The following is a 54,893-nucleotide window of genomic DNA, read 5'->3' as shown; positions in this document are numbered from 1 at the left end:
ACAATCCAGGATGGGAGGCCTGGAGACTACGCAACCGAATTTGGTTCATGAAACGCCTTGCGTTTACGGCCTGCACGATCGGATCTATGGATCGCATCGAAAAAGCCGGCGCATTTTCGCCTTTACATGGTGGTTATGCAAAAATATTACGGACGTTAACTTGTATCTATCCGGAAATGATTTCCCGGTAGAACCCGGTTTCCAATCCGGAAATGAGGATATTTCTTCACACCCTTCGGGTGCTCAGTCCCACCGCTTCGCGGCGGGTCCCGGTTTCTTCACACCCTTCGGGTGCTCAGTCCCACCCCTGCGGGGCGGGTCCCGGTTTGGCCAATATCAAGGAAATCAATCGATTACGCGGAGGCGACCTGCAGGTCGCCGCACAAGCAAACGTGCAGATCGAGGCCGAGATTGGCCAAAAAGACCATTTCCGGATGACCTAACTTATCTTTGCCGCATGCCAGCCATTCTCCGCAAAAAAGCTTGAAGATTTCAGATCGAGTGTTCAAGAGATTCTTACCTGAAAAGTGCAGGTGTGCCCGTGTTCCTGTAACAGAAGCCTAACGGGTGAAAATGCCCTTGGTAAAGATTTCGACGAACATATCGGCAAGCTCGCCCAACCCGATCGATCCATCGGTATGGTACCATTTGACGGTGTAGTGAACCATGCCGAAGAAAGCGAACGTCGCTACCGTATGATTGATGGGCTTCATTTTTCTTTGTTCAGTCAGTTCGCGCAAGATGCCGTAGAAGAGCTGAACGTAGTGCCTTTCCTTTTGAATCTGGATGGCGCGATGTTCCGGGCTGAGCGAATTGATTTCGTTCAGCAACAGGATCTCCCGATCCTGGTCTCCAGCGAAATACTGGGTGTAGAACCCCAAGACCTGCTTCAGTTTTTCTTCAGCGGGCAGATCCGAGAAACAGATTTTTTCGACGGTTGCGAGGGATTCGTCGACGGCACTGTTGATGAGGCGAAAAAGCATGTCTTCTTTGCTCTTATAGTAATAGTAGAGGGAGGATTGAGTCATGCCGAGCTCGCGGGCGATTTCGCGTATGGAGGTGGAGTGATAGCCCTTGCGAGCAAAAAGACGGGCGATAACCCGATCGAACTCCTTAATTTTTTGAATATTTTTGGGGCGAGACATGGATGCTCCTGTTAATTTTAACGAGTGTTCGTTAAATTATTGGCGTGTAATGGTGCACCTGTCAAGAATTTTTTTCGGCAGAGGAAAGAAAACTTAATTTATTCAGAAATGAAAAGGACTTATGGGAGAAGCACCATGGTCGTGAAGTTCTGCCCCGGGAGGCTCAGATCCTTTCTTCGAGTTCTTTCTGTTTTCCGAAAAGCCCGGAGGGTTTGATGACCAGGACCAGCAGAATCGCCGCCAAGCTCACAATCATGGTCCAGTGGGAACCCACATAAGTGTCGGTGAAGCGCTGGGCGAAGCCTATCAGGAAACTGGCCAGGACCAGACCCCCGTTGCTGCCGAGTCCTCCGATGATGCAGACGGCTAACGCATTGACCAGGACGTCGTAGCCTTCGCCTACCGAGATGCTGCCGAGCGGGATGATGACGAGGGCGGCGAGAGCCGCAAGGCCGGCTCCGAGCGCCACGCTGAGGGTGGCGACCTTGTCGGAGTCGATTCCAAAAGTGAGCGCCGTACGCTCATCCTGGGCGATCCCTCTGAAAGCGAGACCGGTAGCCGTGTGATGGGTGAAAAAATAAAGGAGGACGACCAGCACAATGCTCAAGATGACGATAAAGATCCGCTGAGCGTCGACATAGGTCCCGGCGATGAAAAAACTCCGGTCGGAAAGAACAGGGAGATTATACTCGAAACCGACGAAACCCAGATAGCGGAACACTTCTAGGAGCGCCAGGCCGATGCCGAACGTGGCGATGACTTCCGAAAGGGCCTGTCCCCGCACGCGCATCAGGATGAAACGGTACATCAGAGCGCCTATAAAAAGGTTCAGAACCACGGCCAATCCGGCTGCAATGAGATAGGGCAGGCCGATGAAGTGGATCAGCATCCAGGCGACGAAGGCCGCCAGGATGTACAGGGCCCCGTATGCAAAGTTGGCGACCCCGCTGATACCGAAGGTCAGATTGAACCCGATGGCCATCAAGGCCAGGACAACGCTGTTGATCACCGCATAGAAGACCGTTCCGACAAACATGATGACGCCTTTCTCCGGCAGTTCGCCCGAATCAGCAATAGAATGTTCGACACGACCCGGCGCTTGCTCTGCCGCCTGTGAGCCGCGCTCCTGCAACAACGTTCGAATATATCCGCTTCGAACCGGGCAGAGTGTTTCAGCTCCCGCTATCGTCCGCCGGCTGGTTCGAGGAGCGATCCGCCGCCGGCCCTGCAAACCAAGATAGGATACCCCGGTTTTCTTTGCAGGGCCACCGGCGGAAGGAAGAGGCCGGATGGTCTCCAGGTCGAAAACGGGTCCCTCCCGGAAAATCGATCAGGGACATAACCGGACCGGAGCCGGGACACCGGCTGTTGAAAACACGCTATTTGAGGGACTTGAGGCCTTCCGGCAGCTGTATCCGGCCTTCGGAAATGGCCTCGGGCAGAACGATGACCCGTTTCCCGTCCTCGGTCCACTGGAAGACGGCCGCTATAGCGGCCTCTGATGGATCGTAATCGTAGACGGCCTGATGTCCTTCGTCAAACCGGATCCGACCCATCACACCCTGCCGGTCGGTCTTGGCGATTTCCGCGGCCAGGGTATCGGGATCGAGCGTGCCGGCGCGCTCGATCGCCTCGGCCAGGATATAAACCGATTCATAGGAGGGTGCGGGTCCATGGCCGGCCTCCATCGCTTTTCCCCACCGTTTTTCATAGGCATCGTAATAAGCCTGAGAGGCCGGGACTTTGGGGGATGCGATTGCGCTGCCCAATTCAAAGTTGCAGTTGACGGCCCCCCCAATTTTGGCGTCGAACGTCTTCCAGGCGCCGGGGCCGGCAAGCGGTGAGATGAAACCGGCCATCAGGGCGGGCACACGCATGGTGTGCCACTGCTTGACAAGGATTCCGCTCTGCGGCATATCGAAGATAGGCAGGATGACCTGGGCGCCCTGCGCCCGAATCTTCATCAGGGCCGACGAGAAATCGGACGTACCGGTCGGATAGCTCTCGGAGCCCAGGACTTCCCAGCCCGCCTTCTTGAAATACAGCTCCGTCATCAATTCGGCTGTCTTGCGGGCCCAGGCGACATCCTGATTCATGATATAGACCTTGTTGAAGCCGAATTGCTCGTTGATGAAAGCCATCGTCCCGATCAGGTACTTGACCAGATATTTGGCGTTCAGGCACGTTCTGAAGACATAGCGGTATTTTTCCGGCTCTTGTTTGATCTTCTCTTCGGATGCAGGGGACATGGCAATGGTGCCGATGAGCGGTACCTTGTACTTCGCGAGGATATCCATCCCCGCCATGAGGGCCTCCGAACGGAAGGGACCGACGACCAGGGCTGTCGGTTTCTGGTCGAGGATCATTTTTTCGAGGCCTAAAAGGGCTTCGGGCACGGGTACTCCGGGGGCGGCGTCTCGGATGTCGATCGATTCCACTTTGAGCAGCCTTTTTTCACCGCCGACCTGTACACCGCCTTTCGCGTTGATTTCCTCAGTGGCCATGATGACGGCCTGAAGGGCCTCCTTGCCCTCGACAAAGCCGGTTGAGGTGGGAACGCCGATGACAATGGGCGCCTGTGCCGGGGCCTCCGCAACCAGAAAGAGCGCCAGGACCAGAGACATCCACATCGGGCCGAAGATAAACCTTGTTCCTTTCATCCGTGTCCTCCTTTTCGAGTGATGAGCCGCGCTGAGGCTGACGCCTTCAGATGAACATGGTCAATGAGTTTCCGGGTCGGGTAGTGACTGGGTTGCCTGGGAATCCTTTTTGTCTTACCGGATGCGGCCTCCTTTCCTAAAAGAATGTTATCCAGTGGGAATAATGGACTGTTTACATCATTATTCATCATCCGGAAAGGCTCTTTTTTGCCGGTCGTGGCATCCACGCGCGCGAACAAGATTCTCATTTCCGGATTGAAAATTAGGCCGCGGTGAATGAACATTTTCGAAAGTCACTATATAATGCAAAGTGGTCTCGAGATCAACGGTTTCGTTTTCGTCTTTCAAGGTTCTTTTCGCCACCAGGCCTCCGGCTGATCGGTTTAACGTTTAGGGGGCGGGTCCCCGTGTTTTCACACCCTCAGCCCGCCCGGCGTCATCTCCGCGGGGGCATGGAATGGTAACCACTTTCTGTAGGGAGCGGCCATCGTGGAAACTTCCGGCATCATTACCCTGACGACCGATTTCGGGTGCGAAGATGTCTACGTAGCGGTCATGAAAGGGGTCATCCTCGGAATTCACCCGGGGGCGAAGCTTGTGGACATTACCCATGGAATCCGCCCGGGTGACATCCGTCAGGGAGCGCGGATCCTGGAGGAGGCAGCTCGGTTTTTCCCCCCGGGCACGATTCACCTCGCCGTGGTGGATCCCGGCGTGGGGGGAGCGCGCAGACCGCTGCTGGTATGCGCCGGCTCCAGCTTTCTCGTGGGGCCCGATAACGGGCTCTTCTGGCCTCTGATCAAGGCGGTTCGGGAGGCGACCGTCATTCACCTGACGTCGCACGCGTACTTTCTCCCCGAAATCAGCAGGACCTTTCACGGGAGGGACATCTTCGCCCCCGTGGCAGGGCATCTGGCTTGTGGGGTCGATCCTCTCGAGTTGGGTACCCTCGTCCAGGACCCGGTTCGGCTCGCGTTGCCGACCGTCAAACGTTCGGAAGATGCCCTAGAGGGAGAGGTCATCCGGGTGGACCGTTTCGGGAATCTCATCACCAACATCCATCATCAGGATATCCGTTCGCTGGGTTGTTTGCCCGAGGCGAAGATCACCGTCGGCGACCATACCATCGAGGGGATCAGGGAAACCTACTCCAGTGTTCCGCGCGGTGGGATGCTCGCTCTTCTGGGCGGTTCAGGTTTTCTGGAGATCGCTGTGAATCAGGGCCGGGCCTCCGCGCTCGGGGGTGGAAATGGGACTTCGGAGGGGGTTCCTGTCCGGGTGAGCCGTCCACACGCGGGTCCTGGGGACGGGATCAGCGGCTGAAAGAGCGGCTTGGGAAAAAAAAGCCTTATTGGGGTGCCGGCTGATTTTTCAGCGATTCCAGGTAGGCGTCCCATTCTATGGGCAGGAAATATCTCTTCTTGTTGTTGCAGTCTTTACAGGCGGCGACGATGTTCCCCTTGCTGCTCTTGCCGCCGCGGCTCAAGGGAACGATATGATCCATGGTGAGGGCCTCCCGACCTACCTGCCGATGACAGTAATGACACACGCCCTTCTGGATCCGATTCTGCCACCACTGGGTTTTCCGGAGGCGCCTGGCCTTCTCTTTTTCCCGCCGGATGTCTTCCGCGGACACGGTTTCATAAAAAGCCTCGATCGTTCGTCCCTCCATCGATAAAGTCCCGGCAACGCCTCTTTCTGCGATGATCGAAGCAGGTTTTCGGCTGCGCTCGGCCGGATAAGGATTGTCCAGGGGGTATCGTCTGAGAATCCATTTTTCTTCGAGTGATCAATATAGATAACTGTTGGTAATTTGTCAATTTTTTTAAATTTTTAAATGGGCTCGCAGCCATGGGGGATGCTGGTCCGCGCGAGATCCTCGGTGACGAGGCTCGGCAGGCAGAGGGGTGGAGGGTCTGGTCGAAGCGCGCAGAGAATCCTGATCGTCATTTCCGGTTGACGGCAAAAAAGCGACTGTGATAGAAATATAAAGATGGGTTTTGACCTCCCCTTTTACATGCATCAGGCTATCGAGGAGGCAAAAACCGGTTTCGACGAAGGCGAGGTGCCCATAGGGGCCTTGCTGGTGAGCAGAGAGGGCGCTGTCCTTGCCCGTGCTCACAATCGGACGGTCGGCCTCAGCGATCCGACGGCCCATGCCGAGATCCTGGCTATCCGTGAGGCCTGCCTGGTTTGCCGCAATTACCGTTTGACAGGTGCCCTTCTTGTCGTGACCGTGGAGCCGTGCCCTATGTGCATGGGAGCTGTCATCCATGCCAGGGTGGCCAGCCTCGTTTACGGCGTCGCCGATCCCAAATGGGGGGCGGTCGATTCGCTTTACGAAATGGCCTCTGATTCCAGGCTGAACCATCGTGTGGATGTGCAAGGGGGCCTGATGGAAACGGAGTGCCGGGCGTTGATGCAGGCCTTTTTCAGGCTGCGGAGGGGTAAGGTCGCCTGAGCCGGTGCGGAGAGGTACCGAAGTGGTCGTAACGGGGTCGACTCGAAATCGACTTGTCCCGTTAATAGCGGGGCACGTGGGTTCGAATCCCACCCTCTCCGCCATTTTTCGCCGGGCAAAGGGTATCATCTGCACTATTCGAGGCTGTTGGCACGCTTCGATCCCGTTCCAGGGTCCCAATCCGGAGAGATGTCCGAGCTGGCCGAAGGAGCGCGACTGGAAATCGCGTGTGCTACCATAAAGTGGCACCGAGGGTTCGAATCCCTCTCTCTCCGCCATTTTTTTGCCGCCCTCTTCCATGGGGGCGCGATCCCTGCCGTTCCCCGCGATCATCTCCGCGCCTTGTTCGAGAGGTCTTGTCTCGACCCGCTCGTGTGCTGCCGGGACGGCGGCGCAGGTTGCCGTATGCCGTTGCGAAGAACGGGCGGCGCTGCTCTTTTGTGTGAATGAACCGGATCGCCTATGTCCTATGAAGTTCTAGCCCGAAAGTGGCGGCCGCAGATTTTTCAGGAGGTCGTGGGTCAGGAGCATGTGACTCAGACCCTGATGAACGCGATCGTAACAGGGCGGCTGGCGCAGGCCTATCTGTTCAGCGGTGCTCGGGGAGTGGGCAAGACCTCGGTGGCACGGATATTCGCCAAGGCGCTCAACTGCCGCGAAGGCGAGCCGGGGGTCCCCTGCAACCGGTGCCGCTCCTGCCTGGAGATCACCGACGGTTCCTCTGTGGACGTGCAGGAAATCGACGGGGCCTCCAACCGTGGCATCGACGAGATCAGGGAATTGAGGGAGAACATCCGCTACATGCCTTCCTCCAGCCCTTACCGCGTCTATATCATCGATGAAGTGCACATGCTCACGCTGCCGGCATTCAACGCTCTCCTCAAAACCCTGGAAGAGCCCCCGCCGCACGTCAAATTCATCTTCGCCACCACTGAACCACACAAGGTTCCGGTGACGATCTTATCGCGGTGCCAGCGCTTCGATTTCAAGCGCATTCCTCTGCCGAAGATCGTGGACCACCTGGCGAATGTGAGCCGGGAGGAAGGGATCTCCATCAGCCCGGAAGCCTTGGCTGTCATTGCGAGGGCAGCCGGCGGCAGCATGCGGGATGGGCAAAGCCTGCTGGATCAGGTCGTCGCGTTTACCGGGCAAGCTGTCGAAGACGCGCGGGTCGTCGATATCCTAGGCGTGGTCGATCGGAGCCTGGTCTTCGAGACGGGCCGGGCCCTGATCGAAGGGGATCCAGGAGCGTGCCTCCGAATCGTCGATGCGGCCTACAACAGCGGCTATGATATCAAGGAATTCTATCGCACCCTCATGGAGCATTTCCGGAACCTGATGGTGAGCCTTGTTTCCTCGGATGAAGGCCTCCTGGAGATGAGTGCGAGCGAGAGGGAGGAGACCCGCGCCCAGGCGAAAAAGGCCGGACAGGACCGGGTTCAAATGATCCTGAACTTCCTGGTCGTGCGGGAAGAGACCCTGCGCTATGCTTCTTCTCCGAGGCTGGTTCTCGAAACTTTGCTGGTCAAGCTGTGCCAGCTTGGGGAATATCTCTCGTTCGAAGGGATCATCCAGCGCCTGGAGGCTTTGGAAAAGGGACTGCCGGAAGGAGCAGGCACGGCGCACGATGTTTCCGCGCCGGTCAACCAGCCTGTTCGAACGGCCAAGGATTTGAGCGGGGTGGAAAACGCCCTCGTCGGAGAAACCAAGACGGCCGGGATGGAAGCCTGGCCGCAGTTTCTGAGGTTCCTTTCCGGCAGGAACCGGCCGATGGGAAACATCCTGAAGGATTGGACCTGCCGCTCCATCGGCGAGCATGAGGTCGAGCTGGTCAAAAGCAGGCAGCCGTTCACGGCGTCTTATTTCGAGGATGCCGATCACGTAGGGCAGCTGTCCGACCATATGGAGGCGTTTTTCAGGCGCCGCCTGAAAATCCGGATCATCGATTCCCCGGACCGGGTGCTCAAACCGGATTCCCCTCCTCCGCGATCGGAATCTTCGAGCCGGAAGCGATATGCCCATGTCTCCCCGCCGGTCCAGGATATCCTCAACATTTTCGAAGGGCGGATCGAGGGCGATGTCACGACAGCGGCGGATGCGGGGGGCGTGGAGCCGGAAACAGAAGAGGAGGACAAGACATGAAAGGAATTCCCAATATGGGCCAACTCATGAAGCAGGCCCAGCAGTTTCAGGCCAAGATGGCCAAGATGCAGGAAGAACTCGGCGACAAAACGGTCGAGGCCTCGGCCGGTGGCGGAATGGTGACCGTGACGGCCAACGGCCGCCAGGAACTGGTTTCCGTCAGGATCGATCGGGAGGTCGTTGATCCGGACGACATCGAGATGCTGCAGGATCTCGTTCTGGCCGCTGTCAACGACGCCCTGACGCAGGCGAAGAACATGGTCAACGAAGAGATGGGGAAATTGACCAAAGGGCTGAACATGCCCGGCCTTCCGGGTCTGTTCTGACGCGGCCATTCAGGATTGAACGAGATGGGCATCTACCCTGCACCCCTTGAAAGACTGATCGAACATTTCACGCGGCTACCTGGTATCGGCCAGAAATCCGCCACCCGGATGGCCCTCTACATCCTGCGCAGCCCGAGGGCCTTGGCGGAAGAGCTCGCCCGGAGCCTGATGGACGTGAAGGAGAAGATTCGCTTTTGCTCGATATGCTGCAATCTGACCGATCAGGACCCCTGCCTCATCTGCAGCAGCCCGAATCGTCATTCGGAGACGGTTTGCGTCGTGGAGACCCCCGGCGATCAGATGGCGCTCGAAGAATCCGGGATTTACAAGGGCCGCTATCATGTCCTGCATGGCGTGCTTGCCCCCCTCGACGGCGTTGGGCCGGAGCAACTGCGGATCGGAGAACTTCTCAGACGCTTCGAACCGGAGGGCATCCGTGAGGTGATTCTCGCCACCAATCCCACCACGGAAGGTGAAGCTACGGCATCCTACCTCGGAAAAGTCATTGCGCAGAAAAATCCAGGCGTCAGGATCAGCCGCATATCCCTGGGGGTTCCCATGGGAGGGGACCTGAAATATATGGACCGGATGACCCTGCAGCATGCCTTGAAAAGCCGGGTTTCCATCGGATCATGATTTCCCCCCGTTCCATAGAGACCCTCAGGAACATCGTCGGCCCGGAACATCTCAGACTCGATCCATCGGATTTCGAGGCCTACGCGACCGATGGGACCAAGCTTCGTTTTATGCCGGATGCCGTCATCTTTCCAGGAGACACTCAGGAAGTCTCAGCCATTCTGATCCAGGCCGATCAGGAAAGATTCCCGGTCATCCCCCGTGGAGCGGGCACCGGCATGAGCGGGGGAGCCCTGCCGGTTGCCGGAGGGCTGGTCATGTCGCTGGAACGCTTCGACCGGATCCTGCTGGTCGACGAGGACAATCTGATCGCCAAGGTCGAGCCGGGGGTGATCACGGCCCATCTTCAGGCCGAGGTCGAAAAGTGCGGCCTGTTCTATCCACCCGACCCTGCCAGCAGCGATATATCCACCATCGGCGGGAATGTGGCCGAGTGCGCAGGAGGTCTCCGGGCGGTCAAATACGGCGTCACGAGGGACTATATCCTGGGCCTTACCGCGGTTCTCCCTACCGGCGAGATCCTGAAGACCGGAGTCGAAACGATGAAGGGCGTCGTGGGCTATGACCTCACCCGTCTGTTGATCGGCTCGGAAGGCACGCTGGCAGTGGTGACGGAAATCACGGTGCGGCTGATGCCGCGGCCCGAGACGCAGCGGACGATGATCGCTTTCTTCCCGGAGGTGGCCCAGGCGGTCGAGACCGTGGGGCGGATCATTCGGCGCGGGGTCCTTCCTTCCACCCTTGAATTGATGGACAGCCGGAGCATCGCCTGCGTGCGGGACGAAATCGCCCTGGATGTGCCGGCCGGGACAGAGGCATTGCTGTTGATCGAGGTGGACGGAGGCCGGGAAGAGGTGGACCGGGATGCCTTGCGGGTTCGTCAGGTCTGCGAAATGAGCGGCGTTTCAAGGTTTTTGGCGGCGGATGACCGCGCGGGGGCGGAGACGCTCTGGGAAGCGCGCCGCAACCTCTCCCCTTCCCTTTACAAGCTAAGGCCGCACAAGGTGAGCGAAGACATCGTCGTGCCCCGCAGCCGTATGGCCGAACTCGTGAAGTTCCTGGACGCCATGAGCCGGCGCTACGGCTTGCCGATCCCCGCGTTCGGCCACGCCGGGGACGGTAATCTGCACGTCAATATCATGCTGGACAAGACCGATCCCTTGGAGTGTTCGAAGGCGGAGGAGATTGTCAAGGCCCTTTTCCAAAAAGTCATTGCGATGGGCGGAACCCTGTCCGGGGAGCATGGCATCGGGATTACCAAGGCCCCCTATCTCGGGATGGAGATTAGTCCTGCAGGCATTGCGCTGATGCAGCGGATCAAGAAGGCCTTTGATCCGCATGGCATCCTCAATCCCGGCAAGATGATGCCTTGAAAGCGCCCTCTTTTGCAGAGGAAGCGGCAGCGCGAGGGTCAAAAGCTCCTCGTCAAGCGGTTTGGTCGACATTAAAGGATCTTGTCGAGGCTCTTGTAGTCCTTGGTGTTGTAAAATTTCTCGACGTTGACGAGACTGAGGCGTTCCAGGGCTTTTTTAAGCGGAACGCTCGTGATTTCGCCGTGCTTTAAACTCGTCATTCGTCCGAAATCCTCGTTGACGATCATGTCGACCGCAGCGATCCCGAATTTGCGGCCCATCCGGCGGTCGTGCGCCGTCGGCGGCCCCCCCCGCTGAAGATGCCGCAGCGCGACATAGCGCACCTCCATATCGGTCTGCTTCTGAATTTCCTCTGCAATGAAACCGCCGATGCCCCCGAGATACGTATGCCCGAATCCATCCCTCCCACGCTTTTCGTAGATCTCGGCCATGCCCCGCGGCTTGGCGCCTTCCGCTACCAGGACGATGCTGTAGCGCTTGCCGCTCTGGCGTTGCTGTTTGAGGATCTCGATCACCCGTTCCAGGAGGAAGTCATGCTCCGGAATGAGAATCACGGCCGAGCCCGACGCCTCGCCGCCTTCGAGCGCCAGCCAGCCGGCCTTGCGGCCCATGCACTCGACCACGAAGATCCGGCTGTGGGACCCGGCCGTCGTGCGGAGCCGGTCGATGTCGGAGGTGATGGTGTTGAGGGCCGAATCGAAGCCCAGCGTGTATTCGGTCTCGGAGAGGTCGCGGTCGATGGTCTTGGGGATGCCGACGACCTTGAACCCCTGCTTGTACAATTTATACGCCACCCCGAGGTTGTCGAAGCCGCCGATGACGACCAGGGCGTCCAAGCCGAGCTTCTGATAATTCTCCATCAGCACGGCGGATTCGTCCTTCTGGGGATCGAAAGGATTCAGGCGGGTGGTTCCGAGGCGTGTGCCGCCGTAGCGATCCCAGGTTCGCACATTGTCGAGATTGAGAGGCATGATCCACTGCTTGACGCTTTCCGGTTTCTCCGGTTTGATTTCTACCAGGCCTTTCCACCCGTCGATGATACCGACGATGTCGAACATGACACCGCGCCGCGGGACGAGATCCTTATCCAGGGCGGAGTTGACCAGCCAGTGGATGGTGCTGTTGATTCCCGGGCAGTCGCCGCCTGCCGACAAAACGCCCACTTTCATTTTCATTGGAGGCCTCCCGCCAAAAAATGATAAACTGAATATTGAATGGTGGTTTTCAGACAGAAGCATAATGCAAAAACGGCCGGCCTGTCAAGAAATGGCCCCGTGTGCCGCTGAGGCCTCATTGACCGGAATGATTTCATGGGCAAAAGGACGCTGAAGGATTATGGGGTTTTTTGAAGCTGCGCTATTGGGCGTGATCCAGGGGCTGACGGAATTTCTGCCCGTCAGCAGTTCCGGCCACCTGGTCGTTTTTCAGCATCTATTGGGTTTCAGAGAGCCCGAGCTGTTTCTTGACAGCGCGTTGCACGTTGGGACGCTTCTCGCGGTCTGCATCTTTTTCCGTCAGGACCTGAAGGAAATGACCAGGGCCACCCTGCGGCTCAGGATGGACGACCCGCAGACCAGGCTGGTTGCCGCCGTGCTGATCGGCTCGATTCCGACGGCGCTGATCGGCCTGGTCTTCAAAGAGCCCCTCGAGGCCCTTTTCGCGTCTGTGTCAACCGTTGGAATGATGCTGATCATGACCGGCATCGTATTGACCCTGACCGGTTTCGTCTCGAAAGATCATGCCAGATTTTCTTCTGTCCCCTGGTATGCCGCGCTGGCTGTAGGCGTGGCGCAGGGGCTCGCCATTACACCCGGCATCTCGCGTTCCGGGGCGACCATAGCCGCCGGGCTTTTTCTGGGATTGAACCGTGAACTGGCCGGGCGGTATTCGTTCCTGCTGGCCATTCCCGCCATCTTCGGGGCGCTCCTCCTTCAGTTGGGGGCCGAGAATCTGGGAAGCACAGGTTTGCTGCCTGTTGCGGCCGGTTTCTGTACGGCAGCCCTCGTGGGCCTCTTCGCGCTGAAGGTCTTGATGGCGGTGGTGCGCCAGGGCCGCCTGGCCTATTTTGCACCTTACTGTTTTGCGCTCGGGGCCACGATCCTTATTTTTTGAGAGGAGCGGGCTGTAGGCAACGCCAGGGCAGCCGGCGGGTTCATGCACAGCAATGATTCGCTTCCATCTCGAGAAAATGATCCTGCGCAACCTCGCTTCCATTCAGTGGGGCGGATCGCCGGTTTCGGCATGGACCTGAGCCGTGGCCTGTGCGGCGCCATGAAGGCTGCCTTCCGGCAAACGGCCGATTTGAAGGGTCATGCCGCAAGAACATGGTTCTACGATGGAAGCGGGAACGGATTCGGGTGGATTCAGGGAGAGAACTGAAATGGACAACCACAAGAGGCCGGGAGCCTCGTACGGTTCGATGGCGCTTTTGAGGGAGGATGCGCTGCTGGCGCTCAAGGGCGTCTGCATGGGTGCCGCCGATGTGGTTCCGGGCGTTTCCGGCGGGACCATGGCCTTCATTCTCGGGATTTACGAAAGATTGATCCATGCGATTCGTTCCTTTGACGCAGAAGCGCTGAAGATGATTCTCAAGGGGAATTTCAGAGGGGCCGCCGACCATGTCGCCTGGCGCTTTCTTCTGGCCTTGGGGATCGGTATCCTGACTGCGATTTTTTCCCTGGCGCGTCTCCTGAGCTGGCTTCTTCGGGATCATCCGATCTTCATCTGGTCCTTTTTTTTCGGCCTCATCGTGGCGTCCGTCGTGGTCGTCGGCCGCCGGGTCTCGGCATGGCGCCCCCTGTTGTTTGTGACGTTCATTGGAGGGCTCTTAGGCGCCTACTGGCTGGTGGGCCTCGTGCCGGTCGCTCCGCCCGACGCGCCCTGGTATCTTTTCATGAGCGGTGCGGTCGCCATCTGTGCCATGATCCTTCCGGGGATTTCAGGTTCTTTTGTCCTGGTGCTGTTGGGCAAATACCAGACCGTGCTCGATGCCGTCAACGAGCGTGACATGGTGGTCCTTGGTCTGCTGGCCCTGGGTGCCTGCGTCGGGCTCGCTGCGTTTTCGCGTCTTCTCGGTTGGCTGCTCGATCGGTACCATGATGCCATGGTAGCGGTCCTGACAGGTCTGATGCTCGGGTCGCTCCGCAAGGTGTGGCCTTGGAAGGAGGCCGCTGCGCAGATCAACGCGCTTCCTCCTCAGTGGAATGGAGAGGTTCTGGGGGCCTTGCTGCTGATGATGGTGGGGTTTGTGCTCGTTCTGGGGTTGGATCGATTGGCGGTCCGATCGGCCTAGTCGCGGTTGTCTTCGACCCGCGTCCACGAGCTGTGTGCACCGATTTCTCCGAGGCCAAAAAGTTCGATCATGATCCCCACCCGTGAGTCGGCGTCGGTGTTCTCCAGAAAGAGGCTCGTGGCCCAGCATTGGCTTCGATAGCCCACCCAATAACGGCTGGAGATGTTTTCCTTTTCCTCTATGTTTCTCTCGAGGGATGTCCCCGCCCACAGGCCGTAAAAAAGGTTCACGTCCACCAGGAAATTCAGGTCCTGTTGCCCGTCGCGCCGGTACACGTAGTCGAGCCGGTAATAGTCGCGCAGACCGTTGCGCCTGTCGAGGGCCATATCCAACGAAACGGTCGTCGAAACGATTTCCTTGTCGTAATGATCCCACTGGGCATTTCCCCGCAGGTCCACCCTGGGGAGGGGACGCAGGACGAGGTCCGCCTCGAGGGGGGTGAACGGCCGTTCATCGTATGGATCATCGGGGTGACGGGCCTCGCCGATATCGTATCCCTGCGTCAGGTCGAAGGTGGCCCATTGGCGGTAGGAAACCGCTCCTTTTTCGTCTTCCAGGCGGGCATCCAGAAAATTTTCGAGGCTGACTTCGAACACGTTGGCCGGTCGCTCGCGCATGATGTCTTCGAACCAGGGCACGGCCTGCTTTTCTTCCTTCAAGGAGCGGTATCGATAGGCGAAAGAGGGCCTGATCTTGTGCTTCAGCTTCCTGGCCCCCATCCAGTCGATCGGATAGATCCGGTCCAGGTTGGTGGACAACTCGGCTGCCAGTTCGTAGGCCTGATTGGAATTCCGGTCGTTCTCGCCGGTGGATTCGCGCTCGACCCATCGGGCGTTGTAAATGTAGCGCACGGAGGGCTCGAATTCCAGATAACGCCCCGGAAAAAAGGGAAACCGGGCCTCGGGGGCGAGAGACAAACGATGCCCCGTGTCCCCGGCATCCCGCCAGACGTAGGTGTAGTCGGAGCCGAGGGCGGTGAACATGGGGAAGTCGAAATATTTGCGCGGCAGCATATTGAAATAGAGATCCCCCAGCGGTTGCGCGGTCCGATCGGCGGCCAAATTTTCGGGCCGCTGATAGTAGGCGGTTCCACCCTGAAGGCTGTAGCTGCTGCCGTCCCGAGCGAGTCGCACGGCCGAACGGCGCAGGGCCGCGTACCGATCGTCGAGAGGCCGCCCCCAATCGTCTGCAAGATCGGGCCTGGCATCGAAGCCGATCGGACCGTCATCGAATTCCCGCAGGTAGTCCTGATCGCTCACGTAGTCCAGATCCGCTTTTGCCATCATGCCTGCCGGGAGGGCCTGGTCGGCGCGCCCCCTCAGCCAGTAGCGGGTTTCGTTGGTGCGCGGCAGCGGACTGACATCCAGGGAATCGCTGTCGGTCATATTCTTGGGGCTTTCATCGTCGGAGAGGACATCCGCCAGGAAGGTTCCCTTCGAGCGGGGGTCCAGGATGTAGTTGAACTCGACCCCCTGCATATAGCCGCGTTGGCTCAGGTATCGCTGGTAAAAAGTGGCATCGGCCTGATCCGAGATGGCCCAGAAGAAGGGAATTTCGATATCGGCTCCGTTCAGACTCGAGTAGCCGATGCGCGGCGGAAGCAGCCCGGTCTGGCGTTTGGTCTTGGCGGGAAAGATCATGTAGGGAAGATAAAGCACCGGCAGGTCTTTGACGCGGAAGGAGGCGCCTTCGACCGTCCCGTATCCCTCCACGGTGACCTTGACCTTGCTGCCTGTGATGAACCAGGCCGGGTCCGGGCCGTCGCAGGTCGTCAGCCGGGCCTCGTGGATCAGGTAGGTATCCGGGCCGACCTTTTCCATGTGTTTTCCGCTGATGTAGACGTGGTTTTGCTTGAGAAAAAGAACGCCGTTCGTAATGCTCCCGGTCTGGGTCTGCAGGTTGAAAACCGCGTGGTCTCCGGTGAAGGTGTCTCCGCCGCTCCTGAGCCGTACGTTGCCCCAGACCTCGGCGATGCCGGTCCTCTGGTCGTAAAAGGCTTCGTCGGCATAAAGCGACTGGGCCCCTTTGGTGATGATGACGTTGCCTTTGGCCCTGTACTGCTGAGTCCTGTTGTCGTAACCGAGTTCATCTCCGAAGATCTCCCACGGGATGTCCGGCGACACGACCGTATCGACCCGCCTGCCCCACTCCTGGCACCAGCCGGAGGAGGTTCCGGCCGCCATCGTGGACAGGAAAAGACCGGCGGTGAGGAGAATCGCGATGAGCCGGGGTGTGCCGGTATGATGCATGACAAGGTCCTTCGCAGCCTGCCGCGCCAAATGGCTAGGGCGGATCAGGTTGGTTCTTGAGGGGGTCGAAGACGACGAGGGCCTCCCCGACGGTAAAAAGGGAGCCGCAGATCAGGATGACATCCTCTTTTCCGGCCAGTGAACGCGCCCTGGCGATGGCTTCCGGGATGGAGCCGGCGGTTTCCCCGGGAGGCGCATGGGTCCCCGCCGCCGACATGAGCTGTTTCGGGTCGGCCGCTCGGGCATAGACCGGCCGTGTGTAGATGACATACGAACTGATGGGGAGGATGCCGGAGAGGACGCCGGGGATGTCTTTGTCCTCCATGATGCCGATGACGAGGATCAGGCGCCTGCCGGGGAATTCCGACTGGACCGCCGCGGCCAGGTGCCGCATGGCGGCCGGGTTGTGCGCCCCGTCCAGGATGATGACGGGCTCCTCCGATACCACGTGCATCCTGCCGGGCCAGAAGGCCTTTTGAAGGCCCCTGCGCATGTGATCCTCTGAAACCGCCCACCCCGCCTCCCGCAGCTCTTCGGCCAGCGCAAGGGCAAGGGCGGCATTCCGGCTTTGATAGCAGCCTCTGAGGCCGAGCTGCAGGTCTCGGAGGGACTGAAAGCGGCCGTAAAAGTTGAGACCGCGCGACGTTTTGCGGTAGCGGATTTCTTTGCCGATCCGATACAGGGGAGCCCCCTTTTGCCGGGCGATGCCTTCGAAGACGGAGAGGACGGCAGGCTGTTGGGCGGCCGTGAATACGGGCACACCGGGCTTGATGATGCCTGCCTTTTCCCAGGCGATCTGCCGGAGCGTCCTTCCCAGATAGGCCTGGTGCTCCAGGGAGATGTTGGTAATGGCCGAAACAAGGGGCGTAATGAGGTTGGTGGCATCCAGCCGTCCGCCCATCCCTACTTCGAGGATGGCGAGATCCGTTTGGCGGCGTTTGAAATAGACCAGGGCCATGGCAGTCACCGCTTCGAAGAAGGTCGGCGGCTCCTCGGGAACGATAGCCCCGAGGGTTTCTCCGATCAGTGAAACCGCCTCCTGCGGGGACATCTCTGCGCCGTTGATGCGGAAGCGCTCCGTGAAGCGAACGAGATGCGGGGATGAATAAAATCCGACACGGTATCCCGCCTCCTCGAGGATGGCGGCAAGGAACACGGAGACGGACCCCTTGCCGTTCGTACCCGCGATGTGGACGTATCGCTCGCCGAGATGCGGGTTTCCGAAGGCCTCGAGGAGATGGGCCGTCTGGGACAGCCCGAACTTGATGCCGAACTTCTGCAGTCGGTAAAGGGAACCGAGCGCTTCTTGGTAGGATGATGGTTGCATAGTCTTTATCTGGTTTCCATCCGGAAGTGGCCTTTTTGGCCAATCTCGGCGTCAATCTGCACGTTTGCTTGTGCGGCGACCTGTAGGTCGCCTCCGCGCAAACGCTTGATTTCCTTGATATTGGCCAAAAGTCCTCATTTCCGGATTGGAAACCGGGTTCTACCGGAAAATCATTTCCGGATGGGATCTATCTGGGTATAGGGTGATCCGGCGAGGCTTCCAGCCCGCGTTGCGCTACAATGGTGAACTGCCCGGCCGGGCGGAGAACCCGCCGTTGAGGCGGGCTGACCGGGCCCAGCCTCCATTCGAAAGTGGTCCGTATATTCTTCAATGGACGGGGCTTTGTCAATTCAAAAGATACCGGCCGACGCGCCTGGAGACCGGTCGTTTCATTCCGGTCGATGGGTTTTGAGGTTCAGGGCGTAAAAGGCCACGGGAACGACAACCAGGGTGAAAAAGGTCGAAGCGACCAGACCGAAGATCAAGGCCCACGCCAGGCCGCTGAAGATCGGGTCCAGGGTGATGGGCCAGGCACCGAGCGCAGTGGTGGCGGCTGTCAACAGGATGGGCCGCATGCGGGCCGCGCCGCTTTCGAGGACGGCGTCCTTCAACGAGACGCCCTGTTTCAGGGCGTCCTGAATGAACTCGATCAGGACGAGGGAGTTGCGGATGACAATCCCTCCGAGGGCGATCATACCGATCATGCTGGTCGCTGTGAAAAAAACGGGGTTCTGGAACCCTTCCACCGGCGGCGCAAAGGCGAGATTGAGAAACCAGAAGCCGGGCATGATGCCGATCAGCGTCAAGGGGACCGATATCATGATCAGGAGCGGAAGGAAGAACGAGCTCATCTGGATCACGAGCAGGATGTATATGCCCAGCATTGCCGCGGCGTATGCGATTCCGAGGTCCCTGAAGACGTCGAGGGTGATCTTCCACTCCCCTTCGCCGGCCCATTCGGCTCGAATCCCATCAGGAAGGGGCTTCTTCCTGAGCTCGCCTTGCATGTCGAGGATGGCGGTGGCCGGGGGCCTTCCTGCCGTTTCCGCATAGACGAACACCACCCGCTCGAGGTTCTTGTGATAGATGGGCTGGTCCTCGGCCACGGCCTTGAAAACACCCAGTTCTCCCAGCGGAACCTGCGTCCCTTCCGCGGTCAGGATCGGGAGGCCTGCAAGGTGCTCGGTGTCCGATCGCTTCTCTTTGGGCATCACGATCCGGATGGAAAGGGGTTGACGCTCTCCAGCCAGGTGAACGGTCGCGGGTTGCCCCCCCTCGAGCGCCGTACGCAGGGTTTGGGCGATTTGGTGGGTCGAGACGCCATGCAGAGCGGCCTTGGCCTTGTCGGGTTGGAAGTCCAGGCGCTGGCGCGGGGTTTCGGTGCTGTCGTCGATGTCCACGACGAACGGCTCCTCTGCCATCACCTCCTGGACCTGCTTGCCGGCCATGATCAGTTCCGCGTAGGTCTGGTCGGGCGTGCCGTAGATCTCGGTGACGATCGTGGAAAGGACCGGGGGGCCGGGGGGGACTTCCACCAGCTTGATGTGGGCCCCCTCGCGGCGGGCGAGATCTTCCAGGTCTTTTCGGATCCGGAGAAGGATGGTGTGGCTTTGCTGCACCCGCCGCTTCTTGTCCGCCAGATTGACGCGGATGTCGGCCAGGTTGCCGGTCTCACGGAGGTAATAATGCCGGACCATCCCGTTGAAATCCATGGGAGATCCGGTCCCCACATAGGAGACGAAGTGGGTGACCTCGGGGACCTCGCGCAGGTAGTCCTCGAAGGCCCGCACCACCCGGTCGGTGGCCTCGAGCGGTGTGCCCTCGGGCATGTCGATCACGACCTGAAATTCATCCTTGTTGTCGAAAGGCAGCATCTTGAGCGGCACCTGCCTGAAGAGCGCCAATGCCGCCGAGACGCACAACAGCAGAACGACGGCGAGTGCCAGCGCCCAGCGCATGGGCCGGGAGGCGAGGAACGGACCGGTGATCCGCCGATAAACCCGCCTGATCCATCCGGGTGCCGCGTCGGTTTCCACCTCCGCCTCGCCCGGCGATTGCGGCGCCCGTTTGCGGATCAGGACCCAGCTCAGCCAGGGGACCACGGTCAGGGCGCAAACGGTGGAAAAAGAGACGGTCAGGGGCACGTTGGCGGCCATGGGCGCCATGTAGGGGCCCATCATCCCCGTGATGAAGAAAAGAGGGGTGAACGAGACGATGATCGCCAGGGTGGACATGATGACAGGCGGCAGGACCTCCTTGACCGCGAAGAGGGTCGCCATATCGGGTTTTCTGCGTCCTGCGAGGATGTGGCGCTGGATGTTGTCGACATTGATGATCGGGTCGTCCACCACCAGGCCGAGCGAGAGAATGAGCGCGAAGAGCGTGACCCGGTTGATGGTGAAGCCGAAGAGGTAGTTGACGAAAAGCGCCAGGGCGAAACTGAGCGGAACCGCCACGGCTACGACGAGCGATTCCCTCCAGCCGAGCGTGAGGGCCAGGAGGCCGACCACCGTCAGGATGGCGAAGACGAGGGAACTGAGCAGTTCGTCGACCTTCTGCTGCGCCGTCCGGCCGTAGTTGCGGGTCACGACCACCTCGACCCCGTCCGGGATGACCGTTTTTTTGAGCGTTTCCATACGCTCGAGGATGTTTCGGGCGACATCGACGGCATTGGTTCCCCGTTTCTTGGCGAGGGCCAGGGTGACGGCGGAGTGGGTGACGGGCCCGGACTCGAGGCCGAGGCGTTCCGCTTCGGCGTAGGACAGGCCGAAGCGGGCGTGTCGGACCGGTTCTTCGGGGCTGTCGGAAACGGCGCCAAGGTCGCGCAAGTAGACCGGTTTCCCGTCGTGCACGCCCACGACAAGGTTTTCCACCTCACGGGCGTCGGCGACGAATGCGTCGCTCGTCACGGTGATCTCATGGTTGTTGCGTACGATCGTCCCGGCGGTGACTGCGGCGTCGGTGGCTTCGAGCGCGTGGACCACCTGCAGCAGCGAGATGCCGAAGGCGGCCAGGTTTTCCGGCAAAACCTCCACCCGGACCTCACGGGCCCGGCCGCCGACAACCCCTGTCCGTGAAATGTCCGGGACCTCGGCGAGGCGGGCCAGCACCTCCTCCCCGATTCGATGCAGGGCGTGATCGTTGTACCGTTCGGAGTGCAGGGTCAGGTTGAGGATGGGAACGTCATCGATTTCGACCGGTTTGATGACCCAGCCACGGACGAGGGGGGGCGCCGCGTCGATATTCATCGCGATCTTGTTGTGCAGCTTGACGAGGGAATTTTCGCGGTGTTCCCCCACAAAGAAGCGCACGGTCACGACGGCCATGTCCCGGCGGGACATGGAATAAACGTATTCGACGCCCTCTATCTGCCAAAGAAGCCGTTCGAGGGGTGTGGCGACGAGTTTTTCCACCTCCTGGGCGGTTGCGCCCGGGGCGTGTACGAAGACGTCGGCCATGGGAACCACGATCTGGGGTTCCTCCTCGCGCGGAGTGATCAGGACGGCGACCACGCCGGCGGCCATGGCGAAGACCAGGAACAGGATGGAAAGACGGTAATTCAGAAACTGCTTGACGACGAGGGGGATAAAACCCTTCGGGGTGGTTTCGAGATCGTTCATTGCCGCTCACCCCGCACGGCGAGTACCTCTCCGCCTTCGAGCCCGGCGAGGACCTCGATGCGATCGCCATGAATGGGGCCGGTCTTGATCAGGACCTCCTGCCATCGGCCGTCCTTCTGGATCAGGACGGTGTGAAGCTGCCCGACCGTGCGCGGGGCGGCGCACGGGATCAGGATCGCCGGTCTTTCCTTGACCGGCACCAAGAGGCGGCCGAACATGCCAGGGAAAAGCGAGGGATCTGAGGGCAGGGCCGCTTTGACCAGGATCGACCGGGTGGAGGGGTCGGCGGCGGGAACGATCTCCTGAATCTCCACCTGCAGCCTCCGCCCGAGAGCCGGGATCACGCAGGCCAACTCCTGGCCGATGCGGACCCATGGCAGCAGTCCTTCGCGGACATAGGCCTCGATTCGCAGACGCCCCGGCGTTTGCAGGGTCAGAAGGGTCTTGCCCGGGAGGGCGAGATCGCCGGGGTCGGCGAGCCGCTCGACGATCTGCCCGTCTTCCGGCGCCAGAATGCGGGTGTATCCCAGGTGGACGTCGGCGGCCCGGACGGCCTCCTCAGCTTGCCGAGCGGCGGCCTGGGCCTCGGCCAGGGCTTGCCCGGCCTGCTCCCGTCTGGCTTTGGCCTGCTGAAAGCTCGAAAGGGCCTGCTCCAGGTCCTGCGCTGTCGCAGCCTCCGCTGCAGCATACGCCTCGATCCGCCGGTGATGGGCCTGGGCCTGTTCCAGGACGGCTTCGGCGGCCAGGATCTCCTGGCGTGCCCCGGCTGCGCGCGCCTGAGCCGCGCCGTAGGCCTCGCGGGTCTGTTCCAGCCGTGCTTCGATCTCCCTGGAATCAAGCAGGACGAGCGGTTCGTCCTGTTCGACCCTGTCGCCGGGACGCACTAGGATCTCTCTGATCCGGGCATGCACGAGGGATTCGATCCGGGTCTCGGTGAGGGGACGCACGGTTCCGACGGCCTCATAGAATTCCGTGATCGTGGACCGTTCTGCGACGGCGGTGGGATAGGATTCGGCGCCGCCCCGTGCGGGCACGGGCCCGGTGCCGGGGCCGACCTTGTCAGGGACGAAAAATCCGGTCATATAAAGCATCAACAGGATCAGGACCAGAATCCCTCCGGCGAAACCAGCCCATCGGAGGCGGCTTTTCGACGGCTTGCGCATCGCGTCACTCCCGGTTGTCATTCCGATATCCCCAGCGTCCGAGGGCACGGCCCACGGCGGTCAGGGCCTTTTCCCCGTCGTAATAAGCGGCCCTGGACAGCATCCGGGCCCGGTTGCGGGCCAGTTCGGCATCCAGGTAGCGTGTGATGTCAGCCGATCCACCCTCGTACTGCATCTTGACGATGCGCAAGGCCTCGTTGGCCTGCGCTTCGGCGGCCAGGGTGACCTCGTGGCGCGCTTTGGCCTGGGCCAGATCCAGATAGGCTTTTTTGAGATCCAACTGGATGGCCTGGGTCGTCTTGCGGTCGGCGGCGAGCATCTCCTGCAGGGCCCAGCCGGCCTGCCGCACCCGGGCCCTGGTGCCGAAACCGCTGAAGAGGTCCCAGTTCACCATCACGCCAAGGGTCCAGTTTTCACGGTCACGTTCGAAATCCACCCCGGGGTCGTCGAAGTAATACCGCCCCTGGGCGTCGATCCGCGGCAGATAGTCAGCACGAGCGGCGTCGAGAGCCATCCTGCTCTGCACGAGCCGGCGACGGACCACCTGCAGTTCGGGGCGGTTCGCCAGGGCCTCCGGCAGTGCCGCGGTATAGGTTTCGGGAACGGAGAGGGCGACCTTTTCGTGCCGCACGAGATCGAGGCGGGTATCCGGGTCGTGCCCAAGCAGATTGGCCAGCGCCGCCTCGGCGAGGCTCAGGCTGTTTTCGGCCCTGATGCGTTCTTCCCTGGCCTGGGCCAGCCGAACGTCCAGGGAGAGGACATCGGACTTGAGGGCCCCGCCGGCCCGGTACCGGGCTTGCGTGGTCCGCAGCTGCGCCTCGACGGTTTGGACCGATTCAGCGGCCACCTCCACGAAATCGGCGGCTGCAAGGAGGTTGAAATAGCCGTCGATGACCGAGGCGACCAGGGCGTTTTCAATGCTGAGGCGATCCAGTCGCTCGATCTGGAGCCCGGTTTCGGCCATCCGTGTCCGGAGATAGTCGCGCCCGCCGCTGAACAGGTTGATGCGCGCCTGGATCCCGGCCTCGTAATTTTCGAACCAGCCGGGGTCATTGAAATCGGCGTCCGGCGGGAGCAAACGCTGGTCGATTTTTTTGAAGAGGAAGGCCGATGGCGCATTCCCCTGCAGGTATTCTCCGTAAACACCGATCGTGGGCCAGAATGCCGCCGCGGCCTCTGCGATCAGGGCCTCTGATTGGCGCATCCGCGCAAGGGATATGGAGATATCGGGATTGTTTGCGAGGGCTATACGAATCGCAGAGTTCAGATCCAGGCGTTTCGGAATGGGCATGAGGGATTCTTCCCGTTTTTCTTTCAAATCACGGGCCTCCGAAACCGCCTGGGGAGGGCGGTAGGCCGCTGCAATGGAGTGATAAGTGTAACGGTCGGCCCATCGGCATCCGGGAAAGATCAGGAAGGGAAGGAAAAGCAGGATCCAGACCAAAGATGTGTGAGTTGCCTTCATTTCACCCTGAGATTCGGTTCCTCGCTCGGTTTGAAACCATCGATCCAACCGGGAAGGCCGTTTTCCGCCCAGGGGCTGCGCATCACCCGGTCTAAAGCAGCGGGTGCAGACGCCGCTATGCTGAGTCATGTTGGAGCCGGCGGGAGACTCCTTTCCCGGAAGGGAAGTGGAAGCTGAGTTTCGGCCATGTTTGCAGAGAAGCCGCGCCGCATGCAAGTCATATTTTTGCTTTGATCATACCGGAACTTATGATAAACGAATCGAGCTTGGTTCTCTTGAGCCATGATATTTTTTTCTTCGCATGATTTCAAGAAGAGGTCTCGGTCGGATGTCGAGACCGGGGGTGACTTCAGATTTTCAAGGAGAGCGAATGATGAACGAAAAGCAGCAGGATTTGGCTGGGCCGGGTATCGGTGATTATGCCGAGCTCGAGATGATCCTTCCGGACGATTACGCGTCCCCGTTGTCTCCGAGGGAGACGCAGGAGGCCATCTATGCAGCCAAAGATTACATCGAAGAAAACCTGTGCCGCCAGTTGAACCTCATGCGGGTGACGGTGCCTTTGATCGTCGATGTGGACAGCGGGGTGAACGATTATCTGGACCGGGATGGGTCCAGGAGCCCGGTGCAGTTTCACATCTCGAATGACCGGGACAAGAACCCGGTCGACGCGCAGATCGTCCAGGCCGCCACCAAGTGGAAGCGCATCGCACTCCGGCAGTTCGGGATGCAGTTCGGGGAAGGGGTCCTGACGGACATGCGGGCGGTCCGCAAGGACTACTTCCTGGATCATGACCACAGCGCCTACGTGGATCAATGGGATTGGGAGATGGCGATTACGGCGGAACAGAGGAATCTGGACTTCCTGACGGAGGTGGTCCGCAGGATCTGGACGGTCCTGAAAGGGGCCGAGCAGCACGTCCAGTCCTTGTTCCCGGCGCTCAAATCGAGCCGATATCCGGATCTGCCTGATGAACTCACGTTCATCCACGCAGAGGACATCCTGGAGCGCTATCCGGATCTTCCCCGCAAGCAGCGAGAGACACGGATCGTCCAGGAATATCCGGCTGTCTTCATCTATGGCATCGGCTGGGTTCTGGAGGACGGGTATCCGCACGAGATGAGGGCTGCGGATTACGATGACTGGGCGACGGAGACGGTTTCACGGGATGGGCGGCCGATGCACGGTTTGAACGGCGATATCCTCGTCTGGAATCCCGTTACGAAGAGGCGGCATGAACTGACCTCGATGGGCATTCGGGTCAACGCGGAAACCCTGCGCCAGCAGCTCGAGATCAGCGGCCAGCTCGACCTCCTCAAGATGCCCTATCACCAGGCGGTGCTGAAAAACGAGATCCCTCTCAGCATCGGCGGCGGTATCGGCCAATCGCGCACCTTCATGCTGCTGCTGCAGAAGGCCCATCTGGGCGAGGTGAGCGTGAGCGTCTGGCCGAAGGTGCTGAAGGAAATGAGCGCCCGGAAAAACATTCATGTCCTCGACTAACCAGGTGCCTGCGCTCGAGCGCGGGCGGCGGGGAAGGTGATGCGCCCCTTCTGCATCTGGATTACCGGCAGGCCGGGCTGCGGCAAGAGCACGGTGACGAATGATCTTCAGGCCCTGCTGCAGGCCGAGGGGATCGATGTCGTGGTGCTGAACCTGGACAGGCTTCGCAGGATCCTGACCCCCGAGCCGTCCTACACGGAGGAGGAACGCTCGATCGTTTACCGGGCCCTCGCGCTGATGGCGCACCTGCTCGTGGAGCGAGGGGCGAAGCAGGTCGTGGTCGATGCGACGGGCCATCGGCGATGGTTCCGTGATCTGGCGCGGTCCCTGATCCCCGACTTTGCCGAGGTCTATCTGGCCTGTCCCGTCGAGGTCTGCGAGGCCCGCGAGGCCGGGCGCAAGTCGACGCTCGTCCAAACCGGACTGTACCGCAAGGCCCGCGGCGGCCGCCTCGAAGGCCAGATGCCGGGGGTCGATGTGCCGTACGAGGAACCGCTCCAGCCCGAACTCGCCATCCCGATCGGAGAAATTGCAGCGGGGGAGGCCGCCAGGCGGATTTTCGATTACATCGAGCGGCGCTGGGGATCGGCCCGCACAGAAACCGAATGGGGCGGATTGGAGAAACGCCCATGAAGGGCCCGCTCAGAGGCGGCCGCTTTTCAGCCGTTGCCGCCCCTCCGGCGGTGTCTTCCCAAAGAGTGGGGAGGGAGCTGGAAATCGCCCCCATCGATGTGCAGGGTTTTTCCGAGGACCAGCGCTTCGGCGACGGTCCGCCTGGCCTCGGCCAGGATGCGGCCGAAGGTCTGACGCGAAACGTTCATCTTTGCAGCGGCCGTCTCCTGGTCGAGTCCCTCGAAGTCGCTCAGGCGCAAGGCCTCGAGTCCTTCGAGCGTCAGGAGGACCTCGCAGCGCCCCCAGGGCGGAACGCTGTTCGGAAGGAAACCGGTCACGACGGGGGGATGTTGGACGAATCGTCGTTTTCTGGGACGGGGCATAGGGTTCCTCGCGCGTTTTATTTTGAGCCTGTGAGCATAATGCTAGCCTGGAAGTGCATCCCGTGTCAACCCGATCGGTTTGGCTGGCCCGGCTGGGGAGCCTTTATGGCTTGAAGCTTTGACGGAGACATGCTATTCGTGGGTAAAAGGGAGGCTTCGAAGAAAAGAACGGCTTCCCAAAATGAAATGAGATCGTTCCAAAGTGCAAGGAAGAAAACCATGGCAAGCACGACAAGCGGTTCCCGAAAGCCAGGCGGCGGCGTCGATGAAGAGAAGATGAGGCGTGCCATAGCGGAGGCCCGCAAGGCCGCGGCCGAGCGGGAAAAGGGTTACCGCGAGCAGTCCCTGAAAATCCATCCGTGGATCTGCGCCCGTTGCGGCCGGGAGTTCACCCGCAAGAATCTGCACTTGCTGACCGTTCATCACAAAGATCACAACCATGACAACAACCCGGTCGATGGGAGCAATTGGGAGAATCTCTGTGTGTATTGTCATGAAAATGAGCATCGCCGCTATCTTGACTATGTCGAAGGCGGCGGTGCCGAGGCGGGTCAGAGCGCAGATACGAAACTGACACACAGCCCGTTTGCTAAGCTTCAGGGGTTGGCCGTAAAGAAAAATTCTTGAGGATGTCTCCTGAATATTTTACGTCTGGCGCCTATCCGGAGATGGGGATTTTTTCAACGGCTTCGGGCTTTCGGTTCGTCCCGGCTTGGCCGATACCGAGGAAGTCAAGCGTTTGTAAGGAGGCGATCCATTGCTTCCCGCACAAGCAAACGTGCAAATTGACGCCGAGATTGGCAAGAAGGGCCATTTCCAGATGGAAATGAGCTTGCAGCCCGCACACAGGAGTTGAACCATGACGAACCATCCCTTGGCCGGCCGGCCGGCGCCGCGATCCATGCTGATCGACGTACCCGCGCTGGTTTCGGCTTATTACACGGAAGAGGCGACAGGAAAGGTGTCCTTCGGCACCTCGGGCCATCGGGGATCGTCCACGAGCGGGACCTTCAACGAACCGCTGATCGCCGCCATCGCCCAAGCCATCTGCGAATACCGTCTACAGAACGGCATCACCGGCCCGCTTTTTCTCGGGGTGGACACCCATGCCCTTTCCGAACCTGCCTACCGCACGGCCGTGGAGGTGCTGGCCGGGAACGGGGTTCAGCTGAGGCTTCACGACCGCCGGGAATACACGCCGACACCGGTAATCTCATTCCTGATCCTGGAGCAGAACCGGCGCAGGCAAGGTCCACCGGCCGACGGGATCGTGATTACGCCCTCCCACAATCCCCCGGAGGACGGTGGCTTCAAGTACAACCCGCCCCAAGGGGGGCCGGCTGATGTCGATATAACGGCCTGGATCCAGGCAAGGGCCAACGCCATCAAGGACGAGCACCCCGAGGCCATCAAACGGTTGCCCTACCGAAAGGCCCTTCAAGCTGAAACCACCGCTTTCATGGATTTCATCACCCCGTTTGTCGACGCGTTGGACGAGGTCGTCGATATGGATGCCGTTCGCGGCGCGGGCCTCAAAATCGGCGTGGACCCGCTGGGGGGGTCGGGGATCCATTACTGGGCCCCGATCGCGGAGCGGTACGGATTGAACCTGGACGTGGTCAACGCGCACACCGACCCGACCTTTGCCTTCATGCCGCTCGACGGGGACGGAAAGATCCGCATGGATTGCTCATCGCCCTATGCCATGGCCAATCTGATCGCCATGGCCGGGCGTTTCGACATCGCCTGGGGCAATGATCCGGATTTCGACCGCCACGGCATCGTCTGTTCGAGCGGGCTGATGAACCCGAACCACTACCTGTCCGTGGCGATCTGGTATCTCCTGCAGAACCGTTCCCGCTGGCGCAAGGACTTGGCGGTCGGCAAGACCCTGGTGAGCAGCAGCATGATCGACCGGGTGGTTGCAGCCCTCGGCCGAAGGCTCTACGAAGTCCCTGTCGGTTTCAAGTGGTTCGTTTCCGGATTGCTGGACGGGAGCCTCGCCTTCGGAGGGGAGGAGAGCGCCGGCGCCGCTTTTCTCCGGCGGGACGGTTCCGTCTGGGTCACCGATAAGGACGGGTTTTGCATGACGCTTTTGGCTGCAGAGATCATGGCGAGGACCGGGAGGAGCCCGGACGAGATCTATCGCGACAAGCTGGTTGCCGACCACGGGGCCACCTTTTACAACCGGGTCGACACGCCGATTACGGAGGCCGAGAAGGCCGTTTTGAAGCGGCTCGAACCCGGTTCGATCGATGCGGGGCATGTGGCGGGCATCGCCGTACAAAAGGTGTTGACGCGGGCGCCGGGCAACGATGCTCCGATCGGCGGGGTCAAGGTCGTCCTGGAGGATGGGTCCTGGTTTGCCATCAGACCCTCGGGGACGGAGCCCAAAATGAAGGTCTACATCGAAAGCTTCGGGGGCGAGGCGTTGTGGGAGCGGATTTACGCGGAGGCGCTCCCGCTGGTTTTTTCAAGGAGCCGATAAGGATCGATCGGCATCCTTTCGATCGCAGGCCTTTTCCGCAGACCGAACCGGAACTATCCGGGATAGAATGCGCGGCGGTTTCGGGGCCAACGCACGGCTAACGCCTGAACAGCCACGCGATGATCGACAGGATCAGGCTGATCAGGATCATTGTGGTGATCGGGATGTAGATCCTGACGTTCGGCCTTTCGATCAGAATATCCCCCGGGAGGCGCCCGAACGGAATCTTTCCCAGCCAGGGCCAGAGAAGGCCCATGAAGACCAGCACGACCCCGGCGATAATCAGTATGCGGCGTATCTCCATCCGTGTTTTCCTGACCGTTCGGCGATCAAAGGTCGCCGGAATCCGGCGTTGTCCGAACGGACGATTCTATCCCTATCCAGTGTGAAACAGCCGCCCTCCACCGCGCGAAGGTTTCGGCGGGAGGCGTGGTGATCGTGGTTTCGCCCCCACGGGTGCTTCGCCGAAGGGCCGGATCATCGCCTTCGAGCGGCCTCATCCCGAAGAGAGGGGACGCCGAGCATCTCTTCCAGCAGGATCCTGGAGACGGATTGCCAGACATCGGGGGGCAACTCAACCTGCCGGTCCGGGTCTGTGTCATCCGGATCCCTGAAGAGGTAAAGCAGTTCGGTCAGACCCGCTGGTTTATAAGCAGGACCCGGGACCCATCCGTCTTCATCGTTGTCAACGTAAGGGTCTGTCAGCATAACGGCCTTGAGGTCGTGCAGCGGCGCGGCCAGTCCGAAACGTTCGTTCAGGCTTTCGAGGATCTGGTTGGCGATGAGCGCGTGGCCCGTGAAGCCGGGATGAACGCCGTCGAGGCAGAAACTGCCGCCGCGCGACCATTTGCGGTTCAGGATGCGGCCGTCGATCTCGATGGGAGTTTCCCCTGTCAGCACCGCGCTCAAAGCCCCTCCGATATCCAGTACCTGCACCGAGGGACCGGCTTCCGCCGCAGCGCCGAGAACGGCCCGGTTGAAGCCGTCGACCCGCTCCATGATCAACCGCTGCTCTGCTTCAGAGAGGACGAGGCCGTCATTCTGGATGCCGCCGATCTCGAGGGCCTGATTGACGTAGTCCGCCGAGTAGCCGGTGTGGAGAAGCATGTACATGAAACCGAAGGTGAATAGGGATATCCGATCCCCCCGGGTGAAATCCGCAACGGGTTCGCCCGGCGCCGCTACGCGGGAAAAGGTGGGCGGCACCGTATAGCCGGGGTCGATCTTCCTGAGGTAATATTCGATATCCTCGGAATCGAAGAGATACCCCACAGCGCTGTAGTAAGGGAGGGTCAGGCAGAAGATGGATCGGCGCTCCGGGGGCAGAAGGCTGTCCTCCTGCAGGCGGGAGAGGATGTGGCGGTATTGGTTCGCGAAATCGTCCTCTTCGGTCAGATTCCTCTCGATGGCATCCACTGTGTACGGATCGAAGCGGAGCACGCCTGTCGTCTGGCCAAAGTCCAGGAGGGCGCGCAGGCCCGGTGAGAGCTGCGGCGCGATCAGGTCGAACGGGAAGGGGAGAAAGACAGGGTTAGCCCCCCCGGTCCCCAGGGTGGCCAAGCTGGAGTCGTTGTTTCCGGCCCAGAAGATCACCAGGGCATGCGCTGAAGAGCTCTCGTCAGCCGCCAGGCGATCGAGGAGCACCCGCAAGGCGTCTATTTGGGAGACCGGTTGGCCGGCCAGGAGGTTCAGAGGGTAAAGGACTTTGTCGTAGGCGTCCGTCAACCCCTGAGGGAGCTTTTTGTCGCAGAGGCGGGAAGGGCTCAGGAAAGAGTCTTCGGCACCCACCCGCTTGTAGTACTCGATGCCTTCAATGGAAAAGATGTCCGCACCGTCGACGCCGAGGTTCGTCGGGATGCGGAAAGGGAAAAGACGTCTCCCGGAAAGGTTCAGCACCGGCTCTGAAAAAATCGGGATGCTCACCTGCGCCAGGGATTCGGATATCCGGTGGAGGTAGGCATTCCAGGTGCTGAAGGCATGGTTGGCGGCGTCCATGGTCCCTTGGGTGAGGCTGTCGCCGACCGCAGAAAGAAGGATTTGGGGGCGTTGATCATCGGCTTTCGCGCTGCCTGCAAAGGCCAGGAGGAAGAGGAGCATGAGCGGCAAAACCGCTGGGAATGCGATGTGCCGACTGTTTTTACGGGTTGATGGGCGCGCGGAATATTCCAAGATGCACTCCTCCATGCCGGAAGGCCCCGCTCAGAAGCGGCGGGTACGCAGGATATTGAACACCAGCCAGAGCCCCAGGACCCCTGAGATGATGTAGCCGATGACCCCCAGCGCGGGGTATCCGAAGAGAAACGGTTTGACGCCGGTTGTGATGATCATGGAAGAGCCGATGATCATCGCAGCCAGGATGACACCGAGCGTCAGACGATTGAATATGTTTTCCAACGTTTTCCTGAGGCTTCCAAGGTTTTCGTGTTCGAAACGGATGCTGAGATCCCCGCGGTTGACCTTGTCGACGATCTGCGAGAGATGGCTCGGGAGGTTGCGGTGGAGGCTCAAAAGGTGGCCTGCAGTGCTGCGGAGGTTTTTCCAGAGGAACCCCGGGTGGTAGCGTTCTACAGCCAGACGCCGGACCTGGTCTTCGATCTCCGGGATGATGTTCAAGTCGGGATAGAGGATGCGGGCGGTTCCTTCAGCGGTGACCAGGGCCTTGATCATGACGGCGAGGTCGCTCGGCACGCGCAGACGGTACTCCCGCAAAAGGGCGGTGATGTCCAGCAAAGCCTGCCCGATGTTGATTTCCTGGAGGGGGACGGACGTGTAGGCGTCCAGGATGTCGAGGAGGTCCCTTTCAAGGGCGCGCTGATCGAAGGTCCCCTCGATCGACGTGATCAGGAGGAGGGTGTCCAGCAGCCGCTTGCTGTCTTTTTCGGCGACCGAACGGACCAGGTCGATGAGGTCGAAGCGGTCTTGGTCCGTCAGCCTCCCCACCATTCCCCAGTCCAGGAGGCATAGTTCCTTCCCTTCCCTGACGAGAAGGTTTCCCGGGTGGGGATCGGCATGGAAAAAACCATGCTCGAGGATTTGGCTGATCGTGATCCTCAAGCCGAGCTTCGCCAGGTTTTCCGCTTCTTCGATGTGTTCGGCAGGAAGCTCTTTGAGCTTTTTGCCGCGGACGAAATCCATTACGAGCAGGCGCTCGGTGCAGTATTTCGATACAGGTTCGGGAATGTACACCCCGGGCATGCCGGAAAGCTGCGCCCGGGCGATCTGCATGGCGCGGGCCTCTCTCAGAAAATCCAGTTCGCGCAGGAGATTCCGCCTGGTGGTTTTGAGCAGGCCCGGCAGATCGTAAAGGCGGATCTCTTCCACGCGCTCGTTCAGCCGGCCGAGGAGGTAGGCGAGAATGTCCAGGTCTTTCTCGATTTTCGATCGAATGCCGGGCCGTTGCACCTTGATCGCGACCACCCTCCGGCTGTCGCGCAGGAGGGCACGATGAACCTGGGAGAGACTCGCGGCGGCGATCGGTTCGGTCTCGAATGAAAGAAAGACCTGCTCAAGCGGCGACCCGAGCGCCTTTTCGATCACCTTGCGGATGTCGGAGGGCTTCTCGGGCGGGACCTCATCCTGCAATTTCCGCAGTTCTTCGATCAGGGGGCCGGGTAGAAGATCGGGCCGGAGGCTCATGATCTGACCGAACTTGACGAAGGTCGGTCCGAGGTCTTCCATGGCGCGGCGGATCCGCTCCCACGTGCCGAGCTCAAGTTCCCGGCGGCTGGATTTCGGGAGGAGCTTTTTGCCCGGGAGATCCAGCCGGTCGACGAGGTCGACAAAGCCGTAGTTCAGCAATGTGAGGACGATATCTTTGAACCGCCCGAGGTTGGTCAGCGTCTTGATTTCCAAGAATCACCCCTCGATCGGGTCCTTTGCCGCCTCGAGCAGACTCACCCTCTCTTCGAGGTTCTGGACGCGCGATTTCAGTTCGTCCAACTCCTTGCGGCTGCCCACATCGAGGTTCCGGAGCCCCTTGTGGACGGTTTCCGTGATGTTTTCCTCGATCCTGGACCATTGCTTTTCACCGGTTTCCAGCAATTCGTCCGTGAGCCGCCGGGCGTCCTCTTTGCTCATGCGGGCCTCGTCCACCATCTTGCGCGCAGTTTCTTCGATCTTGTCCTTGGTGAGGAACACCATGCCGAGACCGGCCAATAAACCTTTCTTGATATCATCCAACATATCCTGTCTCCTCCAAAAAATAATGATGAAAGATCCAATCGATCGTCAGGGGCTTGCGGCACGATACAGGCCTTGGCGCTGGACCGGACACCACGTGGACGCTGTTTAAAAACCGAAGCCGATCCCGATTCCGAAATGAATTTGGGCATCGGGGGCAACGCCCTTCACGGGCCAGAGATGATGTTCGCGTTCTGCGATGACCGGATAGGTGTATTGAATCTCCCCCAGGGGGCGCGTTTCGCTCCCGGCGACGGTGCCGACCACCGTGATCCATCTCCCTGCACGGTAGATGGCAGGGTCCAGGAAGCCTTCCACCGAAATGAGAAAGCGCCCCCTCGATTCGCTGTCCGGTTTGGGTTTCTGCCGGCTGTCGATAGCCCGCTGAACAACGAAAATGAGACTTTTGCCCGGAAGATTTTTCGTTTCGACGACCTGTCCGCCCAGAATCACCGTGGTGCCCGAAAAAGCGCCGGGATCGGCTGCGAGTGTCGAGAAGGGCAAGGAACGGTCCGCGCTCTGGAGCGCCTCGCGGGAAATCACCGTTGCACAACCGGCAGCGACGGCGAGACATGCCGTGAGCAGGAACCAAGCGATGCATAGACGGATCTTCAGTTTCATAAGCCCCTCTCGAGGTTGGACCGGGGACCCCGAACTTTCCCCAGGCCGCTCGTCCATCGGTGTTTGCCGAAGCGATCCTTTCCCCACGGGCGCTTTAAGGTTCCTGCTCCGGATTCCAGCCCAATCCTGCGGGGCCTTCGCAGATCGGGTGCGTTCTGTTTTCCCACCACCTTGCCGGGTGGATCAGGAACGCGGCTCCCTCATCTTTTCGATTGCGGTGTCGTTGTGATATCTTAAAATAAGCAGTCGATACAAAACCTATTGTTCTGGATGTTCATACGGAAATGATTTCCCGGTGGAAGCCGGCCTCCGATCCGGAAAGGAGGGTTGCCTGCCAATATCCATATAAGCAATCCGTGGCACGGATGCAGCCTATAGATCCAATCCCAAGCAAACGTACAGCTTGACGGCGAGATCGGCAAAAGAGGGCATTTCCAAGTGAAAACGCTTCGACAAGCCCTCACCCATATTAAAAGGTGAAGAACGAGAAATAAAGGCTTTTCCGGTCCGGCGGTTCTGCCGCGCATGACCGGCGGGGAATCCGGTTTTACAGAATGAGACCGGATCTCCGGGAACAGTTTCTCAGCTGAGGGCCGTGGCGCCGCTCCGGCCCGGAGCGGTTCGACGGCCTGAGAAGGAGGGAAAAATGGTGGAGATCAATCCTGAATATCTTGCACCCTGCGGCCTCTACTGCGGGGTATGCGCCATCCTGTACGCCGAACGGGACGGGAACCGCAAATTCAAGGAGCGGCTGGTGGACGTCTACAAGGGCAAGCTGCCGGACAGCGGGAACCTGTCGGCGGACGACATCCGCTGCAAAGGCTGCCTTTCGGACGATCCTTTCCTCTTCTGCCGCGAATGCGCCATCAAGGCCTGCACCCGCGAAAAGGGGTACACGGGCTGTCATCAGTGCGACGCGTTCCCCTGCCGTCTGATCGACGAATTTCCCATGCCGGTGGGCCGGAAGGTCATGCTTCGGGCCATCCCCTACTGGCGAAAGCACGGCACCGAAAAGTGGGTGGCCGAAGAAGAGGCCCGTTACCACTGCCCGGCCTGCGGCCATCGATTGTTCCGCGGCGCCAAACGCTGCAATCAGTGCGGTACGCCGGTAGACCTGGATTGACCTGCATCGGGAAAGGCCTCTTTGTGCTGCGACGAAGGCTCCTTGTCACATGCGCTTGTATTCCATGAAATACCGGTAGAAGGCGGCCAGGACCAGGGCGTGGGTGATCGCGCCCTGCCGGATGAGGGCGGGCACTTCCTCGATCGGTTTGAGCAGGACCTGGATGTCCTCCTTGTCGTCTTGTTCCTGATGCCCCGCCGGAATGACATCGTTGGCCAGATAGGTGTAGCAGATATTGTTCTGGATGGCCGGGTTCGGGTGCACCGTTCCGAGTTCGACGGCCTTCCCGGCATGATAACCGGTCTCTTCGCGCAGTTCCCTGAGGGCCGCGGTTTCGGGGGTGTCGCCGGCCTCTACGAGTCCGCCCGGTATCTCCAGCGTGACGTCGCGGATGCCGTGCCGGTACTGGCGGATGAGCACGACCTCGCCGTTGGACGTGAGGGGGATGATGTTGACCCAGGCCGAGGATTCCAGCACGAAGAAATCATGGGCCTTTGCGGTGCGGGGAGAGCGTGCGCGGTCGGTCCGGATGCTGAACACGCGATAGGATCTGTCCAGGATGCTCGACAGCACTTCCCAGTGTTTCGGGGACATGGTTCGGGGCTCCTTTCTCGCTGAACTGAAGTGTGCTGCGGGGTTTCGGCCGCCGGCGCCGGATCCCGCTCCGTATGAATGCGGGCGATTGTGATGGAACGGCGGCCGGGAATCAACCTTTTTCGGTGCCGCTATCGAGGCTGTTCCGCTTTCCCGGCGCCGATACGGACTGCTCCTTCCCAGCCTTCGGCTCGCGGCCGTAGAAATCCGCGATATCTTCGATGCACGCCGTCACGGGCACGGGCGGCAGGCTTTCCAGAAAGATCCCGCCGTAGCGGGCGTGTCTCAGGCGCACATCGAGGATCGCCATGACACCTCTATCCGTATTGGTCCGGATAAGGCGCCCCAGGCCTTGTTTGAGGGCGAGGACGGCCTCGGGAACCTGGTAGGACATAAAGGCGTTTTTCCCCTGCTCCTGCAGATGGGTGATCCGGGCGGCCACCAGGGGGTCTCCAGGTGAGCTGAAGGGGAGTTTGTCGACGATCAGGCAGCTCAGGGCCTCACCCGGGACATCGACCCCCTGCCAGAAGGATCCCGTGGCCAGGAGGATGGAGTGGATGTCTTCCCGGAAGGTTTCGAGGAGGGTGGAGCGGGGTGCGTCTCCCTGTTTGAGCAGGGTGAAGGGCAGTTTATCCTGCAGGTGGCGATGCACGTTGAAGAGGTTCTGGTAGCTGGTGAAAAGGACCAGGGCCCGGCCTTTGCTGAGCCCCAGGATTTCGAGGATGCGCTCCCCGGCGGCCTCGCTGAAACGCGGGTGGCCGGGTGCGGGGAGATCCGCCGGAACATAGAGCAGGGCCTGCCGCTTGAAGTCGAAATGGGATGGGAAGATCCCTTTCAGGGCGTTTTCGGGCAGGCCGAGGCGGGCGGCGGCATAATCGAAGTTGCCCGCTGCGGCGAGCGTCGCCGATGTGAGGAGCACCCGCGGACATTTCTGGTAGAGGCGGCCTTTCAAATCTTCGCTGACATCCAGCGGAGAGGCGTAGAACATGATGCCGCGTTTGCGCTTCTCGAACCAGTTGAGCCAATCGGCTTCCTTCGGTTCGAGGGTCTCCGTGACCAACCGTTCGATTTCCCTCGCCCGCAGGAGAAGGGGTTCGATCCCTTCGGTTTCGATCTGGAACAGGGTTTCCTCCTGGCGGATGCTCTGGAGGCAGCGGCGGATCTCGCGGCCCGGGCCTGCCTTGAGATGCGCCAGAAGATCCGGGGCGATGCGCTCCCGGTCGCTGAAGCCCTCCAGGGCCTGCTCGATGCCGCCGACGGCGGCCCGGAATCTTTGCAGGAGCATCAAGAGGTTCGTGGGGGGGCGTTTCACCGATGCGGCCACAATCTCTTCGAAATCGGCGGCCCACTCCAGCATCTGGGCGGTGCTGAGCCTCTCCCCGAAGGCGGCGGTGGCGACCTCTTCCACGTGGTGGGCCTCGTCGAAAACCACGGCTTCGAACCGCGGGATGATCTCCCCGAAGCCGCCCTCCTTGACCTTCATGTCCGCGAAAAAGAGGTGATGATTGACGATGATGAGACGGCTTTCGGCGGCCCTGCTCCGGAGCCTCCCCAGGAAGCACTGATCGAGGAAGAGGCACTCGCTCCCTAGGCATTGGTCCGAGCCGGCGGAAAGGCTGTCCCAGAGAGTGTCCTGATCGGCCATCCAGGGCAGTTCCTCGCGGTCGGCGAAGGACGTCCTGCGGATCCAGGCCTCGAGCCGGCCGCGGACATCGAAGGCTTCAGGAGCGGGGAGCGCTGACTGCACGAACCGCTGGTGGTAGCGATGGAGGCAGAGATAGTTCTTGCGCCCCTTCATCATCACGGCGTCCGCCCGGAGGCCGGTCGCGGCCAGCAGACGAGGGAGGTCCCGCTGGAAGATCTGCTCCTGGAGGTTCTTGGTTCCCGTGGAGATGACGGCCTTGCGGCCGCTCAGGATAAGCGGGGTCAGGTAGCCGAAGGTCTTGCCGGTTCCCGTTCCCGCCTCGATGATGGCGGGCAGGTTCTTCTGCAGCGCCTCCTGAATGAGCAGGGCCATATCCATCTGGACGCTGCGGAATTCGAAGCCCGGCAGATTGCGGGCAAGCAGCCCGTGGGGCCCGAGGACCCCTTCGATGGTGTAATCCTTCGGGTTCATGGAGTTTTTAGATTTTCCATCCGGAAATGGTCTTTTTGGCCCCTCTCGGCGTCAATCTGCACGTTTGGTTGTGTGGCGACCTGCAGGTCGCCTCCGCGCAAGCGCTTGATTTCCTTGATATGGGCCAAAAATCCTCATTTCCGGATTGGAAAATGGGTTCTACCGGGAAATCATTTCCGGATGGATACAGATTATATCTTTTCGAGGGTGGTGTACCCCAGGTGGAGCAGCTTGCGTCCGGCCTGGCTGAAGAAGACCTCCACCTTGTCATCGTCGAAAAACCGTGAGACCACGCCGGGGCCGAAGGCGGGGTGGCGAACCCGGTCCCCCGATTGAAAGGGATGGGGCGAGGCGGCCTCCGGTTCGGGCGCTTTGCCGCGGGGCTTCGAAAAGGGGTCGAAACGCCCGGAGGTGCGTGCCGACTCGAAGGCCACGACCCCGTCCGGCAAGGCGCCGATAAAGGAGGAAAGACCGGATTGGTAGGTCGGCCCGCCTCCCATGGTGTCCCATGTCTGCTGATACTCCTGTCCGGGGTAGCAGAAGAACAGCCGGTCCATGGCCCGTGTGGCGGCCACATACATGAGGCGCCTTTCCTCCTCCAGCTCCATCGGGTTCCGGTAGGCGCGTGCCGATGGAAACCGCCCCTCCATGACCCAGATCACGATCACGACCGGCCACTCCAGCCCTTTGGCCGAATGGACCGTCGAAAGGGTCAGAAAGGAGCGGTCCTGTTCGGGTTCGGCATCGAGCGAGCTGTTGGGCGGGTCCAGGACGAGGTCCGCCAGGAAACTTCGCAGGCTCTGGTACCGCTCCGCCATCGGGATGAGCTGCTGAAGCTCCTTGAGCCGCCGGGGATAGTCGTCGTAGCGTTCTTTCAAGACGGGGGTATAGTAATCCAGGGTTGTTTCCACCGCTTTCCTGGGGGACGGCGTTTTGCCGCTCAGTTGCTGCATCAGGTCGCAGAGCGGTCTGAGGCCCTGCTCCCGCTTCCCCATTCCAGGCCATTCGGAGAGCTTCCCGGGGGTGATCCGGTTGGCCTTGATCCATTCGAAGATGCTCCGGCTCTTCCCCTGGCCGATGTTTTTGACCATGCACAGGATGCGGCTCCAGCTCACGGCCTCTTCGGGATTGACCAGGACGCGCAGGTGGGCCAAAAAGTCTTTGATATGCGCGGATTCGAGGAATTTGAACCCGCCGTATTTGATGTAAGGGAGACGTTGACGCGTCAGTTCGGCTTCCAGTTCGAACGAATGGTAGGCTGCCCGGAAGAGAACGGCGATCTCCTCTTGAGACCGGCCGGCATCCATCTCCTGCCTGATCAAGCGGCAGACCGTCAGGGCCTGCTCCGGTTCGGTGCGGGTATCGATGACCGCCGGTTTTTCCCCGCCTTCCCGGCGGGTGAAGAGGCACTTGGTGTAGTGCTCACTCGCCTGCGCCATGACGGCGTTGGTCAGATTCAGGATCGGCTGGGTCGAGCGGTAGTTCTCCTCCAGCTTGATGATCCTGGCGCCCGGAAACCGCTTCGGGAACGCGAACATGTTGCGATAGTCGGCGCCGCGGAAGGAGTAGATGGATTGGGAATCGTCCCCGACCACCACGACGTTCCGGTGCTCATGGGCCAGCCAGCTGACGGTGTCGGCCTGAATCGCATTGGTGTCCTGATACTCGTCCACCATGATGTGGCTGTATTGGCGCCCGAGGAGCTGCCTGGTTTCGACATCCTCCGCCAGGAGCTTCCGCAGGTGGATCAGCAGATCGTCATAATCCATAAGGGCATGTTCCCGCTTGTACCGGCCATAGAGATCCGTCAGCCTCCGGATCTCGGGGACGAATTCCAGGAACTGGCCGTACTCCTCTTCCATGAAGGCGTCGACCGATTGCTCGAGGTTGGCCGCCTTGCTGAGGATATTGGCCAGCGTGGCGCGTTTCGGGAAGCGGTTCGTGCCTTTCGGCAGGTTGAGATCCGGGATGAGAGAGCGGAGCACCTCTTCCATGTCGGAGCGGTCCAGGATGGTGAATCCGGGTGGAAAGCCCAGGCGTTCGCCGTGCTGCCTCAGGACCCGGTAGGCCAAAGCGTGAAAGGTCCCGCCCGAGACGAACCGGCAGCGGGGATCGGCCAATCCTGCAGCCCGTTCGAGCATCTCCATGGCGGCTTTACGGGTAAACGTGAGCAGAAGGATGGACTCCGGGGCGACGCCGGTTTCAACCAGGCGCGCCACCCGGTAGACCAGCGTCCTCGTCTTGCCGCTGCCGGCGCCGGCCACCACGAGAACCGGGCCTTCCAGGGTCATGACCGCCTCGAACTGGGAAGGGTTGAGAAAACGGGGATAATCGATGGGATGCGTCGTCAATGGATCACACTCGAAAGGGAGAAAAGGTTCAGAGAATGGCCCGCCAATAGGAAAGGCCTACGAAGGCCAGATAGCAGACAACGAAAACCACACCTTCCCGCCGCCCGAGTATGAGACGTGTGCGCGCGAAGATCCAGAGAAGCAGGGTCAGGACGAACATGGCGGGAAACTCGAAACGCAGCAGTCCCCTGTCGACCTCCATCGGGTTGAAAACCCCTACGGCCCCCATGACCAAGCAGAGGTTGAAAACGTTGCTGCCGACGACATTTCCGATGGAGATGTCGGATTCCCGGTGGGCCGCCGCCGCCACCGAGGTCGCCAGTTCGGGGAGAGAGGTTCCTACGGCGACGATACTCAACCCGATGAAGGTCTCACTCAGTCCGAAGATCTTCGCGAAGAAAATGGATGATTGGACCACCAGGTGAGCCCCTCCCATCAAAGCGGTTGTCCCGGCGACGATGAGGGCGGCGTCCTTCCAGAGGGTGCCTTTCTTTTCGACGGGGAGGGTTTCCTTTCCTTGCGAGTGCGTTGATGCGGTAAAGACCCCCATGAGGATGAAAACGATCAGCATCGTTACCAGCAGAATGCCCTTCCAAAGACCGAGTTGGCCGTTGAGGCACAATACCCAGAAAAGGGCTGAAATGCCGACCAGGAAAGGAATGTCGCGCCGCACCAGAATGGGGTCGACGGCCAGGGGGCTGAAAAGGGCGCTGAGACCGAGGATCAGGGCGATGTTGGCTACGTTGCTGCCGAGAATGTTGCCGAGCGACATCCCGCTCGAGCCTTTGACGGCCGCCACGAGGCTGACCAGAAGTTCGGGGGCCGACGTGGCGAAGGCCACCACCGTCAGGCCGACGATCAGTGGGCGGATGGAAAGGGAAAGCGCAAGGGAGGCGGCCCCTTTGACCATCCATTCGGAGCCCCAGTAAAGGAGTGCGATACCGAGGCAGAGGAAGAAAGAATTCAAAAGCATGGGATGCTATAACCTTCAGGAAAGTCGCAGGAAAACGAGCGGAATCAGAAGGACGGTGACGGTGCCGACAACGAGGCAGAGCATCACGGGAATCAGGAAACCCAGGATGACCCGGCCATAGCTTGTTTCATGAATGGTGCGCAGGCCGACGATCTGCACGACAAGCTGCCAGATCCAGGCGATCCAACCGCCTATGAAGGGGACGAATGCCAGCAGTTGGACGGCCTGCGAGTAAGCTACAACGCGAAAGGTGCCCTCGAAACGACGTTTGCCCGCTCCAGTGATCCTCATCAGCAGATGCAGGACCCCAGCGTAGACGAACAGGCCCAGAAAAACAACGACAGGGATGATAAGCACCAGGATGACAAAAACCAGGCCGTAAGTCAATTGACCAACGAACAGGCCGCCTAAGGAGGAGAATCCGGCCAGCGCCAGCAAGGCCTGCCAGAAGAAGGCCGCCATGCTGCCAAGGACTCCTGACAGGAGCCCGAATGCGAGAGGGTCGCGGAGCCCCCGGCCGGCAGGGTGAAGATCCGGGCTGAAAAAGGATTTGCTGGAAAAAAGGACGGCAGAGATGGTTTGGAAAAAAGTCGCCCAGAACCCGGGGCCGTCTTTCTGTTCCCAGGGGGCTGCCGATTCGAGCGTCGCCTCGGGCTCGAAGACCGTTTCGACCGGCGAGGGCTCCGGGGTGGGAGACGAAGAAGATCCGCCTGGTGCGTCCTCAGATCCAGGCCTGGAAAACAGAAACTGCTGACCGCATTGGGGGCATACCGCCCGTTTGGCGGTGGACGGAATGGTGCTTTCGGGAACCTCTTTCGAGAATCGGCAATAAGGACAGGTGAGCTGGATGGTCATCGCCGGTTCCCTTCCCTGGCTCGAACACGCCGGCTCAATTCTTTTCTGGAAGACCAGCGCTTGAGGCGGTCCCAAACACCCTCGGCGGGGGAGCGGTCCATTATTTCGGCTCTAAAGGAGAGCCCTTCCCTGCTTTCCAGGGCGGTTCTGAGGCAGGCGGTTTTCTCCGGGCATTCGAAACAGGACGGAGTGATTTCCCTCAAACCGGCCTCGCCCAGCGGAAATACCTTTTCCAAAATGCCGAAACAATCTTTCTCTGACTTCAACCGAAGGGCCTCCTTTTGGTGGAAAACCATGTTGCTTCTATTTCGACTAGGATTCTTCTTGATTTCCTGGGTATGGGCAAGAAATCCTCATTTTCGGATTGGAAACCGGGTTGTGCCCGGAGATCACCTCCGGGTGGACAACGACTGGTTTGGGTGCGAACCGGAAGGGATGAACAGACACGGCGAGGTTCCTCATCCAGACATGCGGGTTTATGTTAATGCCTTTAAAATCGAGCTATTGAACGGAGACGACCCGCGGCTCGCCTTGCGACCGACCATACAACAGGACCCCGGGATTGGCGAAAAGGCCCTTTCCGGATGGGGTCCAAAACGGCGGCAGCCTCACAGGCGAACGTGCGTGCCGACACCCGGTCCGATGCCGCCCCGAAAGACTGCTTCCGGGTAAAGTACGTTTAAGTTTGGGTATATACAATATTCAAGGCGTTACATAAAGCCTAAATTTATTTGACATAAAAAATGATGCTCACTATGATCGCCTGCTATGGCGCGACGCAACCGTTTGTACCTTGTGCGGCATGGGCAGATAAACGGACATGAGCACAATCCTATCCACGGCCATACAGAGACGGGGCTGACCGAGACCGGTGTGCTGCAGATGCACCACCTTTCAGAGCGGCTTCGATTTCTGGATATCAAGGCCATTTTTGCGAGCGATCTCGAACGTTCCGCTGCCGGCGCCCGATGGATTGCCCGATACCACGAAGCCCCCGTGGAGTTGGTACCCGACCTGCGCGAGATGTATTTCGGTGAGTGGGAAGGCCTCACCCTGGAGGAAGTCTGCCGGCGTTTCCCTGAAGCGTTGGCGAGGCGCCAGGCGGATCTCGTGAATTTCTCCGCGCCGGGTGGCGGGGAATCCATGGCCGGTTTTGCCGAGAGGGTCCTCAGCTGGCTGAAGCGCCGATTTGCGAAACAGGGTCCGGGAGACTGGGTGCTGGTGGGACACGGCGGTGTGAACCGGGTGATCATCTGCGATGCATTGGGGCTTTCGCTGGCATCCATGTATTCGCTGCAGCAGGACTACGGCTGCCTGAACATCATAGACTATTTCGATGATGGGACGCTGGTACGCCTCATGAATGGATAAAACCCATATAGGTGGGAGGAGCGATGAAGACGATTCTGGTCAGAGATTTGATGGTGCCTTTGAAAGAGTATGCCACCGTCTCGGAGGATGCCTCTCTGTTCGAAGCGGTGATGGCGCTCGAAGATGCTCAGAAGGCCTTCGATCAGACCCGTTACCGCCACCGCGCGGTGCTCATCAAAGATGCGGAGGGAAAGGTTGTCGGTAAGGTCAGCCAGCTGGATGTCCTCCGAGGCCTTGAGCCGAAATATCAAGAGGTCAAGGAAAAGGACTCTTTCGCCCGGTTCGGTTTGACCAAGACCCATCTCAAATCCATGATGGAGCAATTCTCCTTATGGGATAAACCCCTTACGGATATCTGCTCGAAGGCTTCCCGGATCCGGGTCAAGAACCTCATGTACAAGCCGACGGAAGGGGAGTACGTCAAGGCGGAAGCGACGCTGGACGAGGCGATTCATCAGTTGATCATGGGGAGTCATCAATCCCTCCTGGTGTTGTCGGAGGGAACGATTGTCGGCGTTCTGCGTCTGTCGGATGTTTTCTTGGAGGTTTGCGAGGCCATCAAGGCCTGTGAAATTCCGCGGGGTGCCGACTGAGGGAAAAGGCCTTCGTCGGTTTTTGAGGCTGGGTGATCGGAAACCCGGCCTTCATGGATCGATCATTTCCGGATAGACAATGACTAACACAACGGGAGGTTTTTCCCTATGTCAGGTGACTATGCTGATGCCGCCGCTAAGGGCAAGATCAATTGGCGCAGGCTGATTTTTCTCTTTACCGGGGTGTTTCTTTTTGCAGTGGTATACTATTCGCCGCCGTGGCCCGATGCCATCGACCCGCAGGGCAAGCACTTCGTTCTGAGCAAGGAGGGGAAGGGCGCCTTGGCGGTTTTTCTTCTGGCCGGGACCTGGTGGGTCTTCGAGGTAGTGCCGATCGGGGTGACGAGCCTCGCCATCGGCGTGCTGCAGGCCCTTTTTCTGATCCGGCCGGCCAAAGTGGCTTTCAAGGATTTCATGGACCCGTCGGTCCTCTTCATCTTCGCCTCCATCGTCATCGGACTGGTTTTTACCAAGACCGGACTGACGAAACGGCTCGCCTACAAGATGCTGGATATCGTCGGCGAAAAGACCAGTATGATCTATCTGGGGTGCTTTCTGGTCACGGCCGCCCTGACGCATATCATGGCCCATACAGCGGTGGCGGCGACGATTTACCCCCTCCTGCTGGCGATCTACAATCTGTATGGCGAGGGGGATAAACCCACCAAGTTCGGCAAGGGCCTCTTTATGGGCATGGCCTACGTGGCGGGTGCCGGCAGTATCGTCACCCTGCTCGGGGCGGCGCGGGGCGCCGTGGCGCTCGGGTTTTTCAATGACATTGTCGGGCGGAATATCTCCTTTTTCGAACTGACCTATTACATGTTTCCGGTCGGCTGGCTGATGACCTTCCTTTTGTGGGGGTTTTTCCTGCTGTTCTTCCGGCCGGAAAAGAAGGTGATACCGGGGCTGCGCCAGAAGGCCCGGCAGCTCAACAGCGAGTTGGGGCGGATCACGGGAAAGGAGATCCTGGCGGCGGCCATCGTCTTGGCCTGCATCGTGACGATGTCTCTGCGTTCCTTCATTCCGGCGCTGGAACCCATCGACAAGACGGCCCTGATCCTGATCTCCACCATCCTCTTTTTCATCTTCAACATCCTGACCCTCAGCGACCTCGAGGAGATTCCCTGGAACATCATCCTGCTCTTCGCCGGCGCGATGAGCATCGGCTTCTGCCTATGGGAGACCGAAGCGGCCAAGTGGCTCGCCGTGAACTGGCTGGCCATGTTCAAAGAAGCCAACTGGTTTGTTTTCGTGATGAGCATCGCCTTTTTCGTCATGATCATGACGAATTTCATCATGAACGTGGCCGCCATCGCCATCTCGCTGCCGGTGGCCTTCGTGATCGCGCCCTATCTCGGCGTAGCCCCGGAAGTCATCCTTTTTGCCGCCCTGGTGACGGCCGGCATGCCGTTCCTCCTGCTCGTAGGGGCCGCACCGAACGCGATCGCTTATGATTCCAAGCAATTCACGACGGGCGAATTCTTTCTCATGGGCATACCGGCCAGCATTCTTCTGATGGTGGTGGTGGCGTTTGCTGTCGCTGTTTTGTGGCCGATTATGGGGATGCCGGTGACGACCCCTTAACGAAAACGTGCCGGTCCGAAGGAGATTGTGTGTTGCAATGTCGCTCCAAGAAGGATGCTCCGGCACGGCAAAGTTTCCAATCCGGAAATGAGGATTTTGGGCCAATGTCAAGGCGATCAAGCGTTTGCGCGGAGGCGACCTGGTGGTCGCTGCACAAGCAAACGTGCAGATCAACGCCGAGATTGGCCCAAAAGACCATTTCCGGATGGAAACGAACCAGTTAGAGGATCATAACGTGCCGACCAGTACCGGATGACGGTGTCAAGGTTGAGGGGGATAGAGATGAAAGAACTGGAAAAACTGATCGAGCGGGTCGTCAATCGTATCAATATCAATCTAAGGGAGCCGGCTTTCGACAGTGGTCCTTATCTGCGCAGCATCGTGCCTCTCAAGCAGTTTGGCCGGTTCTACGCCTTCTATGCCTTGACGCCGCACCATCCGCTGCATTTCCGCTTTCATGGATCGAGTCTGGGAGGGAGCTACTTTCTCGGGAAGTGCTTTGTCGATCATTCCGTGCTTTACAAGAGCGATATCCGGGGCGATGAACTGAAATGCAGGGGGGATGTGTTCCGTTACGGCGGATTGGAGATCCCGCTCCATGACGACGAAGTGATCCACATCAAGGACAGCTATCTTATCAAGACCCTGGTCCACAACTATTCCCACGACCCTGAAAATCTAGAAGAATTCCTGATCTGCAACACCGCATCCACCCACTATGCGAATATCCACGGTTCCACCGTGGAAGGGTGTTTCCTGGGGCCTTTCAGCACGGTGGATCTGACCACCTTGCACGATTGCGTTATCGGGGCCTTTGCCTATGTCCAGGTGGGAGAGATGTCGCATGAGTGGGTGCCCGCCGGGGAGATCCGGATCGAGGCGGGGGATCGCTTCCGGTTCAACTACCACTTCGATGCGGACCTTCTCAAGGCCTACATCCATATGGAGCCCGGGACGATCCCGGAAGGGATCCTGATGGACTTCATGGAAGACCGCAAGACCGAATTCCAGAGGATCTTCGACGTGGTGCATCTCAAGGCGCCGGTTCCGATCCTCCCGGGGACCTCTCTCAGCCGGTACGCCGTCGTTAAGGGGGATACCCATGTCGACGCGAACGTGCTCGTCGCGCAGCGGGCGTATCTCGAAGATGCCTGGCTCGGGAGAGGTGCCAATGCCCAGGAAAACTGCTGCATCATCCATTCGCGGCTGGAGGGCGAGAATGTCACCGCTCACGGCGGTAAACTGGTCCGCACCCGGCTGGGGAAGAAGGTGTTCGTGGGTTTCAATTCCTTCCTCAGGGGGATGGAGGATGCGCCTCTGACCATCGGAGAAGGCTCCGTCGTGATGCCCCACACGATCATCGACATCCGGGAACCGCTCGAAATTCCGCCGAACCACTTGATATGGGGGCTGATTCGAAACCGGAAAGATCTGAAGGTCCACAGCCTCGATCTCGACAATTTTGCCAAGCTCAGGGGACGTTATGATCTTGGGCGGATGCGGTTCGAAGGGGACGGGGCGGTTTTTGTCGAAGCCTTTCGCCATCGCATCGAGCATATCCTCGAGGCGAACGGTGCCTATTTCGACGGCCGCAGCAATCGGGGCCACGCCCAGAAGGACCAGGACATCTCGTACAACATGATTCAGCCCTACCCGAAAGGAAGACTCAAGGGGCTTTATCCGAGCATCGATATCCGGCCCTGAGTCGATAGCCGATGGATTTATGGAATCAGGTCAGCTTGCGGGTTCGGATCTATTCGATCCTGGGGGCGCTGGTCTCGATTACCCTTCTGGGCGGTGTCGTCATGATCTGGTACACGTACCAGATGGAGCACCTGACGACCGATGTGGTCGAACGGCACATGGCTGCGTTTCAGGCCGCCGAAAACCTCGAGTCCGCTCTCGTCAATCAGAAAGGCTTCGTTTCTTACTATTTCCTGGATGGCAACCCTGACTGGCTCAAACAGCTCGGAGAATACCGGCAGATATTCAAAGAACGTCTAACGCAGGCCGAAAGCCACGCGGCTACGGAGGAGGAAAAGCGGGCGGTTGCCGAGATCGGCGAGGAATACGAGCATTACGTGGCGGCGAAGGATGTCGTGATCGAATGTTACCGGGCGGGTGAGCGGGAGAGGGGTGCACAGCTCCATGACCATGTCCGGCGGGTCTTTTTCAAGATCCTCGATCTTTGCGAAGGCTACAAGGCCATTCATGCCCAGCGGATCCAGGAGGTGAAGCAGGAGAGCCTTCTTCAGGCGCGGCGATTGAGGACGGTGGCAGGCACCGCCATGGTGATCGTCGTCATTCTGGGTCTGCTGTTCGGCCTCATGCTGATCAACCACATCCTGGCGCCTTTGCAGGGGCTCGCGCGTTTGACAGCGGGGAAAGCCGATTTCCCGGACTCGAAAAACGAGGTCAAGGCATTGAGCCGTCGGGTTCATGGTTTGATGGAGGATATCGACCAGACCCATACGGAACTTCGCAAGAGCCGCGAGACCCTCCTGCAGGCGGAAAAGATGGCCCTGGTCGGAAAGCTGGCTGCCGGGACTGCCCACAGCATCCGCAATCCGTTGACTTCCGTCAAAATGCGTCTCTTCTCCCTGAACCGGTCGCTCGATCTCACTCCGACACAGAAAGAGGATTTGGACGTGATCTCGCAGGAGATCCGCCACATCGATACTATCCTGCAGAATTTTCTGGAATTTTCCCGGCCGCCGAAATTGAAGATCCAGGAGGCGAGTCCTTCGGAGGTGGTGGACCTGGCGGTTCAGTTGATGCGGCATCGCCTGGAATCCTATAACGTCGCGGTGAGGCTCCATCGGCATGAGGTCCTGCCGAAGATTCCCCTGGACCCGGAGCAATTGAAAGAAGTCTTTGTCAACCTGATCGTCAATGCCTGCGAAGCGATGCAGGGGGGAGGACTGATCGACATCTACGAGGTGACGGCCTTTGACGATCGGCTGGGGCGGGTGGTGCGCATTCGGCTGGCGGATGACGGCCCGGGTATGTCCGAGGCCTTGCAGGAAAAGGTCTTCCAACCTTTCTACACGACGAAAGAGGAGGGGACCGGACTCGGTCTCAGCATCGCCGCGCGCATCGTGGAGGAGCATGGCGGGCGCATCGATCTGTCATCGACGGAAGGGGAAGGGACCGCTTTCACCATCACGTTGCCTATCCAGGAGTAAGATGCCTTGAGTACCATCTTGATCATCGACGATGACGATCAGCTGCGGAAAAGTTTCGAGAAGCTGCTTTCGGCGGAGGGTTACGATATCCGCTGTGCGGCCTCGGGAGAGGCGGGGCTCAAGCTCGTCGAGACGGAAAGCTTGGATCTGGTGGTTCTGGACATGCGCCTGCCCGGCATGAACGGGCTCGAGACCTTCGAGGCGATCCACGCGATCGAGCCGAAGCTTCCGGTTATTATCATGACGGCTTACGGAACCACCGAAACAGCGATCGAGGCGACCAAACTGGGGGCGTTCGATTACATCCTCAAGCCGTTCGATATCCCTGACATGCTGGTGGTCATCGAAGAGGCGCTGGAGGCCGGCCGCTTCATGCGCTCCCCGGTCGATATGAATGCCGTGCCCGGGCAGCAGGGGGTCCGGGAGGCTATTATCGGTCGAAGCAAACCCATGCAGGATGTGTACAAGGCGATTGGGCGGGTGTCTTCGACGGATGCAACGGTGCTTATCCGGGGCGAATCGGGCACGGGGAAGGAGTTGGTGGCGCGCGCGATCTATCAGCACAGCCTTCGGAACGACAAACCGTTTCTCGTGATCAACTGCGTCGCGATTCCCGAAAACCTTTTGGAAAGCGAGCTGTTCGGGTACGAGCGGGGGGCCTTTACCGGTGCGTCGCACCGCCGCGTCGGAAAGATCGAGCAGGCCAACGGTGGAACGGTTTTCCTCGATGAGATCGGTGACATGCCTTCGAGCATTCAGGCCAAGATCCTGCGGCTTCTGCAGGAAAAAAGCATCGAGCGGCTCGGAGGTCGGGATACGATATCGGTCGACGTGAGGATTCTGGCGGCGACCAACCGGAACCTGGAGAAGGCCTTGGCCGAAGGCCGCTTCCGCGAGGATCTTTACTATCGATTGAAGGTCGTCACGCTGTGGCTTCCCCCCCTGCGGGAGCGACGGGACGACATCGAGCTCTTGACACGGTATTTTCTTTCCCGGTATTCCCGCGAAATGGGGGTCGACAACCCGGGCATAACGGCGGAGGCACTGCAGATCCTCAGGCAGTACCCCTGGCCCGGGAATGTCCGTGAGTTGGGAAACTGCATCCAGAAGACGCTCATCTTCAACAGAGGCGCTCCCATCTCACCGGAGGACATCAACCAGGCCATCAGCGGGCAGGGCAATGTCGAGGGGGGGGGCGCTTTCGCCGGCGATGAAGGGGTTCAGCAATGGATCGTGAACGCGCTCACAGCAGGGGGCTCCGACAATCTGTTTGAAAGCTGCATGGATCGCTTCGCAAGCATGTTGATCAGCGAGGCGCTGCGTATAACGGGCGGTAACCGGTCCCGTGCGGCCAAACTGCTCGGCTTGTCTCGTCCGACTCTTCACTCCAAGATCGAAAAATATCATCTCAAATTCGAGACATCCGTCAAGGAAACCTCCTGATGGTCCATTGCCCGCCCGCGTGCCTTCCTGGTCCCAGGGCCTTCGTCTGACGTGCCGGTGCGTGGACTCACCACGCACGCTCGGACATGATCTTCTTGATCTTTTCTTCGGTCTGTTTTTCTACGAGGATCATCTTTTTCGCTTGGGCCTTCTGGATCTTTTCGGTGAGAGATTTGAGATCCGCCGGCTTTTCGAGAAAATCGGTGGCGCCGAGTTTCATAGCCTCGATGCCCTTTTCGATGGTTGCATGCCCCGTCAATAGAATGATCTGGAGTTCGGGCCTTTTTTCCTTGAGGGTTTTCAAGACCTCCAGCCCATCCATCTCGGGCATCATGAGGTCCAGAACGATCGCATCGAAGGATTCGGACTCGGCCTTCTGGAGGGCCTCTTTAGCCGAAAGGCTGGTGTCCACATTCATGCCACGGGCCCGCATACGTTCCGCCAGGCTGTCAAGAAAATCTTCCTCGTCGTCCACAAGCAAAACTTTTTCCGCCATGGTTGCCTCCTCGCTTTTCCATCATAGATACAGCGGTTCACTAAGTTCCTTCATGCCCGGATGTGAGAATGGTCTGTCAAGCCTTTATCAACGAAAGTAGCGTCTTTCAATTTCTTCGCCCTCACGTTTGTCAGGGTTGCAGCTGTTTTGGCAAAGCGACGACAAGCCTCTCGTTTGCCTTTTCTGTGAGCAGCCGTGCACCAAGGGCATCGAGCAGGATTTTTTCCTCCTCTCCAGGAAAAGTGTCCGGGACCCCATGGACAAAGCCCTCAGCGCCGCTGAACTGGATGCGGACCTCTTCAGCGCCTTCTTCGATCGTCATGCGAATCCGTTTTTGGCTGTCGGCAAAAGGCAGGAGAAAGCGGATACAGTGCCAGAGCAGGTTTTGGAGTCTGAATGGGTCGGTCAGGATCTGGACGCCGCCCTTTGCTTCTGCCGGCTCGAGGGTGACGCTCTGTCTGTCGGCGAGCCGGTGAGCCAGCGAAGACATGAAATAAAGGGTGTCTTGCAGGTCGATCTCTTTCAAAGGGTCGTCCACGCTGTGGGCAAAGCGGTTCATGTTCTTCACGATCCCGTCTGCGCGCTGGATCTGCTTTTGAATGCGGCCGGCTACCGTTTTCAGGCGCTCTGGATCGAGGGGAAGGCCTTTTTGGGCCATCAGGGTAAAATCCTCGATCAAACCAGCCGATTCGTTGATGATGGCCAGTGCGTTTTTGAGTTCGTGTGATATAGAGGCCGAAATGGTCCCAAAGAACACCAACCCAGTGCGAGCCCCGGTGTCGCATCGGTTCATGAAAGCTTCCCCTCCGACTGCATCACTTCCTGCATTTTTTCTACCAGGATCTCGATCCCGACAGGTTTTACGAGATAAAACGCCTCGCCCGCCTCGGCGGCGCCGGTCCGGAAATCCGCTTCAGAGCCGTGCCCGGTCATGAAAATGAATTTCATCTTCGGCCGCAAATCCTCGAGTTTCTTTTTCAGTTGCAGCCCGCTCATCTTGGGCAGTTTGATGTCCAGAACGGCTATGTCGTAAGAGGTCTTTCCTACAAGTGAAATAGCATCTTCGACCCTCGCCGCCCAATCAGCCTCGATTCCCCGCATATTCAATCGCTCGGCCAGCGTGGAGACCAATTCCTCCTCATCGTCCACCAGCAGCACCCGCATTTGCCTCTCCTCCCTTCCTCTTTTGGGTTAGGGGTAAAGTGATGGTAAAAACGGTGCCCTTGCCCAATTGGCTTTCAACGTCGATGTGACCTCCCAACTCCTGAACGAGGCCGTAGGTGATGGATAACCCGAGCCCGGTCCCCCCCTGCTTGGTTTTGGTGGAGAAAAAGGGTTCGAAAACCCGTTTCATATCTCCTTCGGGAATGCCGCATCCGTCATCGGCTACACTCACTTTAACATGTTTTTCGTCCACGTGGGTAGCGCCAATCGAGAGGTGGCCGCCGTCGCGCATGGCGGCGAACGAATTGTTGATGAGATTCAACAGAATCTGCTGAAGTTTGCTCCGATCCATCTGAAGCTCGGGCAGATCTTCGGGGACCTGCAAAGACACTGCGATGGAGCGGTATTCGGTTTCTTTTCCCAGAAACCCGAGGACCTCCAGGATGGCTTCCCGCAGTTGGAGCGGTACGATCTGGCTGTCGTCCATGTGCCGGGCGAAATTCAGCAGGCGCCGGGTGATGGTTGCACAGCGGGCGACGGACTTCAGGATGCCGTCCAGGAGGCGGATGAGTTTTTCGTCCTGCGCATAGCGCTGGTCAAAGGCGAAGAGATCTTTGATGAGCCCCGCCTTTTCGTTGATGATGGCAAGCGGATTGTTGATTTCGTGTGCCACTCCGGCGGCCAGACGTCCGATGGAGGCCATTTTGTTCGCGTATTCGACCTGGTGGAGGGTGGCGACCCGCCGCTGGTCAGCGGTATGGAGCTGTTCGACCAGATAGGTCGCGACCCCCAGGATGACTAGGAGGATGATCAGGATACTGACCGCCAGAAACCCCAGCAGCTGCATGTTGGCACGGGTCCAGGATTCGATCAGCTCACGTTTGTGCTTGCAGATCATGAGGATAAACGGCGTGTCCCTAATGTAGGCGTAGCCGACGACGAGCGGGTCCCCATCTTGAGTCTCATGCTGGACGACTCTCGTCTTGTCGGAAAATTCAGGCGTGGGCGAGTGTATTTTCTGCAGCACATCTCCATAGAAGCGCGAGGGTGTCTGCAGGATTCCCTGGTGGTTGATGAGAAAGATATCCCCCAGGCCGCCGACTTCCATATCGAAGAGCAGGCTGTTGAATTCCTGGGTGTCGATAGAAGCCCTGACTACGAAAAAGGAGCCGTTTGGCAGGGAGTGCTTGACGGCGATGATCAAGTGAGGCACCTGGCGAAAACCCAGGAAGACGTCACTGACATGCATCCCCCGCTCCACGACCTGCTGATACCAAACTTCATGAGAATAATCGACGCCTTCGAGTTCGTAGGGTCCCACATAGGTCCGCTGACCGCCCAGGGCGTCGACAACGCCAAGGTCGGTAAAGCCGCCGAAGGCCTCCTTCAGGTGTTTCAATAATTCAGCGAGGCGCACGGGGTCGTGCAGGGCCTCGAAGGAGTTGTCCTGAACCACGAACTCCAGGGCGGCGGCCCGTTCGAACAGAAAAAAGGAGACGGCCCGGCGGGTGTTGGAGACCAGTCTCGCGGTACGGAACTGGATCTCCGCCTCCGTGGCCTTCTGGGTGACCTTGTAATCGATGAAAGCCATGAAGAGGAGCGGTATGATGGTCACCCCGGCCGTCAGCAGGACGGTGAGCTTCCAGATCCGCCTGAAGTTGAACAGGTGCTTGTAGGGGCCGGCGGCGATGTCCCGGTGGTCCCAGAATTTCGGTTTGAGCGATATGGGCGCTGCCATGAGTTATGCCTTCGAGGGCCATTGTGCTTTGGTTCGAACGACCCGGGAAATCCCGGTTCAGCTGCTTTGTGCGCCGCTCTGCGCCTTGCGCTTCTGGATCTGTTCGTTGGCCTTCTTGAGGGTGTCACTCAACAACTCGATATCCACCGGCTTTTGAAGATAAGCGAAAGCGCCGAGATCCATGCAGACCTTCCGGTCGGCCTCGGATCCATGCCCGGTCAGGATGATCACTTCGATCTCGGGCTGCGTTTCTTTGACGCGCCGCAGCACTTCGATGCCGTCTATTCCGGGCATCTTGAGATCCAGGATCATGACCTCGGGCTCTTCTTCCTTGACCAGGGTGAGGGCCGATTCGCCGTCATAGGCTATGGCCGACCCCATATCCCGCATGAGGAGACGCTCTGACAGGGTCTGAACAAACTCCCGCTCGTCGTCAACCAGCAGCACTTTTGCCGGGACTTGAAAGTCGTATTTCCGGTAGATATCCGCCTGGTAAAAGCCTTCGCCAACCTTGGTCTCGACGGACTCGACACCGGGTACCCGCTCCGCAATGGATCGGAGTTCTTCTTCGAGGCGGCTCAGCAAAAGGGTGTGCTTGTTGATGGTCAACGTGACGCGGCCGTCTTTCGCCCTGACGAGGATGTTATGCCCCTCCTTGGCAAGCGCCACCTCGACCTCCGCCGCAAGACGGAAATCCTCGACGGCCTTCCGGGATCGGGAAGTGGTTTTCACCACATCCTTGGCGAGGTTTTCCTGAACGAGCTTAACCGCCTGTTCTGCGCTGAGCTTGTCCATGGGGAGTACGATGTCGTAAAGGGAGGCATCCCACGGATCCTTTTTACCGAAGAGGATATCGACCCAGAGTGCGCGCTCCTCATCCTGGCGGTGAATCAGGCGAAGGGCTTCTTTTTCATTGAGCCCTTCCATTCTGGCGGCATTTTCCAGCCGGAACCGCATCTCGGCAATGAGACAGACTCGCAGTGCATGGGCGATATGTGGTCCGACCAGCAGACTTGAAAAACCGCTGATCAACAGGTTGTCACGCTCGAGAATCTGCGCCAGGGCCAGGCGGAGACAGGCGATGGATCGTTCCTTTTCGTGGGTGAATTTGTTGAAGATCGATGTCTTCGCGCTGAAGGCCTTGGACAGCTTGCCTTCATCCATGCCCGAGATCCGGCTCGCGCCTGCGACCACATCGGCATCGGTAATGTGCTCCGCCCCGGTTGTCTTGAGCAGACCCTGCAACACACCGGCTTCATGACAAAAGGTACCGTTGAAAACAGTGATGATGGACATGATGTGACCCCCCATTCGTGGAGAAGTGATAGCCTTAGTGCTTATCCGTAAATAAAATGTACTTTTCTCACGACTTTTGCTATCCTGGCAGCCATCTTGAACCTTTACGATGGAGGCTCTATGACAAAAATTCAGTCGTGGGAAGTATCCGATGCCTTTTGGGAAAGGGTTAAGCCCCTTGTGCCGGCGCCCGAGCGGGATCCACAAAAATCTTACAAGCGCAAAATCGGCGGGGGAAGAAAGCCGATGCCCCCCCGGCAGATTTTTGAAGCCATCATGTACGTGCTCAGAACCGGCTGTCAGTGGAAAGCGCTTCCCAAAGAACGTTTCGGAAGTCCCAGCGCGATCCACACCCATTTCATGCA

Annotated in this window: 49 protein-coding genes and 2 tRNA genes; 23 read left to right on the top strand and 28 right to left on the bottom strand. The window is 59.4% G+C overall.

Going from position 1 to position 54,893, the window contains the following annotated elements; genetic code table 11:
- On the top strand, positions 1-191 hold a 191-nt coding region (locus tag H567_RS29380; protein ID WP_208598402.1), incomplete at its 5' end, for a hypothetical protein.
- A 369-nt stretch (positions 192-560) separates the two neighbouring features.
- Here H567_RS29380 and H567_RS0115905 read toward each other — a convergent pair.
- The 3 genes from H567_RS0115905 to H567_RS0115895 all read right to left on the bottom strand — a co-directional run bounded on the left by H567_RS0115905 (position 561) and on the right by H567_RS0115895 (position 3,805).
- Positions 561-1,145, bottom strand: coding sequence for a TetR/AcrR family transcriptional regulator (locus H567_RS0115905; RefSeq protein ID WP_028322161.1), 585 nt, complete (start codon positions 1,143-1,145; stop codon positions 561-563).
- 163 nt (positions 1,146-1,308) lie between these two features.
- Positions 1,309-2,181 (bottom strand): branched-chain amino acid ABC transporter permease, encoded by an 873-nt coding sequence (locus H567_RS0115900; protein WP_028322160.1) that lies wholly within the window; start codon positions 2,179-2,181, stop codon positions 1,309-1,311.
- A 343-nt stretch (positions 2,182-2,524) separates the two neighbouring features.
- Positions 2,525-3,805 (bottom strand): ABC transporter substrate-binding protein, encoded by a 1,281-nt coding sequence (locus tag H567_RS0115895; protein ID WP_208598401.1) that lies wholly within the window; start codon positions 3,803-3,805, stop codon positions 2,525-2,527.
- A 489-nt stretch (positions 3,806-4,294) separates the two neighbouring features.
- On the opposite strand from H567_RS0115895, the gene H567_RS0115885 reads away from it, so the two are divergent.
- A complete protein-coding gene (locus H567_RS0115885; protein WP_051185023.1) occupies positions 4,295-5,128 on the top strand; it encodes an SAM hydrolase/SAM-dependent halogenase family protein in 834 nt (277 codons plus the stop codon).
- A gap of 25 nt (positions 5,129-5,153) precedes the next feature.
- On the opposite strand, the gene H567_RS0115880 is transcribed toward H567_RS0115885, so the two are convergent.
- Positions 5,154-5,477 carry an HNH endonuclease gene (locus tag H567_RS0115880; RefSeq protein ID WP_051185021.1) on the bottom strand — a complete coding sequence of 108 codons (324 nt, stop codon included), beginning with the start codon at positions 5,475-5,477 and terminating at the stop codon, positions 5,154-5,156.
- 321 nt (positions 5,478-5,798) lie between these two features.
- Here H567_RS0115880 and tadA point away from each other — a divergent pair, with 321 nt between their 5' ends.
- From tadA to H567_RS0115845, 7 genes are all read left to right on the top strand, one after another.
- On the top strand, positions 5,799-6,266 hold the full coding sequence (gene tadA, locus H567_RS0115875) for a tRNA adenosine(34) deaminase TadA (RefSeq protein ID WP_028322155.1): 468 nt from the start codon (positions 5,799-5,801) through the stop codon (positions 6,264-6,266).
- Between the two features lie 8 nt (positions 6,267-6,274).
- Positions 6,275-6,370 (top strand) — tRNA-Ser (locus H567_RS0115870).
- Positions 6,371-6,449: 79 nt separating this feature from the next.
- Positions 6,450-6,544: transfer RNA gene (locus H567_RS0115865), tRNA-Ser, on the top strand.
- Positions 6,545-6,728: 184 nt separating this feature from the next.
- Positions 6,729-8,408 carry a DNA polymerase III subunit gamma/tau gene (gene dnaX, locus H567_RS25370; RefSeq protein ID WP_051185020.1) on the top strand — a complete coding sequence of 560 codons (1,680 nt, stop codon included), beginning with the start codon at positions 6,729-6,731 and terminating at the stop codon, positions 8,406-8,408.
- Positions 8,405-8,734: a YbaB/EbfC family nucleoid-associated protein gene (locus H567_RS0115855; RefSeq protein WP_028322154.1), complete on the top strand. Its 330-nt coding sequence runs from the start codon at positions 8,405-8,407 to the stop codon at positions 8,732-8,734. The genes dnaX and H567_RS0115855 overlap by 4 nt, the downstream gene beginning before the upstream one ends.
- 24 nt (positions 8,735-8,758) lie before the next feature.
- Complete coding sequence (gene recR, locus H567_RS0115850) at positions 8,759-9,370, top strand: recombination mediator RecR (RefSeq protein WP_028322153.1); 612 nt, start codon at positions 8,759-8,761, stop codon at positions 9,368-9,370.
- Positions 9,367-10,743, top strand: coding sequence for an FAD-binding oxidoreductase (locus H567_RS0115845; protein WP_028322152.1), 1,377 nt, complete (start codon positions 9,367-9,369; stop codon positions 10,741-10,743). Before recR ends, H567_RS0115845 begins: the two co-directional genes overlap by 4 nt.
- A gap of 71 nt (positions 10,744-10,814) precedes the next feature.
- Here H567_RS0115845 and H567_RS25365 read toward each other — a convergent pair whose 3' ends face one another.
- Positions 10,815-11,918 carry a 6-phosphofructokinase gene (locus tag H567_RS25365; RefSeq protein ID WP_051185018.1) on the bottom strand — a complete coding sequence of 368 codons (1,104 nt, stop codon included), beginning with the start codon at positions 11,916-11,918 and terminating at the stop codon, positions 10,815-10,817.
- Between the two features lie 160 nt (positions 11,919-12,078).
- Between H567_RS25365 and H567_RS0115835 the strand changes: the two genes are divergently transcribed.
- Together H567_RS0115835 and H567_RS0115825 are read left to right on the top strand one after the other, a co-directional pair.
- A complete protein-coding gene (locus tag H567_RS0115835) occupies positions 12,079-12,855 on the top strand; it encodes an undecaprenyl-diphosphate phosphatase (RefSeq protein ID WP_028322151.1) in 777 nt (258 codons plus the stop codon).
- A gap of 268 nt (positions 12,856-13,123) precedes the next feature.
- Positions 13,124-14,035: a DUF368 domain-containing protein gene (locus H567_RS0115825; RefSeq protein WP_208598400.1), complete on the top strand. Its 912-nt coding sequence runs from the start codon at positions 13,124-13,126 to the stop codon at positions 14,033-14,035.
- On the opposite strand, the gene H567_RS0115820 is transcribed toward H567_RS0115825, so the two are convergent.
- The 6 genes from H567_RS0115820 to H567_RS25355 all read right to left on the bottom strand — a co-directional run bounded on the left by H567_RS0115820 (position 14,032) and on the right by H567_RS25355 (position 23,712).
- Positions 14,032-16,284, bottom strand: a complete 2,253-nt coding sequence (locus H567_RS0115820; protein WP_028322149.1) for an LPS-assembly protein LptD — start codon at positions 16,282-16,284, stop codon at positions 14,032-14,034. The genes H567_RS0115825 and H567_RS0115820 overlap by 4 nt on opposite strands.
- 34 nt (positions 16,285-16,318) lie before the next feature.
- A complete protein-coding gene (locus tag H567_RS25360; protein WP_051185015.1) occupies positions 16,319-17,611 on the bottom strand; it encodes a bifunctional folylpolyglutamate synthase/dihydrofolate synthase in 1,293 nt (430 codons plus the stop codon).
- 5 nt (positions 17,612-17,616) lie between these two features.
- A complete protein-coding gene (locus H567_RS29900; protein WP_279614999.1) occupies positions 17,617-17,739 on the bottom strand; it encodes a hypothetical protein in 123 nt (40 codons plus the stop codon).
- 261 nt (positions 17,740-18,000) lie between these two features.
- Entirely contained in the window at positions 18,001-21,231 is a 3,231-nt protein-coding gene (locus tag H567_RS0115805) for an efflux RND transporter permease subunit (protein WP_028322148.1), read from the bottom strand.
- Positions 21,228-22,415, bottom strand: coding sequence for an efflux RND transporter periplasmic adaptor subunit (locus H567_RS0115800; protein ID WP_084517399.1), 1,188 nt, complete (start codon positions 22,413-22,415; stop codon positions 21,228-21,230). Before H567_RS0115800 ends, H567_RS0115805 begins: the two co-directional genes overlap by 4 nt.
- Complete coding sequence (locus tag H567_RS25355; RefSeq protein WP_161626636.1) at positions 22,399-23,712, bottom strand: TolC family protein; 1,314 nt, start codon at positions 23,710-23,712, stop codon at positions 22,399-22,401. The genes H567_RS0115800 and H567_RS25355 overlap by 17 nt, the downstream gene beginning before the upstream one ends.
- A gap of 517 nt (positions 23,713-24,229) precedes the next feature.
- On the opposite strand from H567_RS25355, the gene asnA reads away from it, so the two are divergent.
- Together asnA and H567_RS25350 are read left to right on the top strand one after the other, a co-directional pair.
- Complete coding sequence (gene asnA, locus H567_RS0115785; protein ID WP_208598399.1) at positions 24,230-25,363, top strand: aspartate--ammonia ligase; 1,134 nt, start codon at positions 24,230-24,232, stop codon at positions 25,361-25,363.
- Positions 25,364-25,402: 39 nt separating this feature from the next.
- Complete coding sequence (locus H567_RS25350) at positions 25,403-25,996, top strand: adenylyl-sulfate kinase (protein ID WP_051185010.1); 594 nt, start codon at positions 25,403-25,405, stop codon at positions 25,994-25,996.
- Between the two features lie 26 nt (positions 25,997-26,022).
- Here the strand turns inward: H567_RS25350 and H567_RS25345 are convergent, their stop codons facing one another.
- Positions 26,023-26,358, bottom strand: coding sequence for a DUF134 domain-containing protein (locus tag H567_RS25345; protein ID WP_035254741.1), 336 nt, complete (start codon positions 26,356-26,358; stop codon positions 26,023-26,025).
- 276 nt (positions 26,359-26,634) lie between these two features.
- Here H567_RS25345 and H567_RS0115770 point away from each other — a divergent pair, with 276 nt between their 5' ends.
- Together H567_RS0115770 and pgm are read left to right on the top strand one after the other, a co-directional pair.
- The gene (locus H567_RS0115770) at positions 26,635-26,985 is read left to right on the top strand and encodes a YajD family HNH nuclease (protein ID WP_028322145.1); all 351 of its coding nucleotides are present in this window, start codon (positions 26,635-26,637) and stop codon (positions 26,983-26,985) included.
- Between the two features lie 232 nt (positions 26,986-27,217).
- A complete protein-coding gene (gene pgm, locus H567_RS0115760) occupies positions 27,218-28,846 on the top strand; it encodes a phosphoglucomutase (alpha-D-glucose-1,6-bisphosphate-dependent) (protein ID WP_028322144.1) in 1,629 nt (542 codons plus the stop codon).
- 97 nt (positions 28,847-28,943) lie between these two features.
- Here the strand turns inward: pgm and H567_RS0115755 are convergent, their stop codons facing one another.
- The 5 genes from H567_RS0115755 to H567_RS0115735 form a co-directional block, all read right to left on the bottom strand.
- The gene (locus H567_RS0115755; RefSeq protein ID WP_035254739.1) at positions 28,944-29,150 is read right to left on the bottom strand and encodes a DUF2905 domain-containing protein; all 207 of its coding nucleotides are present in this window, start codon (positions 29,148-29,150) and stop codon (positions 28,944-28,946) included.
- Positions 29,151-29,323: 173 nt separating this feature from the next.
- Positions 29,324-31,015, bottom strand: coding sequence for an SGNH/GDSL hydrolase family protein (locus H567_RS0115750; protein ID WP_028322142.1), 1,692 nt, complete (start codon positions 31,013-31,015; stop codon positions 29,324-29,326).
- Positions 31,016-31,045: 30 nt separating this feature from the next.
- Positions 31,046-32,698: an ABC1 kinase family protein gene (locus H567_RS0115745; RefSeq protein ID WP_028322141.1), complete on the bottom strand. Its 1,653-nt coding sequence runs from the start codon at positions 32,696-32,698 to the stop codon at positions 31,046-31,048.
- A 3-nt stretch (positions 32,699-32,701) separates the two neighbouring features.
- Positions 32,702-33,028 carry a phasin family protein gene (locus H567_RS0115740; protein ID WP_028322140.1) on the bottom strand — a complete coding sequence of 109 codons (327 nt, stop codon included), beginning with the start codon at positions 33,026-33,028 and terminating at the stop codon, positions 32,702-32,704.
- Positions 33,029-33,133: 105 nt separating this feature from the next.
- A complete protein-coding gene (locus H567_RS0115735; protein WP_051185007.1) occupies positions 33,134-33,646 on the bottom strand; it encodes a Slp family lipoprotein in 513 nt (170 codons plus the stop codon).
- A 646-nt stretch (positions 33,647-34,292) separates the two neighbouring features.
- Here H567_RS0115735 and H567_RS0115730 point away from each other — a divergent pair.
- Positions 34,293-34,769, top strand: coding sequence for a DUF3795 domain-containing protein (locus H567_RS0115730; RefSeq protein ID WP_035254734.1), 477 nt, complete (start codon positions 34,293-34,295; stop codon positions 34,767-34,769).
- A 45-nt stretch (positions 34,770-34,814) separates the two neighbouring features.
- On the opposite strand, the gene H567_RS0115725 is transcribed toward H567_RS0115730, so the two are convergent.
- The 6 genes from H567_RS0115725 to H567_RS0115700 form a co-directional block, all read right to left on the bottom strand.
- On the bottom strand, positions 34,815-35,363 hold the full coding sequence (locus H567_RS0115725) for an NUDIX hydrolase (RefSeq protein WP_028322137.1): 549 nt from the start codon (positions 35,361-35,363) through the stop codon (positions 34,815-34,817).
- Positions 35,364-35,475: 112 nt separating this feature from the next.
- Positions 35,476-37,479 (bottom strand): ATP-dependent DNA helicase, encoded by a 2,004-nt coding sequence (locus H567_RS25340; protein WP_051185005.1) that lies wholly within the window; start codon positions 37,477-37,479, stop codon positions 35,476-35,478.
- Positions 37,476-37,607 (bottom strand): hypothetical protein, encoded by a 132-nt coding sequence (locus tag H567_RS29895; protein WP_279614998.1) that lies wholly within the window; start codon positions 37,605-37,607, stop codon positions 37,476-37,478. The genes H567_RS25340 and H567_RS29895 overlap by 4 nt, the downstream gene beginning before the upstream one ends.
- 63 nt (positions 37,608-37,670) lie before the next feature.
- On the bottom strand, positions 37,671-39,830 hold the full coding sequence (locus H567_RS0115710) for an ATP-dependent helicase (protein WP_028322136.1): 2,160 nt from the start codon (positions 39,828-39,830) through the stop codon (positions 37,671-37,673).
- Positions 39,831-39,858: 28 nt separating this feature from the next.
- Entirely contained in the window at positions 39,859-40,803 is a 945-nt protein-coding gene (locus H567_RS0115705; protein ID WP_028322135.1) for a calcium/sodium antiporter, read from the bottom strand.
- Between the two features lie 15 nt (positions 40,804-40,818).
- The gene (locus H567_RS0115700) at positions 40,819-41,658 is read right to left on the bottom strand and encodes a YIP1 family protein (protein ID WP_028322134.1); all 840 of its coding nucleotides are present in this window, start codon (positions 41,656-41,658) and stop codon (positions 40,819-40,821) included.
- 768 nt (positions 41,659-42,426) lie between these two features.
- Here H567_RS0115700 and H567_RS0115690 point away from each other — a divergent pair.
- From H567_RS0115690 to H567_RS0115665, 6 genes are all read left to right on the top strand, one after another.
- Entirely contained in the window at positions 42,427-43,029 is a 603-nt protein-coding gene (locus H567_RS0115690; protein WP_028322132.1) for a histidine phosphatase family protein, read from the top strand.
- 23 nt (positions 43,030-43,052) lie between these two features.
- Positions 43,053-43,622 carry a CBS domain-containing protein gene (locus H567_RS0115685; RefSeq protein WP_028322131.1) on the top strand — a complete coding sequence of 190 codons (570 nt, stop codon included), beginning with the start codon at positions 43,053-43,055 and terminating at the stop codon, positions 43,620-43,622.
- A gap of 108 nt (positions 43,623-43,730) precedes the next feature.
- Positions 43,731-45,206, top strand: coding sequence for an SLC13 family permease (locus H567_RS0115680; RefSeq protein WP_028322130.1), 1,476 nt, complete (start codon positions 43,731-43,733; stop codon positions 45,204-45,206).
- Between the two features lie 282 nt (positions 45,207-45,488).
- Positions 45,489-46,910, top strand: coding sequence for a transferase (locus H567_RS0115675; protein WP_028322129.1), 1,422 nt, complete (start codon positions 45,489-45,491; stop codon positions 46,908-46,910).
- A gap of 11 nt (positions 46,911-46,921) precedes the next feature.
- Complete coding sequence (locus H567_RS0115670; protein WP_028322128.1) at positions 46,922-48,391, top strand: ATP-binding protein; 1,470 nt, start codon at positions 46,922-46,924, stop codon at positions 48,389-48,391.
- 6 nt (positions 48,392-48,397) lie between these two features.
- Positions 48,398-49,834 carry a sigma-54-dependent transcriptional regulator gene (locus H567_RS0115665; protein WP_028322127.1) on the top strand — a complete coding sequence of 479 codons (1,437 nt, stop codon included), beginning with the start codon at positions 48,398-48,400 and terminating at the stop codon, positions 49,832-49,834.
- Between the two features lie 67 nt (positions 49,835-49,901).
- On the opposite strand, the gene H567_RS0115660 is transcribed toward H567_RS0115665, so the two are convergent.
- The 5 genes from H567_RS0115660 to H567_RS0115640 form a co-directional block, all read right to left on the bottom strand.
- Positions 49,902-50,330 (bottom strand): response regulator, encoded by a 429-nt coding sequence (locus H567_RS0115660; protein WP_028322126.1) that lies wholly within the window; start codon positions 50,328-50,330, stop codon positions 49,902-49,904.
- Positions 50,331-50,460: 130 nt separating this feature from the next.
- Entirely contained in the window at positions 50,461-51,123 is a 663-nt protein-coding gene (locus H567_RS25335; RefSeq protein WP_051185002.1) for a histidine kinase dimerization/phospho-acceptor domain-containing protein, read from the bottom strand.
- Positions 51,120-51,494 carry a response regulator gene (locus H567_RS0115650; protein WP_028322125.1) on the bottom strand — a complete coding sequence of 125 codons (375 nt, stop codon included), beginning with the start codon at positions 51,492-51,494 and terminating at the stop codon, positions 51,120-51,122. Before H567_RS0115650 ends, H567_RS25335 begins: the two co-directional genes overlap by 4 nt.
- Positions 51,469-53,232: a sensor histidine kinase gene (locus tag H567_RS0115645; RefSeq protein ID WP_028322124.1), complete on the bottom strand. Its 1,764-nt coding sequence runs from the start codon at positions 53,230-53,232 to the stop codon at positions 51,469-51,471. The genes H567_RS0115650 and H567_RS0115645 overlap by 26 nt, the downstream gene beginning before the upstream one ends.
- A 57-nt stretch (positions 53,233-53,289) precedes the next feature.
- Positions 53,290-54,528, bottom strand: a complete 1,239-nt coding sequence (locus tag H567_RS0115640; protein ID WP_028322123.1) for a response regulator — start codon at positions 54,526-54,528, stop codon at positions 53,290-53,292.
- Positions 54,529-54,648: 120 nt separating this feature from the next.
- Here H567_RS0115640 and H567_RS0115635 point away from each other — a divergent pair.
- Positions 54,649-54,893: transposase (locus H567_RS0115635; RefSeq protein WP_028320644.1), on the top strand; the 245-nt coding region annotated here is incomplete at its 3' end.

Origin of the sequence: Desulfatiglans anilini DSM 4660 (genome assembly GCF_000422285.1) — a bacterium.
Taxonomy (GTDB): Bacteria; Desulfobacterota; DSM-4660; order Desulfatiglandales; family Desulfatiglandaceae; genus Desulfatiglans; species Desulfatiglans anilini.
Note: the sequence above shows the minus strand (reverse complement) of the source record. Positions and strands in the feature narration are given on the sequence as shown.

Coding starts and splice junctions, on each gene's coding strand:
- H567_RS0115770 (WP_028322145.1), top strand. CDS start 26,635: ATGAGGCGTGCCATAGCGGAGGCCCGCAAGGCCGCGGCCGAGCGGGAA.
- H567_RS0115690 (WP_028322132.1), top strand. CDS start 42,427: ATGGCGCGACGCAACCGTTTGTACCTTGTGCGGCATGGGCAGATAAAC.
- H567_RS0115725 (WP_028322137.1), bottom strand. CDS start 35,363: ATGTCCCCGAAACACTGGGAAGTGCTGTCGAGCATCCTGGACAGATCC.
- H567_RS0115640 (WP_028322123.1), bottom strand. CDS start 54,528: ATGTCCATCATCACTGTTTTCAACGGTACCTTTTGTCATGAAGCCGGT.
- H567_RS0115650 (WP_028322125.1), bottom strand. CDS start 51,494: ATGCGGGTGCTGCTGGTGGACGATGAGGAGGAATTGGTCTCCACGCTG.
- dnaX (WP_051185020.1), top strand. CDS start 6,729: ATGTCCTATGAAGTTCTAGCCCGAAAGTGGCGGCCGCAGATTTTTCAG.
- H567_RS0115880 (WP_051185021.1), bottom strand. CDS start 5,477: ATGGAGGGACGAACGATCGAGGCTTTTTATGAAACCGTGTCCGCGGAA.
- H567_RS0115670 (WP_028322128.1), top strand. CDS start 46,922: ATGGATTTATGGAATCAGGTCAGCTTGCGGGTTCGGATCTATTCGATC.
- H567_RS0115700 (WP_028322134.1), bottom strand. CDS start 41,658: ATGACCATCCAGCTCACCTGTCCTTATTGCCGATTCTCGAAAGAGGTT.
- H567_RS25350 (WP_051185010.1), top strand. CDS start 25,403: ATGCGCCCCTTCTGCATCTGGATTACCGGCAGGCCGGGCTGCGGCAAG.
- H567_RS0115740 (WP_028322140.1), bottom strand. CDS start 33,028: ATGTTGGATGATATCAAGAAAGGTTTATTGGCCGGTCTCGGCATGGTG.
- H567_RS0115900 (WP_028322160.1), bottom strand. CDS start 2,181: ATGTTTGTCGGAACGGTCTTCTATGCGGTGATCAACAGCGTTGTCCTG.
- H567_RS0115660 (WP_028322126.1), bottom strand. CDS start 50,330: ATGGCGGAAAAAGTTTTGCTTGTGGACGACGAGGAAGATTTTCTTGAC.
- H567_RS25365 (WP_051185018.1), bottom strand. CDS start 11,918: ATGAAAATGAAAGTGGGCGTTTTGTCGGCAGGCGGCGACTGCCCGGGA.
- H567_RS0115825 (WP_208598400.1), top strand. CDS start 13,124: ATGGACAACCACAAGAGGCCGGGAGCCTCGTACGGTTCGATGGCGCTT.
- H567_RS0115685 (WP_028322131.1), top strand. CDS start 43,053: ATGAAGACGATTCTGGTCAGAGATTTGATGGTGCCTTTGAAAGAGTAT.
- H567_RS0115680 (WP_028322130.1), top strand. CDS start 43,731: ATGTCAGGTGACTATGCTGATGCCGCCGCTAAGGGCAAGATCAATTGG.
- H567_RS0115855 (WP_028322154.1), top strand. CDS start 8,405: ATGAAAGGAATTCCCAATATGGGCCAACTCATGAAGCAGGCCCAGCAG.
- H567_RS0115895 (WP_208598401.1), bottom strand. CDS start 3,805: ATGAAAGGAACAAGGTTTATCTTCGGCCCGATGTGGATGTCTCTGGTC.
- H567_RS0115820 (WP_028322149.1), bottom strand. CDS start 16,284: ATGCATCATACCGGCACACCCCGGCTCATCGCGATTCTCCTCACCGCC.
- H567_RS0115835 (WP_028322151.1), top strand. CDS start 12,079: ATGGGGTTTTTTGAAGCTGCGCTATTGGGCGTGATCCAGGGGCTGACG.
- recR (WP_028322153.1), top strand. CDS start 8,759: ATGGGCATCTACCCTGCACCCCTTGAAAGACTGATCGAACATTTCACG.
- H567_RS25340 (WP_051185005.1), bottom strand. CDS start 37,479: ATGAACCCGAAGGATTACACCATCGAAGGGGTCCTCGGGCCCCACGGG.
- H567_RS25335 (WP_051185002.1), bottom strand. CDS start 51,123: ATGAACCGATGCGACACCGGGGCTCGCACTGGGTTGGTGTTCTTTGGG.
- H567_RS0115800 (WP_084517399.1), bottom strand. CDS start 22,415: ATGACAACCGGGAGTGACGCGATGCGCAAGCCGTCGAAAAGCCGCCTC.
- H567_RS25360 (WP_051185015.1), bottom strand. CDS start 17,611: ATGCAACCATCATCCTACCAAGAAGCGCTCGGTTCCCTTTACCGACTG.
- pgm (WP_028322144.1), top strand. CDS start 27,218: ATGACGAACCATCCCTTGGCCGGCCGGCCGGCGCCGCGATCCATGCTG.
- H567_RS0115730 (WP_035254734.1), top strand. CDS start 34,293: ATGGTGGAGATCAATCCTGAATATCTTGCACCCTGCGGCCTCTACTGC.
- H567_RS0115755 (WP_035254739.1), bottom strand. CDS start 29,150: ATGGAGATACGCCGCATACTGATTATCGCCGGGGTCGTGCTGGTCTTC.
- H567_RS0115735 (WP_051185007.1), bottom strand. CDS start 33,646: ATGAAACTGAAGATCCGTCTATGCATCGCTTGGTTCCTGCTCACGGCA.
- H567_RS0115845 (WP_028322152.1), top strand. CDS start 9,367: ATGATTTCCCCCCGTTCCATAGAGACCCTCAGGAACATCGTCGGCCCG.
- H567_RS0115675 (WP_028322129.1), top strand. CDS start 45,489: ATGAAAGAACTGGAAAAACTGATCGAGCGGGTCGTCAATCGTATCAAT.
- H567_RS0115705 (WP_028322135.1), bottom strand. CDS start 40,803: ATGCTTTTGAATTCTTTCTTCCTCTGCCTCGGTATCGCACTCCTTTAC.
- H567_RS0115905 (WP_028322161.1), bottom strand. CDS start 1,145: ATGTCTCGCCCCAAAAATATTCAAAAAATTAAGGAGTTCGATCGGGTT.
- H567_RS0115645 (WP_028322124.1), bottom strand. CDS start 53,232: ATGGCAGCGCCCATATCGCTCAAACCGAAATTCTGGGACCACCGGGAC.
- H567_RS0115805 (WP_028322148.1), bottom strand. CDS start 21,231: ATGAACGATCTCGAAACCACCCCGAAGGGTTTTATCCCCCTCGTCGTC.
- asnA (WP_208598399.1), top strand. CDS start 24,230: ATGATGAACGAAAAGCAGCAGGATTTGGCTGGGCCGGGTATCGGTGAT.
- tadA (WP_028322155.1), top strand. CDS start 5,799: ATGGGTTTTGACCTCCCCTTTTACATGCATCAGGCTATCGAGGAGGCA.
- H567_RS25345 (WP_035254741.1), bottom strand. CDS start 26,358: ATGCCCCGTCCCAGAAAACGACGATTCGTCCAACATCCCCCCGTCGTG.